At 70.1% G+C, this 53923-nt stretch carries 62 protein-coding genes and 1 tRNA gene (2 of these 63 cut by a window edge); 20 read left to right on the top strand and 43 right to left on the bottom strand.

Translation table 11 applies throughout. The features are described from left to right. The 4 genes from hemW to EFL95_RS07320 form a co-directional block, all read right to left on the bottom strand. A protein-coding gene (gene hemW, locus EFL95_RS07335) for a radical SAM family heme chaperone HemW (protein ID WP_123233370.1) crosses the window boundary here: on the bottom strand, positions 1 to 876 show its 5' portion. Its footprint begins 324 nt before the window's first position; 876 of the gene's 1200 nt are visible here — the first part of the coding sequence; its start codon is at positions 874 to 876; the stop codon falls past the left edge of the window. A 9-nt stretch (positions 877 to 885) separates the two neighbouring features. Then, complete coding sequence (locus EFL95_RS07330) at positions 886 to 1749, bottom strand: intradiol ring-cleavage dioxygenase (RefSeq protein WP_123233369.1); 864 nt, start codon at positions 1747 to 1749, stop codon at positions 886 to 888. 50 nt (positions 1750 to 1799) lie between these two features. Beyond that, positions 1800 to 3650 (bottom strand): AMP-dependent synthetase/ligase, encoded by a 1851-nt coding sequence (locus EFL95_RS07325; protein ID WP_123233368.1) that lies wholly within the window; start codon positions 3648 to 3650, stop codon positions 1800 to 1802. Positions 3651 to 3747: 97 nt separating this feature from the next. After that, positions 3748 to 4395, bottom strand: coding sequence for an MOSC domain-containing protein (locus tag EFL95_RS07320; protein ID WP_123233367.1), 648 nt, complete (start codon positions 4393 to 4395; stop codon positions 3748 to 3750). Positions 4396 to 4543: 148 nt separating this feature from the next. Here EFL95_RS07320 and EFL95_RS07315 point away from each other — a divergent pair, with 148 nt between their 5' ends. Further along, positions 4544 to 4912: a YciI family protein gene (locus EFL95_RS07315; protein ID WP_123233366.1), complete on the top strand. Its 369-nt coding sequence runs from the start codon at positions 4544 to 4546 to the stop codon at positions 4910 to 4912. A gap of 8 nt (positions 4913 to 4920) precedes the next feature. Beyond that, positions 4921 to 6123 carry an RNA polymerase sigma factor gene (locus tag EFL95_RS07310; protein WP_123233365.1) on the top strand — a complete coding sequence of 401 codons (1203 nt, stop codon included), beginning with the start codon at positions 4921 to 4923 and terminating at the stop codon, positions 6121 to 6123. Here EFL95_RS07310 and EFL95_RS07305 read toward each other — a convergent pair. From EFL95_RS07305 to lepA, 5 genes are read right to left on the bottom strand one after another with little or no spacing between them, the layout of a single operon-like run. Next, positions 6109 to 6768 (bottom strand): ankyrin repeat domain-containing protein, encoded by a 660-nt coding sequence (locus EFL95_RS07305; protein ID WP_123233364.1) that lies wholly within the window; start codon positions 6766 to 6768, stop codon positions 6109 to 6111. The two genes, EFL95_RS07310 and EFL95_RS07305, sit on opposite strands and share 15 nt — an antisense overlap. Continuing rightward, positions 6765 to 7508, bottom strand: a complete 744-nt coding sequence (locus EFL95_RS07300; protein ID WP_123233363.1) for a DUF4328 domain-containing protein — start codon at positions 7506 to 7508, stop codon at positions 6765 to 6767. Before EFL95_RS07300 ends, EFL95_RS07305 begins: the two co-directional genes overlap by 4 nt. Before the next feature lie 48 nt (positions 7509 to 7556). Next, positions 7557 to 8336 carry an aminoglycoside phosphotransferase family protein gene (locus tag EFL95_RS07295; RefSeq protein ID WP_183407077.1) on the bottom strand — a complete coding sequence of 260 codons (780 nt, stop codon included), beginning with the start codon at positions 8334 to 8336 and terminating at the stop codon, positions 7557 to 7559. Beyond that, positions 8333 to 8836, bottom strand: a complete 504-nt coding sequence (locus EFL95_RS19455) for a GNAT family N-acetyltransferase (protein WP_183407076.1) — start codon at positions 8834 to 8836, stop codon at positions 8333 to 8335. The genes EFL95_RS07295 and EFL95_RS19455 overlap by 4 nt, the downstream gene beginning before the upstream one ends. Positions 8837 to 8838: 2 nt before the next feature. Next, the gene (lepA, locus tag EFL95_RS07290; protein WP_246004842.1) at positions 8839 to 10710 is read right to left on the bottom strand and encodes a translation elongation factor 4; all 1872 of its coding nucleotides are present in this window, start codon (positions 10708 to 10710) and stop codon (positions 8839 to 8841) included. A 129-nt stretch (positions 10711 to 10839) separates the two neighbouring features. On the opposite strand from lepA, the gene EFL95_RS07285 reads away from it, so the two are divergent. Continuing rightward, positions 10840 to 12231 (top strand): WS/DGAT/MGAT family O-acyltransferase, encoded by a 1392-nt coding sequence (locus tag EFL95_RS07285; protein ID WP_123233360.1) that lies wholly within the window; start codon positions 10840 to 10842, stop codon positions 12229 to 12231. On the opposite strand, the gene EFL95_RS07280 is transcribed toward EFL95_RS07285, so the two are convergent. Further along, a complete protein-coding gene (locus EFL95_RS07280) occupies positions 12218 to 12751 on the bottom strand; it encodes a GNAT family N-acetyltransferase (RefSeq protein ID WP_123233359.1) in 534 nt (177 codons plus the stop codon). The two genes, EFL95_RS07285 and EFL95_RS07280, sit on opposite strands and share 14 nt — an antisense overlap. A 31-nt stretch (positions 12752 to 12782) precedes the next feature. Here EFL95_RS07280 and EFL95_RS07275 point away from each other — a divergent pair, with 31 nt between their 5' ends. The 3 genes from EFL95_RS07275 (at position 12783) to rpsT (ending at position 14759) form a co-directional block, all read left to right on the top strand. Further along, entirely contained in the window at positions 12783 to 13745 is a 963-nt protein-coding gene (locus EFL95_RS07275) for a phosphotransferase (RefSeq protein ID WP_123233358.1), read from the top strand. Further along, positions 13745 to 14380, top strand: a complete 636-nt coding sequence (locus EFL95_RS07270; RefSeq protein WP_221176347.1) for an NAD(P)H-binding protein — start codon at positions 13745 to 13747, stop codon at positions 14378 to 14380. The genes EFL95_RS07275 and EFL95_RS07270 overlap by 1 nt, the downstream gene beginning before the upstream one ends. Before the next feature lie 118 nt (positions 14381 to 14498). Beyond that, entirely contained in the window at positions 14499 to 14759 is a 261-nt protein-coding gene (gene rpsT / locus EFL95_RS07265) for a 30S ribosomal protein S20 (RefSeq protein ID WP_123233356.1), read from the top strand. 52 nt (positions 14760 to 14811) lie between these two features. Here the strand turns inward: rpsT and holA are convergent, their stop codons facing one another. From holA to leuS, 6 genes are all read right to left on the bottom strand, one after another. Beyond that, positions 14812 to 15801: a DNA polymerase III subunit delta gene (gene holA / locus EFL95_RS07260; protein ID WP_123233355.1), complete on the bottom strand. Its 990-nt coding sequence runs from the start codon at positions 15799 to 15801 to the stop codon at positions 14812 to 14814. A gap of 97 nt (positions 15802 to 15898) precedes the next feature. Beyond that, positions 15899 to 16354, bottom strand: coding sequence for a hypothetical protein (locus tag EFL95_RS07255; protein WP_123233354.1), 456 nt, complete (start codon positions 16352 to 16354; stop codon positions 15899 to 15901). Positions 16355 to 16860: 506 nt separating this feature from the next. Next, positions 16861 to 19143 carry a ComEC/Rec2 family competence protein gene (locus tag EFL95_RS07250; protein WP_123233353.1) on the bottom strand — a complete coding sequence of 761 codons (2283 nt, stop codon included), beginning with the start codon at positions 19141 to 19143 and terminating at the stop codon, positions 16861 to 16863. Continuing rightward, complete coding sequence (locus tag EFL95_RS07245) at positions 19140 to 19967, bottom strand: helix-hairpin-helix domain-containing protein (protein WP_221176346.1); 828 nt, start codon at positions 19965 to 19967, stop codon at positions 19140 to 19142. The genes EFL95_RS07250 and EFL95_RS07245 overlap by 4 nt, the downstream gene beginning before the upstream one ends. A 60-nt stretch (positions 19968 to 20027) precedes the next feature. Further along, entirely contained in the window at positions 20028 to 20909 is an 882-nt protein-coding gene (locus EFL95_RS07240) for a DegV family protein (RefSeq protein WP_123233352.1), read from the bottom strand. A gap of 65 nt (positions 20910 to 20974) precedes the next feature. After that, entirely contained in the window at positions 20975 to 23461 is a 2487-nt protein-coding gene (leuS, locus tag EFL95_RS07235) for a leucine--tRNA ligase (protein WP_123233351.1), read from the bottom strand. Between the two features lie 260 nt (positions 23462 to 23721). On the opposite strand from leuS, the gene EFL95_RS07230 reads away from it, so the two are divergent. Genes EFL95_RS07230 through EFL95_RS07215 form a run of 4 tightly spaced genes read left to right on the top strand, consistent with a single transcriptional unit; the run spans position 23722 to position 26791 of the window. Beyond that, positions 23722 to 24852: an N-acetyltransferase DgcN family protein gene (locus tag EFL95_RS07230; protein ID WP_183407075.1), complete on the top strand. Its 1131-nt coding sequence runs from the start codon at positions 23722 to 23724 to the stop codon at positions 24850 to 24852. Continuing rightward, complete coding sequence (locus tag EFL95_RS07225; RefSeq protein ID WP_123233350.1) at positions 24849 to 26051, top strand: alanine/ornithine racemase family PLP-dependent enzyme; 1203 nt, start codon at positions 24849 to 24851, stop codon at positions 26049 to 26051. The genes EFL95_RS07230 and EFL95_RS07225 overlap by 4 nt, the downstream gene beginning before the upstream one ends. After that, positions 26029 to 26505 carry a class I SAM-dependent methyltransferase gene (locus tag EFL95_RS07220; protein ID WP_221176345.1) on the top strand — a complete coding sequence of 159 codons (477 nt, stop codon included), beginning with the start codon at positions 26029 to 26031 and terminating at the stop codon, positions 26503 to 26505. Before EFL95_RS07225 ends, EFL95_RS07220 begins: the two co-directional genes overlap by 23 nt. 43 nt (positions 26506 to 26548) lie before the next feature. After that, on the top strand, positions 26549 to 26791 hold the full coding sequence (locus EFL95_RS07215; RefSeq protein ID WP_123233348.1) for a DUF1272 domain-containing protein: 243 nt from the start codon (positions 26549 to 26551) through the stop codon (positions 26789 to 26791). Here the strand turns inward: EFL95_RS07215 and EFL95_RS07210 are convergent. Beyond that, entirely contained in the window at positions 26788 to 26976 is a 189-nt protein-coding gene (locus EFL95_RS07210) for a hypothetical protein (RefSeq protein WP_123233347.1), read from the bottom strand. The two genes, EFL95_RS07215 and EFL95_RS07210, sit on opposite strands and share 4 nt — an antisense overlap. 121 nt (positions 26977 to 27097) lie before the next feature. On the opposite strand from EFL95_RS07210, the gene EFL95_RS07205 reads away from it, so the two are divergent. Together EFL95_RS07205 and EFL95_RS07200 are read left to right on the top strand one after the other, a co-directional pair. After that, positions 27098 to 27865: an SDR family NAD(P)-dependent oxidoreductase gene (locus EFL95_RS07205; RefSeq protein WP_123233346.1), complete on the top strand. Its 768-nt coding sequence runs from the start codon at positions 27098 to 27100 to the stop codon at positions 27863 to 27865. Next, on the top strand, positions 27865 to 28689 hold the full coding sequence (locus tag EFL95_RS07200; protein ID WP_123233345.1) for a DinB family protein: 825 nt from the start codon (positions 27865 to 27867) through the stop codon (positions 28687 to 28689). The genes EFL95_RS07205 and EFL95_RS07200 overlap by 1 nt, the downstream gene beginning before the upstream one ends. Positions 28690 to 28720: 31 nt before the next feature. Here EFL95_RS07200 and EFL95_RS07195 read toward each other — a convergent pair whose 3' ends face one another. Together EFL95_RS07195 and EFL95_RS07190 are read right to left on the bottom strand one after the other, a co-directional pair. Then, complete coding sequence (locus EFL95_RS07195) at positions 28721 to 29101, bottom strand: DUF1304 domain-containing protein (protein ID WP_123233344.1); 381 nt, start codon at positions 29099 to 29101, stop codon at positions 28721 to 28723. A 21-nt stretch (positions 29102 to 29122) separates the two neighbouring features. Continuing rightward, positions 29123 to 30076 (bottom strand): AraC family transcriptional regulator, encoded by a 954-nt coding sequence (locus EFL95_RS07190; RefSeq protein WP_123233343.1) that lies wholly within the window; start codon positions 30074 to 30076, stop codon positions 29123 to 29125. 81 nt (positions 30077 to 30157) lie between these two features. On the opposite strand from EFL95_RS07190, the gene EFL95_RS07185 reads away from it, so the two are divergent. Further along, the gene (locus tag EFL95_RS07185; protein WP_123233342.1) at positions 30158 to 31609 is read left to right on the top strand and encodes a flavin-containing monooxygenase; all 1452 of its coding nucleotides are present in this window, start codon (positions 30158 to 30160) and stop codon (positions 31607 to 31609) included. Between the two features lie 10 nt (positions 31610 to 31619). Continuing rightward, positions 31620 to 32171 carry a sugar O-acetyltransferase gene (locus EFL95_RS07180; RefSeq protein ID WP_221176344.1) on the top strand — a complete coding sequence of 184 codons (552 nt, stop codon included), beginning with the start codon at positions 31620 to 31622 and terminating at the stop codon, positions 32169 to 32171. Between the two features lie 4 nt (positions 32172 to 32175). On the opposite strand, the gene EFL95_RS07175 is transcribed toward EFL95_RS07180, so the two are convergent. Together EFL95_RS07175 and EFL95_RS07170 are read right to left on the bottom strand one after the other, a co-directional pair. After that, positions 32176 to 33162: a glycosyltransferase family 2 protein gene (locus EFL95_RS07175; protein ID WP_123233341.1), complete on the bottom strand. Its 987-nt coding sequence runs from the start codon at positions 33160 to 33162 to the stop codon at positions 32176 to 32178. 13 nt (positions 33163 to 33175) lie between these two features. Continuing rightward, positions 33176 to 33505: a DUF2834 domain-containing protein gene (locus tag EFL95_RS07170; protein ID WP_123233340.1), complete on the bottom strand. Its 330-nt coding sequence runs from the start codon at positions 33503 to 33505 to the stop codon at positions 33176 to 33178. 102 nt (positions 33506 to 33607) lie between these two features. On the opposite strand from EFL95_RS07170, the gene EFL95_RS07165 reads away from it, so the two are divergent. From EFL95_RS07165 to EFL95_RS07155, 3 genes are read left to right on the top strand one after another with little or no spacing between them, the layout of a single operon-like run. After that, on the top strand, positions 33608 to 35308 hold the full coding sequence (locus tag EFL95_RS07165; protein WP_123233339.1) for a PEP-utilizing enzyme: 1701 nt from the start codon (positions 33608 to 33610) through the stop codon (positions 35306 to 35308). Then, positions 35305 to 36123, top strand: coding sequence for a PEP/pyruvate-binding domain-containing protein (locus EFL95_RS07160; RefSeq protein WP_123233338.1), 819 nt, complete (start codon positions 35305 to 35307; stop codon positions 36121 to 36123). Before EFL95_RS07165 ends, EFL95_RS07160 begins: the two co-directional genes overlap by 4 nt. Then, positions 36116 to 37501 (top strand): MFS transporter, encoded by a 1386-nt coding sequence (locus EFL95_RS07155; RefSeq protein ID WP_123233337.1) that lies wholly within the window; start codon positions 36116 to 36118, stop codon positions 37499 to 37501. The genes EFL95_RS07160 and EFL95_RS07155 overlap by 8 nt, the downstream gene beginning before the upstream one ends. On the opposite strand, the gene EFL95_RS07150 is transcribed toward EFL95_RS07155, so the two are convergent. Next, positions 37485 to 38351 carry a TIGR03619 family F420-dependent LLM class oxidoreductase gene (locus tag EFL95_RS07150; protein ID WP_123233336.1) on the bottom strand — a complete coding sequence of 289 codons (867 nt, stop codon included), beginning with the start codon at positions 38349 to 38351 and terminating at the stop codon, positions 37485 to 37487. The two genes, EFL95_RS07155 and EFL95_RS07150, sit on opposite strands and share 17 nt — an antisense overlap. Positions 38352 to 38427: 76 nt before the next feature. Here EFL95_RS07150 and EFL95_RS07145 point away from each other — a divergent pair, with 76 nt between their 5' ends. Continuing rightward, positions 38428 to 38862, top strand: a complete 435-nt coding sequence (locus EFL95_RS07145) for an SRPBCC family protein (RefSeq protein WP_123233335.1) — start codon at positions 38428 to 38430, stop codon at positions 38860 to 38862. Positions 38863 to 38997: 135 nt separating this feature from the next. Here the strand turns inward: EFL95_RS07145 and nemA are convergent, their stop codons facing one another. Both nemA and EFL95_RS07135 read right to left on the bottom strand, forming a co-directional pair. Continuing rightward, the gene (gene nemA, locus EFL95_RS07140) at positions 38998 to 40089 is read right to left on the bottom strand and encodes an N-ethylmaleimide reductase (protein ID WP_123234842.1); all 1092 of its coding nucleotides are present in this window, start codon (positions 40087 to 40089) and stop codon (positions 38998 to 39000) included. Positions 40090 to 40128: 39 nt separating this feature from the next. Continuing rightward, a complete protein-coding gene (locus EFL95_RS07135) occupies positions 40129 to 40452 on the bottom strand; it encodes a putative quinol monooxygenase (protein ID WP_123233334.1) in 324 nt (107 codons plus the stop codon). Positions 40453 to 40471: 19 nt separating this feature from the next. Between EFL95_RS07135 and EFL95_RS07130 the strand changes: the two genes are divergently transcribed. After that, on the top strand, positions 40472 to 40960 hold the full coding sequence (locus EFL95_RS07130) for a DUF2781 domain-containing protein (RefSeq protein ID WP_183407074.1): 489 nt from the start codon (positions 40472 to 40474) through the stop codon (positions 40958 to 40960). Position 40961: 1 nt separating this feature from the next. Here the strand turns inward: EFL95_RS07130 and EFL95_RS19450 are convergent, their stop codons facing one another. The 4 genes from EFL95_RS19450 to EFL95_RS07115 all read right to left on the bottom strand — a co-directional run bounded on the left by EFL95_RS19450 (position 40962) and on the right by EFL95_RS07115 (position 42680). Next, complete coding sequence (locus EFL95_RS19450) at positions 40962 to 41114, bottom strand: hypothetical protein (RefSeq protein WP_183407073.1); 153 nt, start codon at positions 41112 to 41114, stop codon at positions 40962 to 40964. Positions 41115 to 41209: 95 nt separating this feature from the next. Beyond that, entirely contained in the window at positions 41210 to 42004 is a 795-nt protein-coding gene (locus tag EFL95_RS07125; RefSeq protein WP_123233332.1) for a thioesterase family protein, read from the bottom strand. Between the two features lie 71 nt (positions 42005 to 42075). Then, positions 42076 to 42384: a DUF1272 domain-containing protein gene (locus EFL95_RS07120; RefSeq protein WP_123233331.1), complete on the bottom strand. Its 309-nt coding sequence runs from the start codon at positions 42382 to 42384 to the stop codon at positions 42076 to 42078. 44 nt (positions 42385 to 42428) lie between these two features. Next, positions 42429 to 42680: an SCO4226 family nickel-binding protein gene (locus tag EFL95_RS07115; protein ID WP_123233330.1), complete on the bottom strand. Its 252-nt coding sequence runs from the start codon at positions 42678 to 42680 to the stop codon at positions 42429 to 42431. 95 nt (positions 42681 to 42775) lie between these two features. On the opposite strand from EFL95_RS07115, the gene EFL95_RS07110 reads away from it, so the two are divergent. Continuing rightward, positions 42776 to 43774 carry a GlxA family transcriptional regulator gene (locus EFL95_RS07110; RefSeq protein WP_123233329.1) on the top strand — a complete coding sequence of 333 codons (999 nt, stop codon included), beginning with the start codon at positions 42776 to 42778 and terminating at the stop codon, positions 43772 to 43774. On the opposite strand, the gene EFL95_RS07105 is transcribed toward EFL95_RS07110, so the two are convergent. The 15 genes from EFL95_RS07105 to obgE form a co-directional block, all read right to left on the bottom strand. Then, on the bottom strand, positions 43771 to 44016 hold the full coding sequence (locus EFL95_RS07105) for a hypothetical protein (protein WP_123233328.1): 246 nt from the start codon (positions 44014 to 44016) through the stop codon (positions 43771 to 43773). The two genes, EFL95_RS07110 and EFL95_RS07105, sit on opposite strands and share 4 nt — an antisense overlap. 53 nt (positions 44017 to 44069) lie before the next feature. Then, a complete protein-coding gene (locus EFL95_RS07100; protein WP_123233327.1) occupies positions 44070 to 44489 on the bottom strand; it encodes a hypothetical protein in 420 nt (139 codons plus the stop codon). A 55-nt stretch (positions 44490 to 44544) separates the two neighbouring features. Next, positions 44545 to 44617: transfer RNA gene (locus EFL95_RS07095), tRNA-Ala, on the bottom strand. A gap of 30 nt (positions 44618 to 44647) precedes the next feature. Continuing rightward, complete coding sequence (locus EFL95_RS07090; protein ID WP_183407072.1) at positions 44648 to 45307, bottom strand: histidine phosphatase family protein; 660 nt, start codon at positions 45305 to 45307, stop codon at positions 44648 to 44650. Beyond that, positions 45304 to 45684, bottom strand: a complete 381-nt coding sequence (gene rsfS / locus EFL95_RS07085; RefSeq protein WP_123233325.1) for a ribosome silencing factor — start codon at positions 45682 to 45684, stop codon at positions 45304 to 45306. The genes EFL95_RS07090 and rsfS overlap by 4 nt, the downstream gene beginning before the upstream one ends. Continuing rightward, positions 45681 to 46310 (bottom strand): nicotinate-nucleotide adenylyltransferase, encoded by a 630-nt coding sequence (gene nadD, locus EFL95_RS07080; protein ID WP_281272222.1) that lies wholly within the window; start codon positions 46308 to 46310, stop codon positions 45681 to 45683. Before nadD ends, rsfS begins: the two co-directional genes overlap by 4 nt. Further along, positions 46307 to 46465 carry a hypothetical protein gene (locus EFL95_RS19445; protein WP_183407202.1) on the bottom strand — a complete coding sequence of 53 codons (159 nt, stop codon included), beginning with the start codon at positions 46463 to 46465 and terminating at the stop codon, positions 46307 to 46309. The genes nadD and EFL95_RS19445 overlap by 4 nt, the downstream gene beginning before the upstream one ends. A gap of 25 nt (positions 46466 to 46490) precedes the next feature. Continuing rightward, positions 46491 to 47693 (bottom strand): glycosyltransferase family 61 protein, encoded by a 1203-nt coding sequence (locus EFL95_RS07075; RefSeq protein ID WP_123233323.1) that lies wholly within the window; start codon positions 47691 to 47693, stop codon positions 46491 to 46493. Between the two features lie 16 nt (positions 47694 to 47709). Continuing rightward, positions 47710 to 49404 (bottom strand): FkbM family methyltransferase, encoded by a 1695-nt coding sequence (locus EFL95_RS07070; protein ID WP_123233322.1) that lies wholly within the window; start codon positions 49402 to 49404, stop codon positions 47710 to 47712. Positions 49405 to 49485: 81 nt separating this feature from the next. Continuing rightward, a complete protein-coding gene (locus EFL95_RS07065; RefSeq protein WP_123233321.1) occupies positions 49486 to 49965 on the bottom strand; it encodes a YqaA family protein in 480 nt (159 codons plus the stop codon). Further along, entirely contained in the window at positions 49962 to 50639 is a 678-nt protein-coding gene (locus tag EFL95_RS07060) for a CDP-alcohol phosphatidyltransferase family protein (RefSeq protein ID WP_123233320.1), read from the bottom strand. Before EFL95_RS07060 ends, EFL95_RS07065 begins: the two co-directional genes overlap by 4 nt. Next, positions 50636 to 51883, bottom strand: a complete 1248-nt coding sequence (locus tag EFL95_RS07055; protein WP_123233319.1) for a glutamate-5-semialdehyde dehydrogenase — start codon at positions 51881 to 51883, stop codon at positions 50636 to 50638. The genes EFL95_RS07060 and EFL95_RS07055 overlap by 4 nt, the downstream gene beginning before the upstream one ends. Before the next feature lie 21 nt (positions 51884 to 51904). Beyond that, complete coding sequence (locus tag EFL95_RS07050; RefSeq protein ID WP_123233318.1) at positions 51905 to 52249, bottom strand: hypothetical protein; 345 nt, start codon at positions 52247 to 52249, stop codon at positions 51905 to 51907. Positions 52250 to 52352: 103 nt separating this feature from the next. Then, positions 52353 to 53471 (bottom strand): glutamate 5-kinase, encoded by a 1119-nt coding sequence (proB, locus tag EFL95_RS07045; protein ID WP_123233317.1) that lies wholly within the window; start codon positions 53469 to 53471, stop codon positions 52353 to 52355. After that, on the bottom strand, positions 53468 to 53923 hold the 3' end of the coding sequence (gene obgE, locus EFL95_RS07040; RefSeq protein WP_123233316.1) for a GTPase ObgE. The gene runs 1038 nt beyond the window's last position; 456 of the gene's 1494 nt are visible here — the last part of the coding sequence; the start codon falls outside the window, past its right edge — the gene reads right to left on this strand; the stop codon is at positions 53468 to 53470. The genes proB and obgE overlap by 4 nt, the downstream gene beginning before the upstream one ends.

Here is a 53923-nt window from a genome sequence, read left to right as displayed (position 1 = left end):
CCAGTTCTGCGAGAGCCAGTAGAGCTCGTTGTGGCGGCAGCGCGAGTCGACGTCGCGCGACCAGTTCGACACCTCGTACCAACCCAGGCCCGCAGCCTCCAGCAGGTCGTCGACCAGGGCGTACTTATCGGCGAGGTCGTCCTCGTCGGGCATCGGGAGTACACCTGAGCGCACCTGGCGGGCGAGCGCGGTGCCGTCCTCGACGATCAACGAGTACGCCGAGACGTGGTCCGGCGCGCAGGCCAGGGCCGCGTTCACCGAGGTCTCCCAGTCGGCCAGCGACTCCCCCGGCGTCCCGTAGATCAGGTCGAGGCTGACCTGCTCGAAACCGGCCTCGCGCGCCCAGGCGACGGCTTGCGGCACCCGTTCCGGGTCGTGGGTGCGGTCGAGCACGGCGAGCACCGAGGGCACCGCGGACTGCATCCCGAACGAGATCCGGGTGAAGCCGCCTTCCCGCAGCTCGGCCAGGGACTCCGGAGTGACGCTGTCCGGGTTGGCCTCGGTGGTGACCTCGGCGCCATCCGTCAGCCCGAACCGATCCTGAACCGCGCCGAGCATCCGCACCAGGTCAGCACTGGGCAGCAAGGTCGGGGTGCCGCCGCCGAAGAAGACCGTCTCCACCGCGGGCGCACCCGGCAGCACGCCCGCGAGGAGATCGATCTCCTGCACCGCGGTCGTGGCGTACGAGGCCTGCGAGGCGCCGCCACCGAGCTCGGTCGCGGTGTAGGTGTTGAAGTCGCAGTACCCACATCTCACCGAGCAGAACGGCACGTGCAGGTAGACGCCCAAGCGGCGCGAGGCGAGCTCGGCCAGCGCGGTGGCCGGCAGCGAGCCGTCACGCGGCGCTGGTTCTCCGTCCGGAAGGGTCGAGGGCACCGACCGAGACTAGACGGGGACGTTCAGGGTCGCGACGTAGCCCTTCGCCACCGAGCCGGTCATCGTGGCCAGCTGGAGCGAGTAGCCGTCGGAGAAGATGCCGTCGGTGTCCAGGCTGACCTGGGACAGGTTGCTGACGCTCTGCTCGTAGCCGTCCTCGGCGTAGACGGTCTCGCAGGTGTCCTTCGGGAAGGCCAGCTGGGAGGTCCGCAGCTTGTTCGAGGCGCTGGTCGCGTCGTCGACACTCGGGTAGACCTCGAAGTGCACGTGCGGCCAGCGACCGGAGTAGCAGGCCGGGAAGATCGAGGTGAACTCCACCCAGCCGTCGTCGTCGACGACCTGGACGCCGCGCAGGTAGTTCTGGTCGGCGACCGCGTCGGAGTACATCGAGTAGTTGCCGTCGCGGTCGCAGTGCCAGGCGTAGACAGCGGCACCCGACATCGACTTCTTCGTCGAGCCGCTCAGGTCGTAGACCTTGAACCGCAGCGTCAGCGGGACCCCGGCGGCGACCCCGGTGGCACCGGCGAAGCTCGAACGGATGTCGGAGCGAACCACCCCGGACTGGGTGAGCACGTTCTTGCCGTTCGATCCGTCCCCCGGGTAGGGGCCGGCGGTCTCCTCGGGGATCTCACCGTCGGCCACGGTCACGTTGCTGTCGGCGCCGGGCGCACCTCCGCCCGGAGCGCTGCCGCTGTTCGTCGACGTGCTCGCGGACGAGCCGTCGTCGCTGCTGCCGCAGGCGGCCAGCGTCCCGGCAGCCGCCAGGCCGCCGAGGATGCCGAACATCCGGCGCCTCGCCACTCCCTGCTCGATGATCTTCGGCAGGTCGTGCGACAAGCCGCGGTCGTGGTCCTCGATCTCCTCGATGCTCATGGATTCAGCATGAGCAGGACCGCTGTGCGGTTCCTGTGCGTCGGTTGTGCCTAGGAGTAGAGCCCGTCGATGAGCGCCTTGTTGTTCTCCTCGACGACGTTGCGCTTCACCTTCAGCGACGGCGTCAGCTCACCGGACTCGATCGTCAGGTCGTGGTCGAGGATCTCGAACTTCTTGACGGTCTCCCACCGGTTCAGCTGACCGTTGAGCTGCTCGACGTAGCCCTCCATCATCGCCTTGATCTCGGGCGAACCGACGAGCGTGGCGTAGTCCTGACCGCCCTTGCCGTTCTCCTTCGCCCACCCGGCCATGCTGTCGGGGTCGAGGGTGACCAGCGCGATGCAGTAGTTCCGCTCGTTGCCGAAGACCATGAACTGGCTGACGTAGGGGCAGAGCGCCTTCATCTTGGCCTCGATGGCCGGCGGCGCGACGTACTTGCCGCCGGAGGTCTTGAACAGCTCCTTGATGCGGCCGGTGATCGTGAGGAAGCCCTCGGCGTCCAGCGAACCCTTGTCTCCCGTGCGCAGCCAGCCGTCCTCGGTCAGCGTGCTCGCGGTCTCGTCGGGCAGGTTGTGGTACCCGTCCATGATGTTCGGGCCCTTGATCTGGATCTCGTCGCCCTCACCCAGGCGGACCTCGCCGCCCGGGAAGACCTGGCCGACGGTGCCGATCTTGTAGTCGTCGGGGTGGTTCACGAACGCGCCCGCGGAGGTCTCGGTCAGGCCGTAGCCCTCGAGGATCAGCAGGCCGGCAGCGTGGAACCACTCGGCGATGTCGCGGTTGAGCGCAGCCGAGCCGGAGAGGAAGAAGCGCACCCGGCCACCGAAGCGGTCGCGGATCTTGGCGAAGACGAGCTTGTCGAACAGCGCGTGCTGGAGCTGCAACGGCAGCGGCACCGACTTGCCGGCGAACTTCAGCGCGTCGACCTGTCGGCCGACCTTGAACGCCTGGTTGAAGATCTTCTCCTTCAGGCCACCCTCGGCCTCCTGCATGGTGATGATCCGCGCGTAGGCCTTCTCGAAGATGCGCGGCGCAGCGCCCATGAAGGTCGGCTTCACGATGCCGACGTTGTCGATGATCCGGTCGACCCGGCCGTCGATCGCGGTGGCGAAGCCACAGGCCAGCTGGGCGGAGAGCAGCACCTTGCCGAACGAGTGCGCCATCGGCAGCCAGAGGAACTGCAGGTCGGTCTCGTCGAGGATGCCCTGGCTCTGCACGACCGCGCCCTCGTAGGTCCACGAGGAGTGGGTCAGCCGCACGCCCTTGGGCTTGCCGGTGGTTCCCGAGGTGTAGATGAGGGTGGCCAGCTGCTCGGGCTTGATGCCCGAGACGGCCTTGTCGACAGCGTCCGGGTTGTCGGCGAGGAACTTCTCCCCGAGTGCGGCCAGCTCGTCGAGGGTGATCACCCAGTCACCTTGATCCGCCGCTTGTCCTGAGCTTGTCGAAGGGTCGAAGAGGACGACCTTGAAGAGGTCCGGCAGGTCGGCCTTGTGGTCACGCAGCTTCTGGACCTGCTCGTCGTTCTCGGCGAACACCACCCGCGAGCCGGAGTCGGCCAGGATGTAGGCCACGTCGACCGCCATCGTCGACGGGTAGACCGTGGTGGTGGCAGCGCCGGCCGCGAGCACCGCGAGGTCGGCCTCGATCCACTCCAGGCGCGTGCCGGCTGCGATGCCGACGCGCTGCTCGGACTCGATGCCCAGCGACAGCAACCCGGCCGCGAGCTTCTCGACGCGCTCCCCGGCCTGCTTCCAGCTGATGGAGGTCCACGGCTGGCCATCGGCAGCCGGAACCCGGAAGGCCTCGGCGTTCGGGCTCTTCGCGACCCGGTCCCGGAACTGTACCGCGAGATTCGGCGAGCGCTTCTCGATGAAGGAGGTGTCGCGGGAGACGGGTGACATGGGACTTCTCGCTTCTCTGTCGGGGGTCCTCGACGGATGTAGGTAACCTAGATCACGCCCGGTGAGCGCGACTAGTTAACCGCCATTCACCCCGGATTCAGGACCATCCCACGCTGCGGGCGCGCTCGTGGACCCACGGCTTCAGGTCCGGTACGGCGAGGGTCCGCGGCAGCAGGTCCGGACGGATCGTCACCGCGGCGAAGAGCTCGGCCACCGTCACGTCGTGCGCGGGCCGCTCGACCACCTCGATCGCGTCCCCGGCCTCGACGACGCCCTCCTCGAGCACGCGGAAGTAGGGACCCGGTCGACCTGCCAGCACGAACCGCTTGACCCAGGCCTGCGCGTCGTACCCGGAGTGCCCCATCCAGCCCTTGAAGGTCAGGCACGGGATCCGCACGTGGGCGATCTGCAACAGGGCCGTGCCGACCCGCCAGGTCTCCCCCACCAGTGCGTTGTTGAGGTCGATCCCGGACGTGGTCAGCTGCTCGGCGAAGTGTCCCGGCTCGAGCGCGCGACCGAGCTGTGCCTGCCACCAGGCGTAGTCCTCGACCGAGTAGGCGTAGACGCGCATGTACTCGTCGCCGTGGTTCACGGTGTCGGCGACCGCGTTGCCCTCGACACCGGTGAAGGTGATCCGCACCGGTCCCGCCACCGGACGCTTCTCGATCCCGGTGGTCGGCAGCGAGGTGGTTTCGTACGGCACGGCCTTGGGCAGCCCCACGTTGACCGACACCACCGACGCCATGCCCTGATCCTGCACGCTGGAGCAACCGGAATCCCCCGAAATTTGTTTCCCGGGCGCTGTCGTATCGCCCGAGCCGTGTTCGTGGATGGGGTGACACGACAAGATGGGGCCCAGAACAACTCTGGGCCGCGGAACCGAGGAGAACCCCATGACCACCTACCTGCTTTCCGTCCACCACGACCTGGGCGTCACCGACGAGTGGGTCCCCGAGGGCATGACCGAGGCCGAGGTCCAGCAGTCCTACGAGGACACCGGGAAGTTCAACGAGGAGCTCAAGGCCTCCGGGCACTGGGTCTTCGCAGGGGGCCTGGAGCCGCCGGCCAGCGCGACGGTCGTCGACAACCGCCAGGGCGCGAATGTCATCACCGACGGCCCGTACGCCGAGACCAAGGAGCAGCTCGGTGGCTTCTGGGTGATCGAGGCGGCCGACCTGGACGAAGCGCTCGCGATCGCGGCACGCGGTTCCTTCGCCTGCAAGGGCTCCGTCGAGGTCCGTCCGTTCCAGGGCCTCGCCTGAGCGTTCGCGTGACCTTCGACGACGAGATCACCCAGATCGTCCGTGCCGAGCACGGCCGGGTCGTGGCGCAGCTGATCCGGCGCCTCGGAGACATCGACCTCGCTGAGGACGCCGTCGCCGAGGCGCTGATCACCGCGCTGGAGAAGTGGCCGGTCGACGGCATCCCGCCGAACCCGGGCGCGTGGCTCACCACCACCGCCGGGAACAAGGCGATCGACCGGATCCGCCGCGAGGGCAAGCGCGACGCCAAGCACCAGGAGGCGTTGATGATCGAGGACGACACCCCTCACGAGCCGACCGGACCGGTCGAGGACGACCGGCTGCGGCTGATCTTCACCTGCTGCCACCCGGCCCTGGCACCGGAGAACCGGATCGCGCTGACGCTGCGGCTGCTCGGAGGCCTGACGGTCGGCGAGATCGCCGCGGCCTTCCTGGTCCCCGAGACCACCATGGGTCAGCGGATCACCCGCTCGAAGCAGAAGATCAAAGCGGCGAACATCCCCTACCGGGTCCCGGCCGAGGAGGACCTGGTCGAACGCCTCGGCGGCGTGCTCTCGGTCCTCTACCTGATCTTCAACGAGGGCTACCTGTCCTCGGGTCCGGCGATGCGGGTGGACCTGGCCGAGGAGGCCATCCGGCTGACCCGGCAGCTGACCACGCTGATCGAGAACCCCGAGGTCGACGGCCTGCTCGCGCTGATGCTGCTCACCGAGGCACGGCGCCCGGCGCGGGTGTCCGACGGCGTGCTGGTCACCCTGGAGAAGCAGGACCGGGCGCAGTGGGACTCCGCCCTGATCGACGAGGGCCACACGCTGGTACGTCGCTGCCTGACGGCGAACCGTCCCGGGCCGTTCCAGATCCAGGCCGCGATCAACGCCGTGCACACCGATGCGCTCGACGCCTCGATGACCGACTGGTCGCAGATCGTGAAGCTCTACGACCAGCTGGTGATCCTGACGCCCTCCCCGATCGTCGAGCTCAACCGCGCCGTGGCGGTCGCCGAGCTGGACGGACCGGAGGTCGCCCTCGCGATCGTGGACCGGCTCGAGCTGACCGGGTACCACCCGTTCCACGTCACCCGCGCCGAACTGCTGCGCCGGCTGGATCGCACGGACGAGGCCCGGGCGGCGTACGACGCGGCACTGGGCCTGGCCGAGAACGAGGCCGAGCAGGCGCACCTGACCGGCCGGCGCGACTCACTGACGCGCTAGCGCCGCCCGCACCAGCCGGGCGACCGCGGTCTGGCCCAGCCGCTCGGCGTTCTCGAGCACACTGCGGCCGAAGCGGTCCCGCACGCTCGGGTCGGCGCCGGCGGCGAGCAGCAGCCGGACCGCCTCCTGGTGCCGGGCGTCGCCATTGCCGAGCCCGACGGCCTCGCCCAGCGCAGTCCATCCGAGGTCGTTGACGTGGTCGATCGGGACGCCGGCCCGGATCAGGATCCGGATGACCTCGACGTGGGCGTGCTCGGAGGCAGGGATCAGCGCGGTGCCGCCGTACCGGTTGGTGGAGCGGACGTCGGCCCCGTGCGCCAACGCGGCCTCGACGACCGCGGCGTAGCCCTCGGCTCCGGCGTACAGGAACACGGAGTCCTTGATCCCGTCCTGGACGTTCACGTCGGCACCGGCGGCGATCAGTCGGAGCGCGACGCGCGGCTGGTCCCTCTTGAGCGCGGCGACCGCCCGCAGCCCGAGGCGGCGAGCTGATGCGGCAGAGACAGTCGGGGACGGTTCCGCGGTCTGCGTGGCCGTGGGTGTCGGGGGCCGCCCGCCGTTCGGAGTGTTCTTCGCGGCGGCGTCCTCTCCGGTCGAGCAGCCCGCGACCAACACGAGGGCGACCGCGGCGAGCGCGGTCCTCACGACGGACCCGGACGACCACCCGCTGCCGACTTGGCGAGTCCGGCGACGGTGAGCCGGTTGATGATCACCAGAGCCAGGACCGCGGCCGCGATCCCGATCACCGAGCTGGCCAGCCACCAGCTGACCTCGGCCTTCAGCGCATCCAGGCCGGGGTCGTCACCCGAGCTGGCGACGCGCAGGAACACGTTCGTCGCCAGCGTCGCGGCCCACCACCAGCCGATGATCGCGGTCGAGGCGGGAGTCACGAACTTGCGCCACAGGTCGCGCAGGTTCTGGAAGGGCATCACCAGGTTCGCGAACGGGATGAACCAGGAGCCCAGGTGCCAGCCAGCAGTGCGGTCGAGCTCGCCGGGCGCCGCGGACCGCGCCAGCTGGTACTGCCAGATCACCCAGAGGATGCCGGTGACGACGAACACGATGCTCCCGCTGACCCGCAGTACCGAGTGCAGGTCGTCGAACCGGGACAGGCGGTCGATGTCACCGGTCGCGACGGCCTCGTCGAACATCGAGAGGCCCCAGGCGTACAGGCCGACCTCGCCGATCGCGATCAGCACCGAGAGCAGGAGCCCGGCGCGGACCCCCTGCCCGAGCAGCGCGAACCGGTAGCCGACCGGCTGGTCAGGCCCCGGAACCGGAGCGTGCTCCTCGGTCCACGCGGCCCCGTTCCAGAAGCGGATCCGGCCAGGCACCTGCGGGTCCGGGTACCAGCCCGGCTGCGGCGAGTCAGGTGTGGTGGTCATGCGCGATGATCTCCGAGCCCCGGTTCCGCGCGCAACGCGACCCCCGGGTCAGTCCTGAACAGCCTTGACCACGGCGATGCACCGGGTCAGGTCCTCGGGGTCGACGGCGCGAGACGCACGCTCGACGGCTCGCACGACCACCCAGTCGCGGGCCTGCTCCTCGTCGAACCCGGCGGCGTCGATCGCAGCGTGGAACCGGCGTCTCAGTCCGTTGCGCACGTCCCCGGCCAGCTCGTCGAACCGTGTCCACAGCAGCGGGGCCACCTCGAACAGCGGTGTGCCGGAGAACGGCACGGGCGCGATCGCAAGAAGACCGCGCTCGCTCTCCACCACGTGCCCGTAGTGCAGGTCGCCGTGCACGAGCACACCGTCGGTCGCTTCGTCGGTCGCGAAGGTCCGAGCCACGGAGACCGCCTGCTCGACGAGACGGTGCGGCACCGGTCCGCCCCGCGGCACCGTCGCCAGCGTCTCCACGAGAGCCGAAGCCCAGGTCGAGAGACGCGGGAACGGTGCACCGATCGGGCGGTGCAGCCGGGCGTACAGCTCCCCGATGCGCTCGCAGGCCTCGATGTCCCACGCCTCCGACAGGTCCGGGCCGGTCGCGCGCTCCAGCAGCAGCGCTCCGCGGTGGGGGTCGGCGCGGAGCAGCCGCACGGCGCCGTCCCCGTCCCAGCGGGTCAGTGCCAGGTGCTCGATGGTGTCCGGCTCGCCCACCTTGAGCACGGCCGGACGACCTTCGCGGGTGCGGACCGGCTGCGCGTGACCTGCGTACGACGCGCCGTCCGGGGTCAGCTCCCACTCCTCGAGCACGTGCCCGGTTTCGGTCACGACGGACCCGGGGACGACCGGATCACGTGGTCGTCGGGAGCGTCCGCCCTGCCGGGCACCCTGACCCGCTCCTCGGTCCAGGTCCCGAAGCAGGCCTCCGCGACGGAGCGCCAGAACTTCCCGGCCGCGACGTTCTCGTGCTGGAAGGCGACCCGCCAACGACCCGGATGCCGAGCGATCACGTCGGCCGCGAGCTCGCTGCCGGTGCCGAAGCGCCGTGTGGCCGGTACGACGAAGAAGGCCGCGAGCTCGCGCTCCTCCTCGTCCAGACCGTCCACCAGCGCGAACGCGACCGGGGACTGCTCACCGGTGTTCGGGTGCGGCTCCCACGCGACGTAGCCGACCTTGCCCGGTCCCGGGTAGTCGTCGAGCTGACTGTGCCGGTAGCGGCCGTCGGCGTACGGGAACCCGAGCACGACCGGCGAGAGGTCGTGCCGGAACGCCTGGTAGAGCCAGGCGACGACCGGCCACTCGTCCTCGGCGACCTGCCGGACCAGCACGACTACTTCTTCTTCTCGCCGCCGCCGGTGGTGGACAGCGCGGCGATGAAGGCCTCCTGGGGGACCTCGACGCGGCCGACCATCTTCATCCGCTTCTTGCCCTCCTTCTGCTTCTCCAGCAGCTTGCGCTTGCGGGTGATGTCACCGCCGTAACACTTGGCGAGCACGTCCTTGCGGATCGCGCGGATGGTCTCGCGGGCGATCACCCGGGAGCCGATCGCCGCCTGGATCGGCACCTCGAACTGCTGCCTGGGGATCAGCTCGCGCAGCTTGCCGGCGAGCATCACGCCGTAGGAGTACGCAGCGTCCTTGTGCACGATCGCGCTGAACGCGTCGACGGGCTCGCCCTGCAGCAGGATGTCGACCTTGACCAGGTCACCCGCCTGCTCGCCGGCGAACTCGTAGTTGAGCGAGGCATAGCCCTTCGTCTTGGACTTCAGGTTGTCGAAGAAGTCGAAGGCGATCTCGCCCATCGGCAGGGTGTAGCGCATCTCGACGCGGTCCTCGGAGAGGTAGTCCATCCCGAGCAGCGTGCCGCGCTTGGTCTGGCACAGCTCCATGATCGTGCCGATGTAGTCGGCCGGCGAGAGGATCGTGGCGGTCACCACCGGCTCGAGGACCTCGCGGATCTTGGAGTCCGGGTACTCGCTCGGGTTGGTCACCTCGATCCGGGATCCGTCGTCCAGGGTGACGTGGTAGACCACGTTCGGCGCGGTGGAGATGAGCTCGAGGTTGAACTCGCGCTCGAGCCGCTCCCGGGTGATCTCCATGTGCAGCAGTCCGAGGAACCCGCAGCGGAACCCGAATCCGAGCGCGCCGGAGGTCTCGGGCTCGTAGGCCAGGGCCGCGTCGTTGAGCTGGAGCTTCTCGAGGGCGTCGCGCAGCGTCGGGTAGTCGTCGCCGTCGATCGGGTACAGGCCTGCGTAGACCATCGGGTTCGGGTGCTCGTAGCCACCCAGCGGCTCGTCGGCCCCGTTGTGCTGGCTGGTGACGGTGTCACCGACCCGGGACTGGCGGACGTCCTTCACCCCGGTGATCAGGTAGCCGACCTCGCCGACCCCCAGGTCGCCGGCCTTCACCGGTTCGGGGCTGATCACCCCGACCTCGAGCATCTCGTGCACGGCGCCGGTCGACATCATCTTGATCCGGTCGCGGTGCGAGAGCTTTCCGTCGACCACGCGCACGTAGGTGACCACGCCGCGGTAGGTGTCGTAGACGGAGTCGAAGATCAGCGCGCGCGGCGGGGCATCCGGGTCCCCGACCGGCGCCGGTGTCGTCCGGACGATCTCGTTGAGCAGCGCCTCGACTCCCAGCCCGGTCTTGGCCGAGGTCAGCAGGACGTCCTCGACCTCGCACCCGACCAGGTTGGCGAGCTCCAGCGCGTACTTCTCGACGTTCGCCGACGGCAGGTCGATCTTGTTGAGCACCGGGATGATGTGCAGGTCCGCACCCATCGCCAGGTAGAGGTTCGCGAGCGTCTGCGCCTCGATGCCCTGGGCGGCGTCGACGAGCAGCACCGCTGCCTCGCACGCCTGCAACGACCGCGACACCTCGTAGGTGAAGTCGACGTGACCCGGGGTGTCGATCATGTTGAGCACGTAGGTGCCGGGCTCGGCGCCCTGCTCGTTGTCGGCGGCGACGGTCCAGGGCATCCGCACGGCCTGGCTCTTGATGGTGATGCCGCGCTCGCGCTCGATGTCCATCCGGTCCAGGTACTGCGCCCGCGCAGCCCGCTCGTCGACGACGCCGGTGATCTGGAGCATCCGGTCCGCCAGCGTCGACTTGCCGTGGTCGATGTGCGCGATGATGCAGAAGTTCCGGATGATCGCGGGGTCGGTCCTGCCCGGCTGGGGCGCGGCTGCGTTGCTGGACAAGGAACACTCTCGGGTCGAACGGAGGGACCCCCCATTCTTCCACGGCAGAACCGGTCGATTGACCATCGGGCGAGTAACGACTCCCGTCACTTCTCGCGGGTAACAACCGCGCTCCCCTACGCTTCGGCCATGAAGCGGATGAGCGGGGTGGACGCGGCGTTCTGGTACGGCGAGACGCCGGCCTGGCACATGCACATCGGCGCGGTCGCGATCCACGAGACCGCCGACGCCACGAACTTCAGCTTCGCGGAGGTCCGCCGGATCGTCATCGAGCGGCTCCCCCAGATGCCGCAGCTGCGGTGGAAGGTCGTCGAGGCCCCCTTCGGCCTCGAACGCCCGCACTTCGTCGAGGACCCGAACCTCGACCCCGACTTCCACATCCGCCGCATCGGTGTCCCCCAGCCGGGCACCCGCAAGGAGCTCGACGAGCTGATCAGCCGGCTGATGTCCTACAAGCTCGACCGGAACCGGCCGCTGTGGGAGCTGTGGGTGATCGAGGGTCTCCAGAAGGGGCGCGTGGCCACCCTCACCAAGATGCACCACTCGATCGTCGACGGCGTCTCCGGAGCCGGCCTGGGCGAGATCCTGCTCGACGTCACTCCCGAGCCGCGCGAGGCCTCGACCGAGGTCGTGCACGGGATCGGCTCCAAGACCCAGAACCCGATCAAGGGGCTCGCCGAGGGCTGGGTGAACCTCGCCTTCCGGACCCCGGCCCGGGTGGTCGGCATCCTGAACCAGACCGTGCGCCAGCAGCTCGCCGTGCGCAACCAGCAGAACAAGCCGCCGGCCTTCTTCACCGCGCCGACGACCCGGTTCAACGCCACCCTCAGTCCGCACCGCCGGATCACCGGCGTGAAGATCGAGCTGGAGCGGGTCAAGGCTCTGAAGACGGCGTACGACGTGAAGCTCAACGACGTCGTGCTCGCGCTCGTCTCCGGTGCCCTGCGGATCTACTTCGCCGACCGCGAGGGCATCCCGACCAAGCCCCTGGTCGCGCAGATCCCGGTGTCGACGCGCACCGAGGAGTCGGCCGGCCACGTCGGCAACCAGGTCAGCTCGATGACGGTCAACATGGCCACCGACGTCGAGGACGCCGGGGAGCGGATCAAGGCGATCTTCGAGAGCACCCAGGGCGCCAAGGAGATGGCGAAGGCCCTCAGCGCGCACCAGATCATGCAGCTGCCCGACATCACCCCGCCGGGTCTGCTGAGCATCGCCTCGCGCGCCTACACGGCCAGCGGGCTGGCCAACAACCTCGCGCCGATCAACCTGGTCGTCTCCAACGTGCCGGGGCCGCCGTTCCCGCTCTACATGGCGACGGCGCCGCTGATGTCGCTGCTCCCGATCGGCCCGCTGGTCCTCGATGTCGCGCTCAACGTCACCGTGTTCAGCTACCTGGACTCGATCGACTTCGGCTTCGTCAGCACGCCCGAGGTCGCACCGGACCTGGACCAGCTCGCCGATGCGGTCCGCGGCGCCCTGGTCGAGCTCGAGGAAGCGGCCGGGATCACCGCTCCGTGAGATCGACCCAGTAGCGCAGCTTGCCCTGGCGCTCGTCCTCGAGCACGCCGCCGTTCTTCTCGATGACCCGCCGCGAGCCGACGTTGTCGGTGTCGCAGGTGATCAACGCCCGCTCGATGCCGAGGTCGACCGCGATCGGCAGCGCCGCAGCCAGCAGCGCCGTGGCGTGGCCTTCGCGGCGGCGCGAGCGGCGGACGTCGTAGCCGATGTGCCCGCCGACCTCGAGCAGCCAGTCGTTCAGCTCGTGCCGGATGGCGAGGCGACCGACGTACTCGCCGTCCTCGACCCACCACAGGTTGGTGCAGAGCACCCAGCCTTCCTTGCGGACCCGGAGCGCGTCGTCGTTGAGCGTCCCGACGTATTCGGCGAAACCCGCGGGCGTCTCCCAGCGACCGGTCCAGGTGGCGAGGTCGTCCCCCACCATCGTCGGCTCCCCGGTACGACCCTCGGCCGCGAACTCGGCCATCGCCGCCAGGAACGTGTCGTGGTACGCGGTGTCGAGACGGATCAGCTCACCCATGGCGCCAAGTCTGTCTGCTTGAATCCCGGACATGGAACCGATTTCCGCGCCCGTCGGCATCGACGGCGTCCCGACGGTTCCGCACGGCAGGACTGCCCTGCGCCTGGAGTGGAAGTTCCTGCCGCCCGAGGTCCGCGGCCTCATCGAGCAGCACCTTGGCTCGCCCGTCGCCGGTTCGGTCTCCCAGACCGCCGGATTCACCCCCGGCTTCGCCTCGATCGTCACCGGCGAGAACGGCAACAGCCTCTTCGTGAAAGCGGCCAGCCGCGCGGCCCAGTCCGAGATCGCCTCCTCCTACGCCGAGGAAGCCCGCAAGCGGCTGCTCCTCGGCGACCAGGTCCCGGCGCCCCGGCTCGACTGGATCAGCGACGAGGACGGCTGGGTGGTCCTCGGGTTCGAGAACGTGCCGTCCAAGCAACCGCGTCGACCCTGGCGACCGGCCGAGCTGAACCGGGCGCTCGACCTGGCCGAGGCCATCGTCGCCTCGACCAGCAGCGTGCCGGCCGAGCTCGCGCTGCAACCCCTGTACGTCGACCTGCCCCCGCTGCTGACCGGCTGGTCCGGCGTACCGGAGGACTGGCCGCACCACGACGAGGCCGCCTCGCTGGCACTCAGCCTGGCCCAGGTCCCGGACAACCGGCACTTCGTGCACGCGGACCTCCGCGACGACAACATCCTGCTGGCCACCGACGGCCGCACGATGGCCTGCGACTGGAACTGGCCCGCGCTCGGACCGGCCTGGGAGGACACCGTCGACCTGCTGCTGTCCGCGCACGGCGACGGCCTGGACGCCGACGCCTTCCTGGCCGAGCGCTCCCTGACCCGGGACGTCGACCCGGACCACATCGACGCCTGGCTGGCCGCGATCTGCGGGTTCATGCTCTTCGCCCGCAACCGCCCCGGCCCGTCCGCCTCCCCGCACCTGCGCACCCACACCGACTGGTACGCAGAAGTCGCCTGGTCCTGGTTGTCCCGGCGCCGAGGATGGTCCTGATGCCCCGCACCGCCCTGCTTGCCGGAGCCACCGGACTGGTCGGCTCCCACCTGCTCGACCAGCTGCTCCGCGACGACCACTGGGACCACGTGGTCACGGTCGGTCGACGACCGACCGACAAGGCGGACCCGAAGCTCGAGCAGCTCGTGGTGCCGTTCCCCGAGATCGGCGCGCTGCCGGCCGTCGACGACGTGTTCAGCTGCCTGGGCACCACCATCAAGGTCGCCGGCAGCCAGGAGGCGTTCAGCTCCGTCGACCACGACGCCGTGGTCGCACTGGCCGCCCAGGCGCAGCGGAGCGGGGCGCAGCAGTTCCTGCACGTGACCGCACTCGGCGCCTCGGCCGGCTCGCGGATCTTCTACAACCGGGTCAAGGGCGAGACCGAGCGGGACGTGGCCGCCGTCGGGCTGCCGACCACGATCGCCTTCCGTCCCTCGATGATCGACGGCGCCCGCGACGACCAGAGCCGACCGGGCGAGAGCCTCGGGCTGGTGGCGATGCGCGCGGTCGGGCCGCTGCTCGGCAAGTACCGACCGAACAAGGCGTCCGACATCGCTGCGGCGATGATCAGGGAGGCCAAGGCCGGTTCGAGCGGGAACCGCGTCATCGAAGCGGGGCAATTCGGGCGCTCCTGAGGCGCTCTTCTCGATTTGGGCGCTGCGGCGCCCCGCTGGTATCGTTTCCCCTCGTGTCTGGCACGTCCGGACGCCCACATTCTTCAAACCCGTACCAGCAACAGACAGGTGAGCCTCCGTGGCCAACATCAAGTCCCAGATCAAGCGCAACCGCCAGAACGAGGCGGCACACGAGCGGAACAAGGCTGTCCGCTCGGCGCTGAAGACCGCTGTCCGCAAGTTCCGCGAGGCTGCTGCCGCGGGCAACGCCGACGAGGCCAAGGCTCTGGCTGCCGACGCCGGCAAGAAGCTGGACAAGGCCGCCTCGAAGGGCGTCATCCACAAGAACCAGGCCGCGAACCGCAAGTCGGCCATCGCGAAGCAGGCCTCGTCGCTCTGACGAACCCCTGACTGCCGAGAAGGCGCCCTCCGCTCGCGGAAGGGCGCCTTTCTCAATTCGTCCGGGCGGGGCGGGCTCGGACGATCTCCAGCACCATCTTCTCCAGCGAGTACGCCGCGTCGTGGGCCTGGCCCTTGATCTCGGCATCCGCCGTGGCGACGAGCCTGATCGCCCGCGCCAGTCCGGAATCGTCCCAGCCGCGGGACTGGTCGCGCAGGGTTCGCAGCTTCCAGGCGGGGACCCCGACCTCGCGCATGAGGTCGTTGTCGCGCATGCCGCGGGGAGCCGACTTGAACCGCGCCAGGCTACGCAGGCCACCCGCGACGGCGCTGGTGATCAGCACCGGCGCCGTGCCCCGGTCGAGCGCCCACCGGAGCTCCTCGAGCGCCTTGGCGGCTTGGCCGGCGATCGCGTGGTCGGCAACGGCGAAGGACTTGGCCTCCGCACGCCCACCGAAGTAGGTCTTCACCATCGCGGTCGTGATCGGCTGGCCGGCGAAGTCCCCGGCGAGCTGGCTGGCAGCGGCGGCAAGAGAGCGCAGGTCCTGCCCGACAGCCTGGACCAGGAACGCGGCCGCCTCGCCGTCGATCTTGACCTTGAGCTGGCGCAGCTCGTTGACCACGAAGCCCGTGAACTCGCTGGGCTTCAGCGGCACCGATTTCACCTCGGTGACGGCTCCCTCCTTGCGGAGCTTGGTGAGAACACCGCTGCCCTTCTGACCGCCACCGTGCACCAGCACCAGCGCGACGTCCTCGGCAGGTGAGCCGACGTAGTCGAGCAGTCCGGCGACGGACTCCTCGGGCAGGTCCTCGAACGAGCGGACCACCACGCAGCGGGTGGAGGAGAACAACGACGGCGCCGCGAGCTCGCCCAAGGTGGCCATCGTCAGCAGGTCGGCGGAGGTCTCGCTGAACTCCGCCTCAGGGTCGGCCTTGCGAACCGCGGCACGAACGGCCTGGACCGTGCGCTCGGCGAGGAACTCCTCCGGACCGGTGACCAGGGTGACCCGGCCGAGGACCTGGGAGGGATCGGGCGTCGCCATGGCGGCAGCCTCTCACGGACGACCGACACGAGCCGAAGCCCCCGCACCAGATCGGTGCGAGGGCCTCAGCCCTTACCTGTCGAGAGGCCCCGCGACGTCAGTGGCAGTTGAAGGGCGCCGTGTAGGTGACTCCGCCCCTGCTGACCGTCTGCGCATAGACACAGACCGTGAAGCTGCTGTCGTACGGCATGGTGACCGCCTTGTTGAACGACGTCGAGCTCCCGTTCTGCAGCCGGGAGCCGTTCACGTAGGCCTCGGGGTTGGTGTTCCCGTAGGCCACGCACCCGATGTAGACCGTTGCAGAGGCCAGGCCGGTCGCGAACGACTTCGGTGCGATGGTGCCGACGAGCCTGCCCGTGAAGTTGTGCGTGAGCGTGCTGTACGAGCTGACCTTGAACGTGCAGCTCGCGACGGAGAGCGCGTTCGAGGTTGCGGCAGTGTCCGAGAACGGCTGGAACGCCGACGCCGACGGGCTGGTGGCGATCGCGACCGGCACCATGAGGGACAGCGCGCCGAGGATCAGGGCGAGCCGCCTGGAAAGGGACTTGAACATAGGACTGTCCTTCTCTGAAGAGGAACTTTCAGAAGGGTCCCGAGAGATTCCTAGAGCCGGCGGTCTGGCGACCGCCGTCGCAACTGGGACGTCCCGCGAGGAACGCCATCTCGCCAACGGCTGACCGCCGCGGCCTCGACGTACGCCCGGTCCGGGGCCGCAGATGCGGCTCGCGGGCTTCGGGCGTATCCCCCGTCGCTTCCCCGAGAGATCGCGTTCTACTCGGGGTCCAACCTGCACCCCGATCGCCGCCCGGGAACAGACTCCCGGGTGGCGGGTCTATACCTCCGGCACCGCTGCTGGAACCGCAGCGAACTCAGGTCTAGAAGCCGGGTACGAAACCAGCGAAACACCCAAGTCGCCGCCGGTCCACGTGTGAACGGCGACTAGCGGTACCGGAGCGGTCCGCTGTGCCCGGAACTCCGGAAAGCTCCGGTGGCCTCGTTTCGTGACGAGCGCCACCTCCCGCCGATGCGATGTCCGCCACTGCCGGAGTGTGCACGGGGTCACTCCCGGACGCCCCGGACCACGGTGGACAGGGCGCCGTTGCCGTCGACGACGACCGCGACGTCACCGTCCAGGTCCGTACGTCGCACCTGCATCCCCGCCTGACGCAGCAGGCGCAACGTCACTGGAGCCGGGTGCCCGTAGTCGTTGTTCAGACCAACTGAGATCACCGCGAGCCGAGCCCCGAGACTGGTGACCAGGTCCTCGTCCTGCTTGCTCGATCCGTGATGCGCAACCTTCAGGACGTCGGCCTGCAGGTCGGGGTACAGCCGGCGCAGCTCGGTCTGCGACGGTCGTTCCTGGTCGCCCGTCATCAGGATCCGGATCCCCCTGGTCTCGACGAGGAGCACGACGCTGGCGTCGTTCGGGGGCGACTCGGAGTCCGGGTAGTCGGTCCGCGTCGGCGCGAGCACCTGCCAACGGACCGCACCAACCTCGGTCTGCTCCCCCGCCACCGCCACCCGAACCGGTACGCCGGCACCGTCGGCGAGCTCGTGCACCAGCCGACTCCCGCCGGGCGGGTCTGCGAGCGACGTGGTCACGATCTCGCCGACGGACCGCTTGCGGAGAACACCACTCAGTCCGTCGACGTGGTCGGCGTGGAAGTGGGTGAGCACGATGACCGGGACGTTCCGCACCCCGAGCCGTCGCAGGCAGCGGTCCATCAGACGGGGATCAGGTCCGGTGTCGACCACCACGGCCGCGTGCGGACCGGTGGCCAGCACCAACCCGTCGCCCTGGCCGACCGAGCAGGCCACCAGCACCCAGTCACGCGGCGGCCAGCCCGGCGTCGGCAGCCCCACCAGGACCGCGACCGTCATCAACCCGGCGAGCACCCCGGCGGTCGTCGGGCGGGCGAGCAGGCGTCCGAGTCCTGTCGCGATCCCCAGGCAGAACCCGGTCAGCACGAGGAGCGCGAACGGTCCGGCTCCCCACTCCACGGCAGGGACCGGAAGGTCTGCCGAGCGATGAGCGACCGCGATGATCGCCGAGGCACCCCAGGTCGCCGGGGTTGCGACGAGGCGACCGAGTGACCCGGACAGCAGGCCGACGAGTCCTCCGGCGAGACCGAGGACCGTCGTCGGGCCGACGAACGGCCCCGCGGCGAGATTCGCCGCCACGGCGACCAGGCTGACCTGTCCGGAGATCGCCGCGACCAGCGGCGTGCAAGCCAGCTGTGCGGCGAGGGGAACGGCGATCGCCTCGGCCGCCCAGCCGGGCAGCCAGGTGCTCAGCCGTCGCCGCCATCCGGGTGCGAGCAGCAGGATCCCGGCGGTCGCCAGGACCGAGAGCGCGAAGCCGACCGACCGGGCCAGCCACGGGTCGATCAGCAGAAGCAGGAACGCCCCCACCGACAGCCAGGTGAGGCCTCGGCGCTCGCCGACGGTCCCGAGTCCGACCAGGGCGATCGTCCCCATGGCTGCGGCTCGCAGGACGCTCGGCTCCGGACCGGAGAGCAGCACGAATCCGATCACCCCGACTGCTCCGACCGCGACGAGCCCGCGTGCTCGGACCCCGGCCAGCCGCGCCAGGCTCAGCAGGCCACCGACCATGAGGGTGAGGTTGGTGCCGCTGACCGCGAGCAGGTGGGTCAGACCGGCGGTTTGGAAGTCGGCGACCGTGCGCGCCGGCATCGCAGTGTCGTCGCCATCGACGAGCGCCGGGACCAGAGCTGACGGTTCGGGACCGGCCCGAGAGACGGCCTGGCGAATCGAGGAGCGCAGGCGGTTCGACGCCCGAGTGACGAGACCTGGTCCCGCGACCACCTCCGGCGGGCCCCGAGCGGTCAGCACGGCTGCACGCTCCGGGTCGAACGATGGGCGCAACGGTCCGGACAGCCGCACTTTCGCCCCGCGCGGGACGGACGCCGCGGGAGCGAACACCTGGATCGGAGCGCGGAGCCGGAGGCGGTGGTCGTGCGCGGTGACCTCGACCACCGTCGCGTTGAAGAACACCCGGCCACCGAACCGGCTCTTGACCCGCTGCGGGGCGGTGTCGAGCACCGCCACCACCCGGACCGAGGCGTTCAGAGCGGCCAGCCGTCCGATCGCGCTCTCCTCGACTCCGGCCCGTTGGACCGCCGCCGAGGTGAACACCGCGCACGCGCAGACCAGCCAGCACGCCGGCGTGACCCAGGTCCGTCCGAGGGCGCGACGCCGCCACACCCAGAAGCCCACCGGGAAGGCCAGCAGCCCGAGGCCCGGAGTGGACGCCAGCCCGCAGACGGCGGCTGCCCAGGCGACAGCTGCGAGCAGCGGGGCGCGCAGATCCAGACGGGTCACAGCGTCAGGTGCGGGGCGAGCTGGGCCAGGGTCTTGTCGCCGATCCCGTCGACGTCGAGCAGCTCGTCGATCGAGCCGAAGGCTCCGTGTGCGTTGCGGTAGTCGAGGATCTTCTGCGCGGTCACCGGTCCGACCCCGGGCAGGGACTCGAGCTGCTCGAGCGTCGCCTGGTTCAGGCTGACCGGTGCGCCGGCCGACCCACCTCCCGCCGTACCGGCCGGCGACGATGCCGCCGACGGCGCGGCGACGCCCACGAGGATCTGCTCACCGTCGACCAAGACCCGCGCCAGGTTGAGGCTCGTCAGATCGGCGCCGGCGCGAGCACCCCCGGCTTTGCGGATCGCATCGACGACCCGTGATCCTGCGGGCAGGGTCAGCACTCCCGGATGTGCGACCTTCCCGGCCACGTCGACGACGACCGGACCTGCGCCCGACGAGGCAGCCGACGGTGAATCCGCCAGAGGCGTGGCTGGCGCCGATGTCTTCGCACGCGGCACCGGGACCGCCTCCGAGGACGCGCTGATCCGGATCCACGCCACGACCACGAGTACCGCCGCTGTGACGGCCACCAGGACCGTCAGGTGCTGCGCTGCGAACGGCAGCCGATCAGCCAACCGCTCGCGGAGACCCTCCGAGACCCGCCCGACGAACGGCCCCGCATCCTGTGATCGCGCGTGCCGGCCGGGTCGGCGCACCACGGTGATCGGTGCGAGGTCGTCCTCGCTCTCCGGTGGCAGCAGACCGGCGCTGCGCAGCTCCTCCCCCAGCTCTTGCACCCGAACCCGAGCCATCGCCTCGGCTTGGTCGGTGAGCTCCCTGCGCATGCCCGCGACGCTAGGGAGCGTGCACGGGAGTGACGACTCCGGTCGCCTCGCCTGTGGAGATCAGGCCTCGTCAGAGTCCTTGTGGACGGTTCGCCGAGCGACGCTGACCGCCACCATGCCCGGCCCGACGTGCGCGCCGAGCACGGCGCCGATCTCGCCAACCGCGACCTCGCGTCCGTCGAGTCCCTCGGCAAGACGCGTCGTCAGCTTCTCGGCGAGGGTCTCGGCCCGCTCCGGGCTCGCCAGGTGCGCGACTGCGACGTCGACCTCGGCCTCACCGGCCGCGGCGACAGCGAGCTCCTCGAGACGGCTCAACGCCTTGCCCGCCGTTCGGACGCGTTCGAACGGCCCGATCCGACCGTCCTCGACCTTCAGGATCGGCTTCACCGCCAGCGCCGAGCCGAGCAGCGCGCCGACCGCACCGACCCGGCCGCCGCGACGCAGGTACTCCAGGGTGTCGACGTAGAAGAGCGAGGTCGTCGCAGAGGCGCGCTGCTTCGCAGCCTCCGCGACAGCAGAGGCATCCGCGCCGGCGTCACGCGCCTCGACCGCGGCGAGCACGGCGAAGCCGGTACCCATGCCGACCTGGCGCGAGTCCACCGGGACGACCGGGATCGGTGAACGCTTCGCGGCGAGCTGGGCCGACTCGAACGTCCCGGACAGATCGGCCGAGAGGTGGATCGAGACGATGCCGGTCGCACCCTCGGACGCCAGCCGCTCGTAGACCTCGAGCATCTCGTCCGGGTTTGGCCGGGAGGTGCTCACCGGCCGGAACGAGCGCAGCGCCTCGGCCAGCATCGCCGGGGTCGCACCGCCCTCGACGCCCTCGTCGAAGGACTCCGCGCCGATCACGACCTGGAGCGGCACCACCGTCACGCAGCACTTCGACGCGACCTCGGGCGTCAGCGACGCCGTCGAGTCGGTGACGAGAGCGAGGGACATGGGTGGAGCCTAGAGGTTTCGACAGGCTCAACCAACGAAGGAACAGGCTCAACCAACAAGCCGCGTCACAGGACGATGTTGACCAGCTTGGGCGCGCGCACGATCACCTTGCGCACCTCGGCCCCGTCGATCGCCCGCTGCACGGCCTCGTCCGCCAGCGCGGCGGCCTCCAGGTCGGCCTCGGAGATGTCCGGGGACACCTCCAGGCGGCCGCGGACCTTGCCCTGTACCTGGACCACCGCGGTGACGGTGTCCTCGACCAGCAGCGCCGGGTCGACCTCGGGCCACGAGGAGCGCGCGACACCGGGCTGGTGCCCCAGCCGCTCCCACATCTCCTCGGCCGTGTACGGCGCGACCAGGGACAGCAGCATCGCGACGACCTCGGCAGCCTCCCGGACAGCCGGGTCGGTCGGGCCCGCGCCCGAGTCGATGGTCTTGCGGGTGGCGTTCACCAGCTCCATCACCCGGGCGATCATCACGTTGAACCGGTAGGACTCGACCAGCTCGGCGGCGTCGGTCAGCGTGCGGGCGGTCTGCTTGCGCAGCGCGACGTCGCCGCCCTCAGCGACGAACGGCGTACCGGCCGTCGACGTGACGTCACCGCTCAGCCGCCAGGCGCGCTGCAGGAAGCGCAGCGAACCGCCGGGCGACATCTCCGCCCAGTCGATGTCGTCCTCCGGCGGCCCCGCGAAGACCAGGGTCAGCCGAACCGCGTCCACCCCGAACTCCGCAAGTTGGTCCCCCAGACTGACGCCGTTGCCCAGCGACTTGCTCATCTTCTTGCCACGGTTGATGACGAAGCCCTGGTTCAGCTGAGCGGCGAACGGCTCGCGGAAGTCCAGCAGCCCCATGTCGGCCAGCACCTTGGTGAAGAACCGGGCGTACAGCAGGTGCAGCACCGCGTGCTCGACGCCACCGACATAGATGTCGCAGGGCATCCAGGCGTTGACCAGCGCCGAGTCGAAGGCCTGGGTGTCGTCGTTCGGCGAGCAGTAGCGCAGGAAGTACCAGGACGAGTCCACGAAGGTGTCCATGGTGTCGGAGTCCCGGGTCGCCGGGCCGCCACAGCTCGGGCAGTCGACGTTGACCCAGTCGGTCGCCGCGGCCAGCGGCGAGACGCCCTTCGGCTTCAGGTCGGCGCCCTTCAGCTCGGGCAGCTCCAGCGGCAGCTGGTCGTAAGGAACCGGGACCTCGCCGCACGTGTCGCAGTGGATGATCGGGATCGGCACGCCCCAGTAGCGCTGGCGGCTCAGCAGCCAGTCGCGCAGCCGGAAGTTGACCGTCCCGCGACCGGTACCCGACTGCTCCAGGAATGCGATCGTCGCGCTCTTGGCCTCAGCGACAGGCATTCCGTTGATGTCCAGGCCGCTCGCCGTTCCGGTGGCCGGCGAGTTGATCGCCGCACCCTCCCCGTTGTAGGCCTCACCGTCCCAGTCCGCCGGCGGCTCGGTGGTCCGGATGATCGGCAGCTCGAACTTGGTGGCGAACTCCCAGTCACGCTGGTCGCCGCCGGGCACGCCCATCACGATGCCGGTGCCGTAGTCGGCCAGCACGTAGTCCGTCGCCCAAACCGGGATCTCGTCGCCGGTGACAGGATTGGTCGCGGTGATGCCCAGGTCGACGCCGGTCTTGGGACGGTCGGTCGCCAGACGCTCGATGTCGGAGGCCGCGCGGATCTCCTCGCGGTAGGCCTCGAAGGCCGCCCGCTGCCCGTCGGTGACCAGCTCCTCGGCCGCCGCCGAGTCGACGGCAACCACCATGAAGGTCGTTCCGAAGATGGTGTCCGGGCGCGTGGTGAACACCGTCAGCGGCTCGTCACGACCGGCGATCCTGAAGTCCAAGTGCGCACCCTCGGACCGGCCGATCCAGTTGCGCTGCGCAGTGACGACCCGGTCGGGCCAGGTCGGCGCCAGCACGTCCAGGTCGTCCAGCAGCTCCTGGGCGTACTCGGTGATCTTGAAGTACCACTGGGTCAGCTCGCGCTTGGTGACCTCCGCGCCGCAGCGCTCGCACTTGCCGTCGACGACCTGCTCGTTGGCCAGAACGGTCTGGTCGTTCGGGCACCAGTTGACCGGCGAGTTCTTGCGGTAGGCCAGTCCGCGCTCACGGAACTTCAGGAACAGCCACTGGGTCCAGCGGTAGTACTCGGGGTCGGAGGTGTGCAGCCGGCGCGACCAGTCGAAGGCGATGCCGTACTTCTTGAACGAGTGGTACTGGGTCTCGATGTTCGCGTAGGTGTACTCCGCAGGGTGGGCGTCGTTGCGGATCGCGGCGTTCTCCGCAGGCAGGCCGAACGAGTCCCAGCCCATCGGGTTCATGACCTCGTAGCCACGCAGCCACCAGTAGCGCGCGATGACGTCGTGCAGGGCCATCACCTCGGCGTGACCCATGTGCAGGTCGCCGCTGGGGTAGGGGAACATCGTCAGCGGGTAGCGCTTCTCCTTCGGGGAGGCGTCGTCCGCCCGGAACGGGTCGAGCTCGTCCCACACCGGCAGCCACTTGGCCTCGGTGGCGTGGACGTCGTACCCGACCTGCTCGTCTCGCTCGCTCATCTGTCCTTCTCCGAAGTCTGTGGGAGGTGTCCTGGCATGAAAAAGCCCCTCGCGCAGAGGGGCAGCCGCAACGCGTTCACGCGCTGCGGCTAGGTAAGGAGCAGGAACCTCATGCACCCATGCTACCGCCGGACGGTCCCGGCGGATGCAAGGGAATGACCCGGCAGCAGTTACCCTGATCAAGTCGGCACTCTTGCCGCCCCTCAGGGCAGACGTCTTCTCGATCGTCGCCTCCTCTGAGACTTCTTCAGAGGAACGTCATGACGCTCACCAGCGGTTCGTCCGTGTTCGACCCTGCCCTGCCTGCCGGCTCCACCGCGATCGTGTACTGCGAGGACCAGTTCGGCGAGCAGGACGGCAAGACCGCCAACGGGCTGGTCCGGCACTCGCAGAAGTACGAGATCCTCAGCGTCCTGGACAGCCGGCACGCCGGTCTCGACTCCGGTGCGTTCCTCGACGGTGTCGCCAACGGGATCCCGGTGCTGGCCGACCTGCACCAGGCGATCGCCCATGCCGGCCACGTCCCCGACTACCTGATCTGCGGCGTCGCACCTGCCGACGGCCTGCTGTCAGATGCCCAGCGCGTCGTGCTGCTCGACGGTATCGCCCGCGGTATGCACATCATCAACGGCCTGCACGAGTTCCTCAACGACGACGCCGAGTTCGTCGCGGCGGCCCTGCTCGCCCAGGTCACCATCACCGATGTACGCCGCCCCAAGGATACCCGTGACCTGCACCTGTTCTCCGGCCGGATCTTCGACGTCACCTGCCCGAAGATCGCCGTCCTCGGCACCGACGGCGCGATCGGCAAACGCACCACGGCCACGTTGCTCGTCCAGGCGATGAACGCGCACGGGATCAGGGCCGTGATGGTCGGCACCGGCCAGACCACCCTGATCCAGGGCGGCAAGTACGGCGCCGCGCTGGACGCCCTGGTCCCCCAGTTCATCTCCGGCGAGGTCGAGCACCAGATGGTCCTCGCCTTCGAGAACGAGAGTCCGGACGTCATCGTCGTGGAGGGCCAGGGTGCACTCAGCCACCCGGCGTACCTCTCCTCCGGCCACATCCTGCGTGGCAGCCGCCCCGACGGGGTGATCGTGCAGCACGCTCCGAAGCGCCGGGTGCTCGGCGACTTCCCGATGATGCCGATGCCCACCGCGGCCAGCGAGATCAAGCTGATCGAGGCGTTCGCCGATACCCGGGTCATCGGCGTCACGATCAACCACGAGGAGATGAGCCCGGACGAGATCGACGACGCGATCGCCGTCCACAGACTCGAGCTCGGCCTCCCGGTCACCGACCCGCTGACCCGGCCGGCCGCTGACCTCGTGGAGATGGTGCTGGCCGCGTTCCCCGAGCTGGCACCGGAACTCACCACGGTCCGCTCATGAGCGCGCCCCGGGTCGAGATCGACCTGGACAAGATCGAGCAGAACACCCGGACGCTGGTCGACCGGCTCACCCCGCGCGGTATCCGGGTCACCGGGATCACCAAGGCGACCCTCGGCTCTCCGGGCATCGGCGCAGCGATGGTCAGCGGCGGGGCTGTCGGCCTGGGCGACTCCCGTCTCCAGAACCTGTCCCGTCTGGCCGGGCTGGGCGGGTCGACGTCACGCACGTTGATCCGCTCACCGATGCTCAGCCAGGCGGGCCAGGTCGTCCGTGTCGCGAACGCCAGCCTGAACACCGAGCGCGCGGTCCTGGACGCCTTGGGGGCCGCAGCGGTCCGGTACCGGCGTACCCATGACGTGGTCCTGATGGTCGAGCTCGGAGATCTGCGCGAGGGCATCCCGGCTGACGAGCTCCTGGCTGCCGCCGGCTCCGTCCTGGATCGACCGGCGCTGCGACTCGTCGGGATCGGCACCAACCTCGCCTGCCAGAACGGCGTCGTGCCCGACGACGCGAACATGGGCGAGCTCACCCGGCTGGCGCTGCAGGTCGAGCACGCCCACGGTGTTTGCCTGGAGATCGTCTCGGGCGGCAACTCCGCCAACCTGGGCTGGGCGATGACGACAGCGGATGTCGGCAGGATCGACGAGCTGCGACTGGGTGAGGCGATCCTGCTCGGGACCGAGCCGCTGCACCGTACGCCGATCGACGGACTGCACACCGACGCTTTCCGGCTCTACGCCGAGGTGATCGAGGTGCGGGAGAAGCCCGCCCAACCCTGGGGCGACCGGGCGCAGACCGCCTTCGGCGAGTTCCCCGAACGCACCGGGACCGGAACCGTGCGACAAGCGATCCTCGCCGTCGGTCGACACGATGTCGACCCCGAGGGCTTGATCCCGCCGGCGGGGATCACGATGCTCGGGGCCAGCAGCGACCACCTGGTCCTCGACGTGGGAGATCACCCGATCGCGGTCGGCGACGAGGTCGAGCTTGCGCTCGGGTACGGCGCCCTGGTGCGCGCGATGACTTCCCCGTTCGTGACCCACATCGAGCACCAACGCCTCCAGGCCATGGCACCATCAGCGGGTGCCGTCGAAGAACATGAACCGGTTCCACCGCTGGTACTGCGGGACCGGCCACTGGCGACGGCACCTGACCGGCGGGATCCTGCCGCAGGTCGTGGCCGACCAGGACCTCGGTGACCACGTCCTGGAGCTCGGTCCCGGGCGCGGCGCCAGCACCGCCTGGTTGAAGGACCGCTTCCCGACCCTGACCAGCCTCGAGCTCGACCCGGACCTGGCGGCCGACCTGGCCGAGCGGTTCGACGACGTCGCGGTGATCCACGGCAGTGCGACCTCGATCCCGTTCGAGCCGGCCGCATTCTCCGCGGTCGTCTGCACCACGATGCTGCACCACGTGCCGACGGCCGACCTCCAGGACCGACTGTTCGCCGAAGCGCGGCGGGTACTCACGCCGGGTGGTGTGTTCGCGGGCTCGGACAGCCTCTCGACCCCGGTCTTCCGGCTCGCCCATCATGGGGACGTGATGAACGTGGTCGACCCCGAGGCCTTGCCCGAGCGGCTGGCGGCGGCTGGGTTCACCGATATCGAGGTCCGGCGCGGGTCGGACTTCTTCACCTTCCGAGCGGGGATCTGATGCTGGAGCTAAGACCCCACCCCCGGCACAGAGCGGAGCCGAAGTGCTCGACCTGAGACCCAACTGCGAGTGCTGCGACGTCGACCTCGGTGCCGATGCCGCCGACGCCATGATCTGCACCTACGAGTGCACCTTCTGCGCGCACTGCGTCGAGCACTGCCTCGGCGAGGTCTGCCCGAACTGCGGCGGCAATTTCTCCTCCCGCCCGATCCGGCCCGCCGGTCTGCTCGAGAAGGACCCACCGAGCATCGAGCGCGTCTTCCAGGCGGGCCTGCACCGCGACTAGCGAGGAACGGGCGAGGGGTTCAACCGCACCGGGCCGACCAGCGGGACCCGAGCCTTGCGGCGGGCTCGTTCGCGCCGTTCGCGGGCCGGTTTCAGCACCAGCGCGAGCCGGCGCTCATCCGCCAGGGCGATCATCTCGACGCGACGCTGGGCGAACGCCTGCGGGTCGAGCTCGAAGTTGCACATCCTGACCTCCAGCGGACCGGTTCCGCATCCGCTGCGGGCGGCCCGCGTTCGATGCTACGCCCGGTTCCGACCCACGGCGATGGTGTGTGACCCCCGATCCCCGATCCGGCATGATGCGCCCATGACTGAAGGAATCAACGACCTGTTCCGTCTGGACGGCAAGGTTGCGATCGTCACCGGCGCGTCCTCGGGACTGGGCGTCGCCTTCGCCCAGGCGCTGGCGGAGGCCGGGGCCGACGTCGCCCTCGGCGCCCGTCGGGTCGAGCGGCTCGCCGAGACCGCCGCCCTGGTCGAGGGCGCAGGACGCAGAGCACTCTCGGTCGCCACCGACGTCGCGGACCCCGAGTCCTGCAGGGCCCTGGTGAAGGCCGCGATGGACGAGTTCGGACGGGTCGACATCCTGGTCAACAACGCCGGCGTCGGGACCGCCGTCCCCGCGACCGCCGAGAAGCCGGAGCAGTTCCGCGAGGTCATCGACATCAACCTCAACGGTTGCTACTGGATGGCGCAGGCGTGCGGCCGCGTGATGGGCAAGGGTTCCTCGATCATCAACATCTCCTCGGTCCTCGGCATCACCACCGCCGGTCTCCCCCAGGCCGCGTACGCCGCGAGCAAGGCCGGCCTGATCGGTCTGACCCGCGACCTGGCCCAGCAGTGGACCGGGCGCAAGGGCATCCGGGTCAACGCGATCGCACCCGGCTTCTTCGCCTCCGAGATGACCGAGCAGTACCCGCCCGGCTACCTGGAGAAGCAGCAGGAGCGGATCCCGATGGCCCGCAAGGGCGACCCGCGTGAGCTCGCCGCGACCGTCGTCTACCTGGCATCGGACGCCGCCGGGTACGTCACCGGCCAGACGCTGCCCGTAGACGGTGGGATGACGATCACCTGATGGCGTCGACCACGGGGGTTTACGACGAGCTCGTCTTCACGACCGGGGACGAGCTCTGGGACCGGGTGCACCAGGCACACCGGCGCTTCGCCGCACTTCTCTCGGTGACACCGGGCAAGACCGAGCTCAAGGGCTCCTACTGGAACGCCGCCCAGGTCGCCGGCCACGTGCTCAACGTGCTGAACCGGTACACCGATCGCGACATCACCAGCCGCGAGGGGTTGAGCGCGGAGGGCTCCGGCGTCACCCAGCAGAACGACGCCGAGCTCGAGGCCCTGGGCCAGTACAGCGTCGCGGAAGTCCTCGACCGCACCTGGCAGGCGCTGGCCGACATCGAGAAGAAGCTGCCGCGGGACATGGATCTGCACCAGCGGTTCCCCTTCCACGGCGGCCAGGAGTTCGACGGAGCAGCCGCCTTGTCCAACCTCGTGGGCGAGTTCCTGATCCACGGGCGGGACGTCGCACTGGCGCGCGGCAAGCAGTGGAAGATCGGCAGCCGGAACGCGGCGATGGTGCTGGCCACCGGGTTCCAGGTCGCTCCGGGCTACGTGCGCGCGGACGCGCCTGGCGACCTCAAGCTCGAGATCCGGACCCCGGAGACGAACGCGTGGGTGCTCGATCTGGTCGACGGCGAGCTGACCAGCCGCAAGGCCGGTCGACGCGAGGGGGCCGACGTGATCGTCTACGGGCGGACCGAGGCGTTGCTGCTGAACCTGTACGGCCGGTTCGGTCTCGGCCGCGCCACGCTGCACGGGATCACGGTCGTCGGCGGTCGGCGGCCGTGGCGGATCGCCCGCCTGCCGCGGACGTTCCTGGTGCCCTAGATTTCGAGGCTCGCTGGCGCTCGCACCTCAATCAGCGAAGCGCCCAGATCGCCAGCGCGATCAGACCCAGAGCCGGGAACGTCCCCTGGACGACGGCGCCGCGAGCCTTGCTGCTGTCCGAGGTGATGAGTACCAGTGCGGCGGCCACCATGGAACCCGTCGCGAGCGTCACCAGCGCGACCCCCGCGTCCCGGTTCGAGTCCATCAGCGCGATCCCGACGCCGGTGCCGATGGCCAGGAAGAGGTTGTACCAACCCTGGTTGTAGAACAGGGACTTCATCAGCGCGGCGTCCTCGGCCCCGATCCCGAACGCCTTGCGGCCGGTGGTCTCGAAGACGATCGCCTCGATCCAGAAGATGTAGACGTGGGTCAGGGCGGCGAGCCCGGCGAAGACGCAGGCGACGGTCAACATGGCCCTGAGTATGCACCTTCCCTACGCGCGCACGCGGCCCGTCGGCGTGCTCCCGTGCCAACGTCGGTGGGCAGCGATGAAGCTCGACGCCTCGGCGTACCCCAGCCGGTGGGCGACCTCCTCGACGCTCAGCGCCCCCGAGCCGAGCAGCTGCCCGGCCAGAGCTGACCGCACCTGGTCCAGGAGTACCTGGAACGAGGTGCCGTCGGCCGCGAGCCGACGACGAAGCGTCCGGTCGCTGAGCCCCAGACCTGCGGCCACCCCACCCAGCGACGGGTCGAAGGCCAGCCGCTGGGCGATCAGCACCCGGACCTGCTGCGCCAGCCCGCTGCCGTCGCGCCGGCGCGAGGCCAGGTCGGCGCACAACTGCTCGCACAGGGCCTGGGTGGTCGGATTCGCCTGCGGCAGCGGCCGCTCGAGGAGCTCGGCGGGGAACGCGAGGGTCCGGCGCTGCACCGAGAGAACCGTCGGCAACGGGCCGGCGACGGTCTCGGCCATCATCGTCTCGATCGCCGCCAGGTCACGCTCCACGAGGAACTCGCGGACATCGGCCGGCAAGGTCTCGGCGTCGAGCTCGACGAGCACCTGGTCCCCCTCGAGCCGGACCTGCGGGATCACGAAGATGTAGGTGAGGTCGAGGAAGCGCAGCGCGACGGTGATCGCGTCCAGCACGGTCCGACTGGAGAGCAGCGCGTAGCCGAAGATGCCGAACGCCGAGAGGTGGTACCGGCGGCCGACCGCGATCCCGTCCGCGTGCCCGGCGCCGATCAGGTTCCGCACCACCCGCAGCTCCTGGGCGGCGGTCACCTCGCGATCGAGGTCGCGCAGGTCGGCAACGCTCAGGCCGGTCCCGGCGAGGACGGCCGTCGCCGCCAGTCCCCGCTCGCCGGCGTACTCCACCAGCACCGCGATGCCGCCGACACCGCGCGCGAAGTCCCAGTCCCGGGTGACCGGTTCGGGCAGCGTCGGCGTCACCCGCCAAGTATGGCCTGAATTCTCAATTCGGTGGCCGCTCTGCACTCGGCGTACGCGGCGGGTGTTCCCTACCGTCGTCCCATGACCTCACCGCGGATCCTCATCATCGGCGCCGGCTTCGGTGGCCTCGGCACGGCCATCGAGCTGCTCGACCACGGCTTCACCGACGTCACGATCCTGGAGAAGGCCGAGGACCTCGGCGGGGTGTGGCGCGACAACACCTACCCGAACGCCGCCTGCGACGTGCCGTCCTCGCTGTACTCGTGGTCGTTCGCGCCCAAGCCCGACTGGCCGCGGCGCTACTCCGGCCAGGCCGACATCCTCGGCTACATCCGGGCCGTCGCCGACGAGCGCGGCCTGACCGAGCGGATCCGCACCGGGGTCGAGGTCACGGCTGCCTCCTACGACGACGCGACGGCGACCTGGAGGGTCGAGACCGCGGACGGCGACACCTACGACGCCGAGTTCCTGGTCTCCGCGGTCGGCCAGCTCTCGCGCCCGGTGATCCCCGAGATCCCCGGGGCGGACTCGTTCGCCGGCCCCGCGTTCCACTCCGCGCAGTGGGACCACGACGTCGACCTGCGCGGCAAGCGGGTCGCCGTGCTCGGCACCGGCGCGAGCGCGATCCAGTTCGTGCCCGGGATCCAGCCCGTCGCCGGCGCGGTCACCGTCTTTCAGCGGTCGGCGCCGTACGTCGTCCCCAAGGCTGACCGCGCCTACACCCGCACCCACCAGCGCACCTTCGCCCGGTACCCGCGCAGCCAGGCGTTCGGCCGCAAGCTCACCTGGGTGATGTCCGAGCAGCTCAACAAGTCGCTGGTCGGCACGAACCCGATGAAGAAGGTGCTCGAGGCCGCCTGGAAGGTGCACCTGCGCCGCCAGATCCCCGACCCCGAGCTGCGGGCCAAGCTGCGTCCGGACTACCCCATCGGGTGCAAGCGGCTGCTGTTCTCCAACGACTGGTACCCGGCGCTCGCGGCCGAGAACGTCGACGTCGTGACCGAGCACGTCGTCGAGGTGCTGCCCGACGCGGTACGCACCGCGGACGGCGTCGTGCACCCGTGCGACGTGATCATCTACGGCACCGGCTTCGCCGCGACCGAGTTCCTCGCGCCGATGAAGATCACCGGCAGCCACGGCGCCGACCTCAACGAGGTCTGGGCCGAGGGCGCCCGCGCCTACCTGGGCATCTGCCTGCCCGGCTTCCCGAACTTCGGCATCGTCTACGGCCCGAACACCAACCTGGGCGGCAGCTCGATCATCAACATGATGGAGTCGCAGTCGGCATTCATCCGCCAGCTGGTCGAGGTGGCGGCTGCGACCGGGAGCGTCGCGGTCCGCGAGGACGCCGCCTCCACGTTCGACACCGAGGTCCAGCAGCGTCTGGCCGCCAGCGTCTGGGGCGGGTGCAGCAGCTGGTACCGCGACGAGGGTGGTCGGGTGACGACCAACTGGCCCGGGACGGTCGTGGAGTACAAGGCGCGCACCGAGACCCTGGACCTCGCCGACTTCGAGGTCGCCGCCCCGGCCTAGTCTCGGGAGCATGAGCGAACGCACCGCACGGGAGAAGATGCTGGCCGGCGAGCCCTACTTCGCCGACGACCCAGAGCTGGTCGCCGCGGCCCGCCGGGCGCGCGAGCTGATGACCGAGTACAACTCCGCCCGCGAGCTCGTCCGTCCCGGCATCCTCAAGGAGCTCCTCGGCTCGGTCGGCGAGGACGTCGCCATCCGCCCACCCCTGTACGTCGACTACGGCACCCAGCTCACCGTGGGCGACCGGGTCTTCGCGAACTTCGGTCTGACCGCGCTGGACTGCGCCCCGATCACGATCGGTGACGACACCCAGATCGGCCCGCACGTCCAGCTGCTCACCCCGACGCACCCGCTGGACGCGGACGAGCGCCGCAGCAAGGTCGAGGCGGCCGGTCCGATCACGATCGGCGCCAACGTCTGGATCGGCGGCGGCGCGATCGTGCTGGCCGGCGTCACGATCGGCGACAACGCCGTGATCGGCGCCGGGTCGGTGGTCACCAAGGACGTCCCCGCGAACGCGGTCGCCGTGGGGAACCCGGCCCGCGTGATCCGTGAGCTCTGAGGGGTCAGCGGGCGCGGAGCAGGAACCCGGTGCCCCAGGACAGGTGCAGCACCGCGAACGCCACCGGCACGCGTAGCCGGACCGGCCACGGCTGCCCACGGCCCTCGAGAAGCCCGAGCACGATCACCATCGCGAGGTAGCCGACCGGCGCGGCCAGACCGAGCAGCAACCAGCCGCCCAGCAGCGGTGACAGCGCGGCGGCCAGCAGGCCGACCAGGATCGCGAGCACGGTGAGCGGAGGGGCGAGGTAGCGCACGCTGGCGGTGTTGCGGTGCTCCTCGATCACGCGACGGCGCCACCCGCCGGTGCGGAACTGCTGCTGGGCGAACGCCTTCCACGAGGAGCGCGGGTGGTAGCTGACCCCGAGGGCAGGGTCGAACCAGACGAGGTGCCCGGCCTCGCGCAGCCGGTGGTTCAGCTCCCAGTCCTGGGCCCGGATGAAGTGCTCGTCGTACCCGCCGATCTCCTCCAGCGCGGCCCGGCGGAACGCCCCGAGGTAGACGGTCGGCTGGGGTCCGGCCTCGCCGCCGACGTGGAAGGCGGCTCCGCCGATCCCGTACGGCGAGCTCATCGCGACCGCGACCGCGCCCGAGACCGTACCGTCGCCCTCCGGGACCATCCGGCCGCCGACGTTGGCCGCGCCGCTGCTCTCCAGCAGGGCCACGACCGCGGTGAGGTAGTCGTCGGGCAGGAACGCGTGCCCGTCGGCGCGGACCAGGATGTCGTGCCGGGCCGCCGCGATCGCTGCGTTGAGGCCGTGCGGGGTGTACCCGGTCGGGTTCCGGACGACCGTCAGTCGCGGCTCTTTCTCGGCCAGCCTGCTCGCCACGCCCCAGGTGTCATCCTTCGACGGGCCGACCGCGACCACCAGCTCGAAGTCGCCGGCGTAGTCCTGCTCGAAGATCCGCGCGACGCAGGTCTCGAGCGCGGCCTCCTCGTTCAGCACGGTCATGAACACCGAGACCGGGGGGCTGCTCGTGGGGTCGGCCATGGTGGCTCGGAGACTACAGGTCGCGCGCCGCGGCCAGGGTGCGGGTCCGACCGATCAGGAACAGCGGGAAGGCCACGCTGACCGCGACGGTGAACACCAGCACGACGTAGACCCACAGCCAGCGCATCTGGATCCGACGGCCCTCGACCACCATGAAGATCGTCGCCGCGACCGCCACTGCCAGCAGGTCGATCAGGGTGAAGGTCGGTCCGGGGCCCTTGGTGAGGTCACCCAGGCTCCCGGAGCTGGACAGGAAGTCGACGAGGGCCCACTGGGTCCCCACCAACGCGACCAGGGCGATCAGGGCGTAGATCCAGCAGCGAGCCACCTCTGCACGTGTCATGGCCGCACCCTAGTGCCGTAAGGAACCGGTAAGGCGAGGTCTTGCCGCAGGGTGAACGAGAGGTGAACACTCGGGGCAGTCATCGAATCGCCGGGGGGCGTCATGAGCACAGAAGAGTCGATCACCGTCAACGGCCGTGTCTTCGAGCCTCCGGGCAAGGGGCCGTGGGAGCTCGAGGCCACCCACATGAGCCGCCCGGCCACGCTGCTCCTCCAGCAGGCGTTCCGGGACGGGTTCCCGGCCGGCTTCCGGGAGGGCACCTCCCGCTTCGGGTTGCTGCTCTCCCACCTCGAGCCGGGGTTCTCGCAATCGTTCATCTACGCCCAACCCGTGCCGATCGGTGCGCCGGAAGGCGCCATGGGGACACCGCCCAAGCCGGTCCTGCAGCTGGTCAGCCGGATCCACCCCGAGATGCGTCGCCGTCACCGGGTCGCCGAGGCCGCTTTTGCGGGCAAGATCTGGCGCGAGGACCTGGTCCGCTGGGACGAGGTCGACAAGCCCGCCGCGATCGCCCGCCACCGCGAGCTCCAGGCGATCGACGTCGGCTCCCTGGATGCGACCGCTCTGGCCGACAACGTCGACGTGTGCGCCCGGCACCTGGTCGACAGCGTCCAGCTGCACCACAAGTACACGATCCCCGCCTGCATCACCGCGGGTGACTTCTTGGCCGGCGCGTCGGCCTGGACCGGTGCCTCGAGCGGCGAGCTTCTCGGCCTGATGCGAGGACGTTCGGCGATCTCCCGAGGCTTTGCGGCCGAGGAGCTCGACCTCGCCGCCAAGGCGCTGGCCGTCTCCGACAGCGGCCAGGCAGTGCTCACCAGGTCCGGCGCGGCCCAGGACATCCTCGACGAGCTCGCCGCGCACGCCGAGGTCGGGCGCGAGGTGACCGCCTACCTGGACGCCGTCCGCTGGCGCTGCGTCGGGTACGACCCGGGCGAGAAAGCTGCCGGCGAGCTGCCCGAGGCCCTGCTGGAGGCGTTGCGGGTGACGCTCGCCGGCGCGGGTGCACGACCGGACGACGACCTCGGCCTGGACGGGATCCGCTCCCGGGTTCCGGCCGAGCACCGCGACGACTTCGACGACCGCCTGGCCGAGGTCCGGCTGATGTACCGGCTGCGCGACGAGCGCGGCGTGTTCTCCGACGGTTGGGCAGCCGGGATCGTCCGCAGGACGATGCTCGAGGTCGGTCGGCGCCTGGAGCAGTCGGGGCAGCTCCAGCTCGCCGAGCACGCCGTCGAGCTCAGCGCCGCCGAGGCACGCTCTCTCCTGCTCGGCGGCAGCGGACCGTCCGCGTCCGAGGTAGCCGGCCGCTTCACCTGGCGGACCTCGATGACGATCAACGACGCCCCGCCGTTCCTGCGGGCGATGCCTCCCGAGCCGCCGCCCGCGGAGTGGCTCCCCGAGCGGGCACGCCGTGCAGCACTGGCGATCAACACCTTCCTCGGCTCGCTCTTCGGGGTCTCGGACGCACCGAACTCTGAGACCGTCTTGCGGGGTCTCTCGGTCAACACCGGCGTGTACGAGGGACCGGCCCGCCTGGTCGACGGCTCGGAGGACTTCGACAAGATCAAGCAGGGTGACGTCCTGGTGACCCGGATGACCTCGCCGTACTTCAACGTGGTCCTGCCGATGCTCGGCGCGCTCGTCACCGACCGCGGCGGCCAGCTGTGCCACGCCGCGATCGTGGCGCGCGAGTACGGCATCCCCGGGATCGTCGGGACGCGCGAGGCCACGGCCAAGATCACCGACGGCACGCGGGTGCGTGTCGACGGTGCTACCGGTGAAGTGACCATCCTCGGGTGAGCGCCGGCGCACTGCGGCCACTTGAGGACGCCGCCGATCCGGAGGCCTTCGGCGGCAAGTCCGCCCAGCTCTCCGAGGCGCTCCGGGCCGGCCTGCCGGTGCCGTCGGGATACGCGCTCGACTGGACCTCGGTCAACGCGTTCGTCTCCGGCGACAGCAGTGCGTTGACCGACGTGCTCGCGGTCGCGGACGCCTGCCCGTGGGCGGTGCGGTCGAGCGCGATCGGTGAGGACTCCGAGGACGCCTCGTTCGCCGGCACCCACGTCAGCGTGCTGGGGGTGGTCGGCCCCGAGGCCCTGCGGAATGCGGTCCACCAGGTCTTCGACTCGGCCCTGGACGAGAACGCCGCGGAGTACCGGCGGCAGCGCGGCCTCGACCCGGCCCCACGGATGGCGGTGGTGCTGCAGAAGATGGTCGCGGCCGACGTCGCCGGCGTCATGTTCACCCGCAACCCGGTCAGCGGAGCGGACGAGCGGGTGATCGAGGCCAGCTGGGGTCTGGGCGAGATGGTCGTCAGCGGACGCGTCACCCCGGACCAGTACCGGCTGGCCCCCGACGACGGGCACCTCATCGAACGCTGGCCCGGCGAGAAGGACCTCGCCCTGCACCTGCAGGCCGACGGCACGGTGGCGGAGAGCGAGATCACCGGAGAGCTCGTCGAGCGGTGCTGCCTGGACGGCTCCCAGCTCGAAGAGCTGCACGATCTGGCCACGCACTGCGACGAGGTGTTCGGTAGCACCGCGCACGACATCGAGTTCGCCTTCGCCGCCGACCGGCTGCACCTGCTGCAACGTCGGCCGATCACGCATGGCTGATCCCGGCGTCGGCCGCGGCCTGTTCGCGGCACGCCTCACCGCGAGCCTGATGCCGCTGAACTCCACGATGATCGCGGTCGCCGTGCCCTCGATCGCGCACCAGTTCCACCACTCGTCAGCCACCGTCACCCAGGCTCTGGTCGCGACGTACCTGATCGCCGCGATCGCGCTGCAGAGCCCGGGCGGCAAGCTCGGCGACCGGATCGGTCACTGGCGGGTCTTCGCCCTCGGCCAGGGCGCGATCGGCCTCGGCGCGGTCCTCGGGTTCCTGGCGCCCAGCCTCGCCGTCCTCGCGACGTCGCGGATCCTGATGGCCACCGGTGGCGCGCTGGTCGTTCCTGCGACCGTGGCTCTACTGCGGGTCGAGCTCCCGCCAGAGCAGCGCGGACGTGCCTTCGGCTCGTTCGGCGCGACCATGGCTTTCGCCGCCGCCCTGGGCCCGATCCTCGGAGGCGTCCTGGTCGACGCGTTCGGGTGGGAGGCGGTCTTCCTGGCCAACGTCCCGGTGCTGGCCGTCTCCGCGATCTTGGCCGCCAGCGTCCAGCACGTCCGCACCCCGAGCGGGACGGCGGCCTTCGACTGGCCCGGGTCGGCGCTGCTCACCGCCGGGCTGGTGCTGGTGGTCCTGGGCGCCCAGCAGAAGAACGCAGACGCCTGGCCGTTGCTCGCCGTCGGAGCCGTGCTGCTGTGCGGGTTCGGCTGGTGGGAGGGGCGGGCCGGCGACCCGGTCGTCGCGTTCGACCTGTTCCGCTCGCTGCCGTTCACCGCGGGAACGCTGCTGATCGGGCTGCAGAACCTGGTGATGTACGCGCTGCTGTTCGAGCTCCCGCTCGTGCTGGAGAACCGCTTCGACCTGAAGGCGCGCGAGACCGGGCAGCTGCTCATCTTCCTGATGGTCGCGATGGTGCTGCTCTCGCTGGTCGCCGGGCGGCTGACCGACCGCCTCGGACCGCGGCCGCTCGCGGTCACCGGGTCCGCGGTCTGCCTGGCCGGGATCCTCGTGATGCTGCGCTCCGACCTCCACCACTCCGGGGACGTGCGGCTGCCGCTGGCGCTCCTCGGCGTCGGGCTCGGTCTCTCCGGTCCGGCGGCCCAGACGGCTTCCCTGTCGGCGATAGACGCGGCCCGCAGCGGCATGGCGGCGGGCGTCTCCTCGACGATGCGCTACCTCGGCGGCGTGGCCGGCATCGCCCTTCTCGGACGGCTCGTCGACCTCCACGGCAGCCGGGCCGAGGTCCTGCACGAGCACCACACCGTCGTCGCGGTGTTCACCGGCGTGCTCGTCGTCGGCCTCGCCTGCGCCCTCGCTCTGCCCGGACCCGCGGCACGGGCGACCTCCACACCCGTCGAGCAGGTTCCGGTCAGCCCAGAGGCTTGATGATGTCCTCGGCGAAGCGCCGGATGCCGTCGACCTTCTGCTCCACCGTGCAGTCCAGGCCGTGGTAGTAGGCCCACGGCATCGTCCAGGTGTCGGTGACCCCGGCCGCCTCGGCCGCGGCGAAGTGCTCAGGCAGGAACGCGTCGTTCAGCGCGGTGATGAACCGGAAGTCCTGGTCCTCGCGCCCCAGCTCCTTGCGGATCTCGGCCAGCCGCTTGGCGTGCCCGCCGGCCTCCTCGATCGAGTACAGATCACCGATCCAGCCGTCGTGGCGCGCGGCACGGCGCATCCCGATCTCGGAGAGTCCGCCGACGTAGATCGGGATCCGGACGGTGGGCGTCGGCTCCATGACCAGCCGCGGCGTCGGGTAGAACTCGCCGTCGTGGGAGTTCCAACCAGGGCTCCACAGCTCGGCCAGCAGGTCGAGCGCCTCGTCGGTTCGCTTGCCGCGGGTGCCGAAGTCCTCGCCCATCAGCTCGAACTCCTCGCGGCACCAGCCGACCCCGACACCGAGGGCGACCCGGTTGCCGGAGAGCACCGCTGCGGTGCCGACCGACTTGGCGACCTGGTACGGGCTGCGCAGGGCGGCGACGTAGACAGAGGTGTAGAAGTTCAGGTTCGTCGTGACCGCGGACAGCGCGCCAACCAGGACCCACGGGTCCGGCCACGGCGCGTCGTGCTCCCAGCGACGCGCCCCATCGGGCGTGTAGGGGTACGGCGTCTCGAGGCTCTCCAGGTCGACCACGTGGTCCGGGATGGAGAGGGCGTCGTACCCGCACTCGTCGGCCGCCTTGGCGATGGCCACGAGGTGGTCTACGGGTTGGAAGGCGACGCTGATCGAGAACCGCATGGCACGAGACTAGAACACGTTCTAGGACGCTGTCTGTAGGTCGCCCCCAGCGTGGGGCGCGCGGCACACTGGGCGGATGGGCGTCGAGGTACAGGTCGAGACCGTGATCGAACGACCGCGTCACGACGTGGCGGCGTACGCCGGCGACCCGTCCAATGCCCCCGAGTGGTACGTGAACATCCGGTCAGTCGCGATGCTGACCGAGCCGCCAGTACGCGTGGGCTCCCGGATGGACTTCGTGGCGCACTTCCTCGGACGACGGATCGCCTACACCTACGAGGTGGCCGAACTGGTGGCCGACGAGCGCCTGGTCATGAGGACCGCGGACGGCCCGTTCCCGATGGAGACCACGTACGCCTGGAGCGACGAGGGCTCCGGAACACGCATGACGCTCACCAACCGCGGCGAACCCTCAGGTTTCGCGCGGATCACCGCACCGATGATGGAGGTCGCCATGCGGCGGGCAACCTCGAAGGACCTGGCTCGTCTCAAGGCCATCCTCGAGCGTTGACCGGCCTCGCGTCGGAGTCAGACTGAACGACGGCCCGATCCGTCGTTGCCCGGGCGCCGGTCGGGGTGGGGTTCCGGAAGTGCCATACCCCGAACCTAGGGCCGCCCACCGACAGTTTCTGCCGTCGTACGGCGCTCAGGCAGGCTCGAGCGCCGGGTAGTCCGTGTAACCGGTCGCGCCACCACCGTAGAACGTGCTCAGGTCCGGCTCGTTGAGCTCGGCACCGGTGCGCAGGCGCTCGGGCAGGTCCGGGTTCGCGAGGAAGGCGCGGCCGAAGGCGGCGGCGTCGATCAGACCCGCCTCGAGGAGTCGCTCGGCCTTCTCGGGCGTGTAGTTGCCGGCGCCGATGATCACGCCGGAGAACGCGGCCCGGAGCTGGCGGCGGAAGTCGTCGTCCAGCACCGGTCCCCCGGCCCAGTCGGGCTCGGAGAGGTGCAGGAAGCCCACGCCGCGCTCCTCCAGCACGGCAGCGAGCGCGAGGATCTCCTCGATCTCGTTCGCCTCCAGGCCGTTGAAGGAGCCGAGCGGCGAGAGCCGGATCCCGACCCGGGACGGCTCCCAGCCCTCGATCACCGCGTCGATCACCTCGACGGCGAAGCGCAGCCTGTTCTCCAGAGACCCGCCGTACTGGTCGGTGCGGTGGTTGCTCTCCGCGCTGAGGAACTGGTGCACCAGGTAGCCGTGCGCGCCGTGGATCTCGGCCAGGTCGAAGCCGGCTTCGCGGGCGTTCGCGCTCGCCCGCCGGAAGTCCTCGACCGTCTCAGCGATCTCCTCGACGCTGAGCGCGCGCGGTGTCGGGCAGTTCGCGCGCAGAGGCTTGCCGTCCTCACCCTTGATGGTGGCGCGGTTGCGGTACTCCAGCGCCGAGGCCGAGACCGGCAGCTCGCCGTCGTGGAAGGACTCGTGGGAGACCCGGCCGACGTGCCAGAGCTGCGCTGCCATCAGACCGCCCTCGGCGTGCACGGCGTCGGTGATCCGACGCCAGCCGGCGACCTGCTCGTCGCTGTAGATGCCCGGGGTGTCCATGTACCCCTTGCCGATCGGCGAGATCTGGGTGCCCTCAGAGACGATCAGCCCCGCACCCGCGCGCTGGCGGTAGTACTCCAGCATCAGGTCGTTGGGGACGTCGTTCGGCGGCGTCGCCCGCATCCGGGTCAGCGGCGCCATCACGACGCGGTTGGGCAGGGTCAGGTCGCCGAGGGTCAGCGGCTCGAAGAGTGAGGTCACGTCGTGGTCCAACAGCGCGTGCACCGGGATGCTTCCCGGTCACTCGGTGACGGACATCTCCCCCATCGGCTCGAACCCGTTGCCGTCGATCTGCCGGCTGATGATCTGTGGTGTCCGGACCAGCGCCTGCGGCATGGTCGCGATCGCCTTCTGGAAGTGCTCGCTGTTCACGTGCGGGCCGGCACCCTCGTCGGTGAACCCCTCGACCAGCACCCACTCGTTCTCGTCGTCCACGCTGCGCGACCAGTCGAAGAACAGGTTTCCGGGCTCCGCCCGGGTGGCCTCGGTGAACGGGGTGATCAGGTCCACCCACTTCTCGGTCCACTCCGGCTTGGTCTGGAACTTGACCACGATGAAGAACATGTGCGGCACGCTACTGCCCATGACCCTCACCCGGCACCGCCTGGACTACCTGTTCCTGCCGTTCTTCGTCATCGGCATCCTGAACAGCCTGATCCTCAGCCTTCCCGAGTCGCTCGGCGTCCCGGTCACCGCGGACAGCCCGTGGCCGCCCCTGCGATCGCTGCACTCCTGGGCCGTCGAGCAGGAGCCGCAGCACCTGCACATCCCGCCGACGCTGCAGGCCTCGATCCTGTACGACGGCTTCGTCCAGTCGGTGCTGCTGATCGTCCTCACGATCGGGTTCTGGAAGCTCAAGTCGTGGCCGTGGCTGATGACGCTGGGGCTCGTCTACGCCGTCAGCGCGGTGGTCAACATGTACTTCTACTTCATGCAGACGTTCCTCGGGCCGGACGTCCCGCCGCACCTGGGCACCTACCTGCCGATGAACCTGCCGTGGTTGGTGATCCCGATGCTGCTGATCTGGCGCTGCTGGCCGCGCCCCGCGTCGGCCCGACCGGTCGCCGCCTAGCTCAGGCGGGAACCAGGACCCCGCCGGGCATCGCGGCCGGGACGCAGTCGCAGGTGTCGCTGCACGCGAGGAAGGTGTGCATCGCGTGCCCGCACCGACCGCAGGGAAGGTCGTGCGAGAGGTGCACCTCGTTGGTCTGCACGGTGTCCCACATGACTGCCTCCTGACGTCGATTCGTGGTCTCACTGGTACGACGAACCAGGGCAGCGTTTTCGGACAACTTTTCGCGATCTTTTTTCGTCTCGTGGCTCACACCTCGAGCACGAGCCGCAGCTGGCGCGCCGTAGCCACGTGCACTCCCTCGCGGGTCCAGGCGTCGACGTCCTCGGTGACCCAGGCGTCCCCGGCGATGCGGGTCGTCCGGGCGTGCAGCAGCAGCCAGGACGATGCGACCGGCGGGATCCGTCCGAGGTGCACCGACAGCTCGAGCGACGGGACGGCGGCGCGCTCGGTCAGGGTGGCGGTGAGCGACGGCACCAGCACGTCGACCATGAACACGGTCCGGAGCGCGTCGAGCGGCTGGTCGTCGCCGATGATGCGCACCCAGGCGAGCAGCTCGGCCGTCTCGTGGCCGCCGAAGGGCCGGGTGCTGCCGGCGTTGCGGATCTCGACCTGGTCGAGCACGGCGGCGAAGGCGGGTGGGAGCCGCAGCTCCGGGAGTCCCTCCGGATGGCTCGCGCACGGCACGGCCGGGGCCCGCAGGTCTCCCAGGTCGCTTCCCCGGGGCCGGAGCAACCCGGCGGCGGTGACCACCGGTCCGTCGGCGTCCTGCGCGACCGCGGTGCTCCACACCGCGGTCCGACCGCGCTTGACCACGGCCGAGTCCAGGCGGGCTCCCCGGAGCATCGTCCGCACGAAGCGACCCTCCAGGCTGACCAGCTCGTGGCCGGGAGAGTCGGCGAGCATGCGGCGGGCCAGCAGAGCCAGGGTCAGCCCACCGTGCACGCCGTCGAAGCCGCGCAGGTGCGCGCACGCTCCGAGGCGCTCGAGCGGTGGACCGTCGAGCAGGGTCGTGACGCCGGGTTCGGCGAGACGCAGGGACATCGGGAACTCCTCGGGGAAGGGAAAGCGGCCGGGCCGCGTGGGTCGGCCCGGCCGCGTGCGCTGAACGGGCGTCAGCGCCGGTGCGGTGCGATCGAGGCGATCGGCACCGCGAACTCCTCGACCTCGGCCCAGGTGTAGGCCAGGTGCACCCGGGTGGTGGACGGCGGCCGCTTGGCCACCGACAACCCCGGACGCCACTCGTTCACCGGCCGGATCGGACGGGGCACGAAGCCGCCACCGCAGTTCGGGCACACGTTGTGCAGGCGCGAGACGCAGTCCACGCACCAGGTGCACTCGTAGCTGCAGATCATCGCCTCGAGTGATTCCGGCGGGAGGTCGGTGTCGCAGCCCTCACAGTTCGGGCGCAGTTCGAGTGCCATGGTCACCTCCCCGCCAAGGGTGGGGCCGCAGGTCGAGAGCCATGTCAGGCCACTTCGACCGGGACCTCGTAGGTCTCCTTGGCCGGGTGGCCGGCGCGCTCGTGCACCCGCTGGACCGCCTCGAGGGACGGGCCGGTGGCCATGCAGAACGCCTTGCCGCTGACCGGGTCCAGCCAGGCGCGCTCGAAGTGCACGCCCTCGCTGGCCTCGATGTCCAGGTCGGCCTGGTGGGCCGCCTCGAACTGCTCCTGGGTGACTCCGACGAAGCCCTCGTGGACGTCGATGAAGGTAGGCATCGTTTTTCTCCTTGTGTTGGTGGGAGGTACCACCGTCGCGTGCGGCGGCGCGAAATCCCAGCGACGGATTCGTCATCTTCCGCCAGAATCACGTCATGGAGATCAGCACCCGCAAACGCCCCCACCGCGTGGCCTGCCTCGTCTTCGACGGCGTCAACACCTTCGAGCTCGGCACCGTCGGCGAGGTGTTCGCCACACTGCACCCCGACCTCGTCGTCCCGTGGTGGTATGACCTCACGATCTGCACCGAGGACCCGGGCCCGGTCCGCACCGCGGCCGGCTTCGACATCGACGTACCGGCCGGCCTGGAGGCGATCCGGACGGCCGACACGGTGATCGTGCCCTCCAGCGTCTACGAGATCGAGCGTGCGGCCCGGCCGGCCGTCGTCGCGGAGCTCCAGCGCGCCCGGGACCGAGGCGCCCGGATCGCCTCGATCTGCGCGGGGGCCTTCATCCTCGCTGCCGCCGGACTGCTGGACGGCCTGGAGGCGACCACGCACTGGCGGTTCGCCGACGACCTCGCCGAGCGCTACCCGGCCGTGACCGTCCGTCCCCGGGTCCTGTACGTCGACCACGGCCGGATCCTGACCTCGGCCGGGGTCGCCGCAGGGGTCGATCTGTGCCTGCACCTGGTCCGGCGCGACCACGGCCCGGAGATCGCCAGCCGGCTGGCCAACTGGATGGTCGTCGCCGCGCACCGTGAGGGCGGTCAGTCGCAGTTCTTCGAGCAGCCGGTCTCCTCGGCACCGCTGGACGACCCGATCGCCACCTCGGTCAACCACGCCCGGGACAACCTCGCGGGAGACCTGAGCGTCGAGTCGCTGGCCCGGGTTGCGCTGCTCTCCACCCGGCAGTTCGAGCGTCGCTTCAACGAGGCGATGGAGATCAGCCCGGGCCGGTGGGTGGTCCGTGAACGCATCCGCGCCAGTCGCGAGCTTCTCGCAGGCTCGGACGTCCCGGTCGAGCTGATCGCCGAACGCGTCGGCATGTCACCCGCTGGATTCCGGGCGAACTTCAAGGCCGAGGTCGGCATCTCGCCGGCGGCGTACCGCAGGCAGCACCAGGAGGACGAACAGGTCGACCTGGCGGGCTAGGAGGCCTGGCCGGTCCGGTGCTGCGCCTGGTCCTCGGCGAGCCCGCGGACGAGGGTGTCGATGAGGTCGGGGATGTCCTCGCGACCGAGCTGGAACGTGGAGACGCAGGTTCCCGCCCGCCAGATCGACAGGACGGCCATGCCGCCGGCCTCGGTGTGCCACGACAGCCGCATCGCCCGCCCGTCGTCCCGGGCGTCCAGGAACACGTCCCCGTGAGCAGGGAGCGCGTGGATGTCAGCCATCTCTCGAGTATGCGCCGCGGAGCTGGAACACACCAGCGGCTGGTGGCTGCCTGTCACTCCCGCGCCAAGCGCTGGCGCTGACGCCGGGAGATCCGTACCCAGCGCACAGCCAAGGCGGGATCTGGGTCCTGCCCTGCTCCCGCAACGTGCGCGATGTCCAGGCCGATGTCGCGGCAGAAGTCGAAGACCGGCTCATCCAGCAAACGCTGCCGAAGATCCCGAACGTGGATGTCGGCATCCCAGAGATGATCGTAGGAGAACACGCTCACGACCACGCCGCTGTCGCGACGAACGACCTTGACGTCGCAGAATCGCTTGGGATCCCAGTCGTCGAAGAACAGCGCGATCGTCGCGAAGGTGAACAGCATTTCCCGAACGACGCCCACCAGGGTCCGCAAGGGGCCGAAATGCTGGTACTCGGCGCGAATCGAGAACCACCGCCCCGCGACCGAAGGCCCGATCTCAACCTCCACGCAAGGCAGGCTAGGCCACGAAAACAAGAAAGCCGCCCGAAGGCGGCTCATCTTGTGGAGCTGAGGGGACTCGAACCCCTGACCCTCTGCATGCCATGCAGATGCGCTACCAGCTGCGCCACAGCCCCATCGCCCAGGTTCAGGCAACTCGGAGAATGTTAGCCAACCGGGGCCTCGGATGCGAAATCGGGTCCGTGCACCGCGGGGTGCGCGGTCTCGTTGTAGGAGGCCAGCCGGATGCCCCGCCCGTCGCCCTCGTCCTCCAGGACCACCCAGCCGCAGTTGTCCAGGCCGCGCAGGCTGTTGCCGACCTCCTCGGGCCAGCCCAGGAAGGCCACCAGGCAGATCTTCAGGCAGGCCCCGTGCGAGATGACCACGGTCGTCTGGTCCGGCCCGGTCGCGTCCCAGATCTCGTGCAGCGCCGGCACCATCCGGTCGATGACCATCTCCGGCGTCTCGGCCCCCGGCACCCCGCCGGTGATGTGGCCGGCCCGCCAGGACTCGTAGGCCTCCGGGTAGCGCTCGGCGAACTCAGGGATCGTCAGGCCGGCGCGCTCCCCCACGTCGAACTCGCGCAGGCGGGCGTCGTAGCGGGCCTCGAGGCCGGTGGCGGTCGCCACGTGCTCGGCGGTCTGCCGGGCCCGGGCCAGGTCGCTGCTCCACAGCGCGTCCGGGGCCATCGCGCCGATCACCGGAGCCATCGCCCGAGCCTGCGCGACCCCGGTCTCGTCGAGACCGACGTCGGTGTGCCCCTGGGCACGGCCCTCGAGGTTCCAGGCAGTCCGACCGTGCCGGACCAGGACCAGGCGACGGGTCACTGCGGGTTCTGCGGGCCCACCGCGTCCCGCACGTCGATCGAGGGGCAGTCGCGCCAGAGTCGCTCGAGGGCGTAGAAGGCACGCTCCTCGGAGTGCTGGACGTGCACCACGATGTCGGCGTAGTCCAGCAGGGCCCAACGCCCGTCCCGGACACCCTCGCGGCGTACCGGCTTGGCGTCGAGCTCGCGGAGCTTGTCCTCGATCTCGTCGACGATCGCCTTGACCTGGCGGTCGTTGGAGCCGGAGGCGACCAGGAACGCGTCGGTGATGACCAGCTGCTCGGAGACGTCGAAGGCGACGATGTCGGTGGCGAGCTTGTCAGCGGCCGCGGCCGCGGCGGCCTGGATCAGCTCGATGGCTCGGGGTGTGGCGCTCATGTGTCACTTCCGTAGAGATGGTGCTTGGCGATGTACTGCACGACCCCGTCCGGCACCAGGTACCAGACGGGGCGACCGGCGGCAGTGCGCTCGCGGCAGTCGGTGGAGGAGATGGCGAGTGCCGGGATCTCCAGGATGGTGACCCGGTCGGCCGGGATGCCCTCGAGCGAGGAGGCGTCCATCTCGTAGCCCGGTCGGGTGCAGCCGACGAAGTGCGCCAGCGAGAACAGGTCCCCGGCGTCGCGCCAGGTGAAGATCTCGGTCAGCGCGTCGGCGCCGGTGATGAAGTAGAGCTCCGCGCCCGGGTAGGCGGCGGACAGGTCGCGCAGCGTGTCGATCGTGTACGTCGGACCGGACCGGTCGATGTCGACCCGGGACACCGAGAAGAGCGGGTTGGACGCGGTCGCGATCACCGTCATCAGGTAGCGGTGCTCGGCGGACGTGACCTCGCGCTCGGCCTTCTGCCAGGGCTGACCGGTGGGCACGAAGACCACCTCGTCGAGCCCGAAGTGCGCCTGGGCCTCGCTGGCCGCGACCAGGTGACCGTGGTGCACGGGGTCGAAGGTGCCGCCCATCACGCCGACCCGGCGTGGGGTCCCGGCGGACGGTGCGGCGGGAGTGCTCAGGAGTGCTCGCGTCCCCGGCCGAAGGACAGCAGCGCCATGATCAGCACGATCAGGAGCAGGAGGATGCCGCCGCCGATGTAGTACGGCGCCAGGAACGTGCCGGAGTCTTCGCCGACGGAACCGCCGCCGTGGAGGTGCGCGAGCAGGAAAGTCATGGGCCGTACCTTACCGGGACCGGGCTCACTGACCGCGAGCGGCCAGCAGTGCGGACACCATTGTCTCGAGCTGCTTGAGGTCCACGGTGATGTCGGCCACGACGAACTCCCCGCGGGTGATCCCGGCGGCCGGTCCGGTGCCGGAGAGGTACTGGTACTCCAGCCCCTCCACGCCGCAGGTCATCTTCCAGTAGTCGGCCACCATCGACTGGCTCGGGAACAGCTCGAGCAGCGCGGAACCGGGGCTGCAGAACGACAGGTTGGCCAGGGATGCGCCGTGCGGGGCCACGATCACGTCGGCCTCGGCGAAGGTGCGCACCTGCTCGGCGACCGAGAGCGCGCCCGGGTCCACGACCTCGAAACCGAGCGGCTCGAGCAGGGCGAGGACCTCGGTCTCGTTGAGCACCGCGCGGTTGTGCAGGCCGGCCCGGCGGGCCAGGTACAGGTTGCGGCCCGGAACCCGCTCGGTCCCCGCCGGCACCAGGCGCTGGCGCAGCAGCTGGGAGACCCACGGTGGGTTCCGCTCGATCATCGAGGGCACGCCCGGGACTACCAGCGTCTGCGCCCGCACGTGGCGGACCTCGTCGCTGTTGATGATCTGGTCCGCGCCGATCCCCCCCAGCTCGAGCAGCTCGCGCTGGAACCGGGTCGTCTGCGGCACGTACCAGCGGTCGGGAGCCGGTACGCCGGACTGCTCGAGCACCGCGATCCGCGGGAGCACGTCGTGCAGGAAGTGGTAGTAGTTCGCGTCACCGCGGCTGGCCAGCACGCCGAGGCGCCCGGCGACGTCGACCGGGGGCGGCGGGAACGGGTGCAGGAACATCGGGTGCTGGCGCGGCTTGGTGGTGCCGAAGTACCAGCACTGCTCCCACAGCCAGCGGTTCTTGGCCGTGATCACCACGGAGTGCGGCTGCAGCACCCGGCCGCCGGCGAGCTCGAGGACCCCGACCCGCGGGACCGTCTCGGTCAGCGCCTCCTCGAAGCACCAGTACCGCTCCGGGACGCCGACGGGTCGGACCCGGTGCAGCGTCTCCTCCGGACGGGCGAGCGTGAAGCTGCCCCCGTCCTTGGCTGCGTCCTCCATCGTCTCGGCGACGCCGTCGGGCAGCCAGCCGCCACGCATCCTGCTCATCCGCACGGTGGCGGGCGAGACGGCACGGGTGCCGACGGTGTAGGCGCGCTTCAGCGGGCCGAAGTAGGGGCGGAGGTTCTCCGACAGCCGGACCACGGTCGTGGAGGTCGGGTCAGCTCTTGAAGCCCACGGGACCGCGGGCGAGCCAGGCCAGGCCCAGGTCGGCGCGCTCCGGGCGGTGCCCGACCAGGTGCAGGCCGACGCCCGCGAACCAGGCGCGCAGCTCCGACCAGGACTCACCGGGGATGTCGTGGTACTCGAGCACGACCCGCTCGACGTTCGCCCAGCTCTCGGGCGCGGACTGGTAGGCGAGCTGGTACTCGCCGCCCTCGCAGTCGAGCTTGACGATGGTGACCGGACCAGGAGCCTGGGCGATCGCGTCGTCGAAGCTGAGCGTCGGGACCTTCACGCTCGAGCCCGCGGCGTGCGGGTCGTCGACCGGGTGGGCGTCGACCAGGCCGTTGTGCACGCTCGCGCCGCCGTGGTCGGAGAACATCGCGAACCCGGTCTCGCCCGACAGCGCCGCCTCGACGACGTTGATCCGCTGGCCGAGGCCGTTCTGCTCGATGTTGCGCTTGAGGTAGGTCACCGTGTCGGCCGACGGCTCGAAGCAGGTGATGTCCACGGTCGGGAGCACCTCGGCCAGGTGGCAGGCGAAGGTGCCGACGTGGGCGCCGACATCGAAGGCGTTGACCTGCTTGCCCTGGTAGGCCTCCAGGAACCAGTCGAGCTCGTAGCCGTGCTCGGCGTACTGCTCGTACGCAGGCAGCCGGGCGCCCGGGACGTTCGGCGAGGTGATCTTCTGACCGCTACGGGTCTCGAAGGTGAGCTCGCGCGGGCCACGGCCGGCCTTCTCGCGGACCAGCCCGGAGAGCAGGGTCGGCCAGTTGGTGAAGGCCTTCGGGGTCTGGCTGACGCGCTTGACCTCGTAGGCCAGCTTGCTGGCCCGGCTGCGCGGTCCGCGGCCCTCGTGGTCGCGCAGCGGCGTCCGGGAGAGCCAGGCGGTGCCGGCGATCGGCGCGCGCAGGTCGCGCAGGACGTGCAGTCCGACCGAGGCGAACCAGGCGCGCAGCTCCTCCCACGACTCGTCGGGCATGGTGTGGTACTCGAGGACGAGGCGCTGGACGTTGGCCCAGCTCTCGGGCGAGGACTTGTAGACCAGGTCGTACTCGCCGCCCTCGCAGTCCATCTTGATGAACTCGACCGGACCGCGCGCTCCGGCGACGACCTCGTCGAAGGCCATCGTCTCGACGCGTACGCCGGTGCCGGTGGCCTCGCCGTCGAACGCCATGTGGTTGTGGCCCGAGCCCGCACCCTGCAGGTCGAAGATCGCGAACCCGGTCTCGCCGGCCAGCGCCTTCTGGTGGGTGTGGATGCGCTCGGTGTTGCCGTTGACCTCGACGTTGCTGCGCAGGAACTGGTAGGTGTCCGGCGACGGCTCGAAGCAGTCGACGGTCGCACCGGGGTGGATGCTCGCCAGGTGCGTGGAGAACGTGCCGACGTGGGCGCCGATGTCCAGAACGTGGATCGGGCGGTCGATCAGGTCGCCCAGGAACCAGCGCAGGTCGTAGCAGTCCTCGGCGAAGACCTCGTAGACCGGGACCCGCGCGCCGGGCGCGTTCGGGATCGAGATCGTCTGACCGCTACGGGTGTGGAAGGTGAGCACCTCCGGACCCTCGGCGACCTTCTCGCGAGCCATCCCGGCCAGCAGTCCCGGCCAGTTGGTGAAGGCGCTCGGCGTCTGGACCAGGCGCGCCAGGTTGTACTTCAGCACCCACGAGCGGGAGTTGTCCGATTCGACGATCACGCGGCGTACCCTACCCGCCGCCGAGCCGCACTACCGACGAGTCCGGAACTTCGGTACATCGCCGTACAAATCCCGGGCGGATCAGTGCGTGCCGAACAGGTGCGGAGCCAGCTGGCGCACCCATTCCGCGCCCTCCAGCACCAGCCAGAAGCGGGCGATCCGGCCCACGAGGCAGGTCGTCAGGAACAGCACGAACGGCATCTCCAACGACCCGGCGAGGACCGCGACGACCGCCAGAGGCGGGAACCCGGAGATCGCGGAGGCGAACACGATCGTCCCGGCCAGGAACGGGCGCCCGACGATCCGGTCGTGCCAGCGCTGGTAGGACTCCCGCCACTTCTCGGCCTCCATCTTGCGGGCCAGCCACGGGATCTTCATCGAGTGGACGCCGGCGTAGTACCAGACCACCTTGCCGAGCGTCTGGCCCGAGCCAGCAGCGACCGCGAGCGCGAAGGCCTGGCTGTGGGCGCTCGGCAGCGCCCCGAGGTAGATCTCCAGGTTGAGCAGCGGCAGCAGCGCCGAACCGATCGCGAAGAAGAAGGTCCCGAGGATCAGGCTCACGCGGTGGTCGCCCCCGGCCCGGTCCCCTCGGGGATGGGGAGGCCGATCCTGGCCAGCCGGACCAGCATCACGATCTTGAACACCAGCAGACCCCCGGCGATGACCCCGGCGATCCACGCCGTCTGGGTCACCAGCATCAGCACCGCGAACAGCGCCGAGTTCACCGCCTTCGCCGGGTGCGACCAGTTCAACCGGTAGATCGTCGGGTCGATCACGTAGAAGTAGTTGGGGCTGCGCACCTTCCAGGCCAGGAAGGCGATCGAGAGGAAGCAGTCGATCACCATGAACTCGGCGAGGTAGAGCAGCACCGGGACGGTGAACTCGGGATGCAGCCAGGCCAGGCCGAAGTAGAAGGCCGCGGCACACATCCGGTCGCTCATGATGTCGAGCACCGCGCCGATGCGGGTCTCGTGGTGCATCCGCCGGGCGACCTGGCCGTCGAGCATGTCGCCGACCCAGTAGACGCCGAGCGCGACGGTCATCAGCTTGAGCGCCGGGCTCCAGAACTCGTTGTTGTCCGGTAGGCCCTTGTGCAGCGCGAAGCCGATGATCACCACCGTGGCGATGGTGCGCACGAACGTGATGATGGTGGCCGGCGTCAGGAAACGCTCGGACTCAGGGGTCGCCCAGACGTCGAGCGTCAACGGGTCGACTCCCGCTTCGAGCTTGGTCATCGACGCACGTGGCCATCGCCGGTGACGACGTACTTCGTCGACGTCATCTCCGGCAGTCCGAGCGGACCGCGGGCGTGCAGCTTCTGCGTCGAGATGCCGATCTCCGCCCCGAACCCGAACTCGCCCCCGTCGGTGAACCGGGTGGAGGCGTTCACCATGACCGCTGCTGAGTCGACCTCGGCGGTAAACCGGCGGGCCGCGGCCACCGAGCCGGTGACGATCGCCTCGGTGTGCCCCGAGGAGTGCGCCCGGATGTGCTCGATCGCAGCACCGATGTCCGGGACGACGGCCGCGGAGATATCCAGGGACAGGTACTCGGTGTCCCAGTCGTCCTCGGTCGCCGGGAGCACACCCTGGTGCCCGGCGAAGACGGCGTCGCCGTGGATCGTGACCCCGGCCTCCTGGAGCGCTGCGACGACCTTCGGCACGAACACCTCGGCGACGTCCGCGTGGACCAGCAGCGACTCGGCGGAGTTGCAGACCGAGGTGCGGTGGGTCTTGGAGTTCAGGACGATCTCGAGGGCCATCTCCAGGTCGGCCGCCGCGTCGACGTACACGTGGCAGTTGCCGACACCGGTCTCGATCACGGGGACCGTGGACTCCTCGACCACGGTGCGGATCAGCCCTGCTCCCCCGCGCGGGATCAGCAGGTCGACCAGGCCACGGGCGCGGAGCAGCTGCTTGACGGCGTCGTGGCCCTCGCCCGGGGCGAGCTGGATGACGTCGGCGGGCAGGCCGCTCGCCTCGACGGCGCCGCGCAGGACCTCGACGATCGCGGTGTTCGAGCGCAGCGCGCTGGAGGAGCCGCGCAGCAGCACGGCGTTACCGCTCTTCAGGCAGATACCGGCCGCGTCCGCGGTCACGTTCGGCCGGGCCTCGTAGACCACGCCGACGACCCCGAAGGGGACGCTCACCTGGCGCAGCTCCAGCCCGTTCGCGAGGGTCGAGCCGCGCACGACGGTGCCGACCGGGTCGGGAAGGCCGGCGACCTCACGCAGCCCCTGGGCCATGCCCTCGATCCGGGACTCGTCGAGGCGCAGCCGGTCGATCATGTGGGCCGGGGTGCCGCCGGCCTCTGCAGCGGTCACGTCCTCGGCGTTCGCGGCCAGGATCGCGGCCCGGTGCTCGACGAGCGCGACGGCCATCGCCTCCAGGGCGGCGTCCTTGCTCGTCCGGGTGGCGAGCGCGAGCACGTTCGCGGCAGCCCGGGCGCGGGTCGCCACGGCGGTGATCAGGTCGGACATGACCCCAACAGTATCGGCTGGTCAGAGCTGGAAGGTGAGCGAGGTCGCGGCGGCGCGCACACCACTTCGGGCCTCGCGGACGCTCTTCTCGACGACCTCGAGGCCGACGATCTCCCAGCTGGGCAGGCCCGCGGACTCGCGGTGCTCGGGCCACAGCCGCAGGGCCAGCGAGGCGACGTCCAGCATCGCCGGGCCCTCGTCCCAGTAGTCCAGGCAGGCGCTGCCGCCGGTGTACTCGACGGAGTCGATGAACGGCCGCTCATCACGGAGCCGGGACAGGGCGGCGCGCAGCAGCATCGGCTCGACCGGCTCTCCTGCCACCGTGAGCGTCACGTGCCACAGCCGTCCGTTCGGTTCCGTCGACACCACACGCTCCTCACCTGTATCCGAAGTTGGACACAGTGTGGAGGACCGGAAGCGCGCCGCGAGGCGGAATTCCCGAACATCTGCCCGGGAACTGGACCAGTGACTAACGGGCCGCGAGGAGGGTCAGGTCGTCGCGGTGCACGACCTCGCGCTCGTAGGAGGAGCCCAGTTCCGCCGCCAGCTCCCGGGTGGAGCGCCCCATCAGGGCCGGGAGCTCGGTCGCGTCGTAGTTGACCAGGCCGCGGGCGATGACGGTCCCGTCGGGTGCGACCAGGTCCACGGGGTCCCCGTCGACGAAGGTTCCGGTGACCCCGGTGATGCCCGCCGGCAGCAGCGACGCGCGGCGCTCGACGAGCGCGCGAACGGCCCCGGCGTCCAGCACGATGGTGCCCTTGCCCGCGGTGGCGTGCTCCAGCCAGAGCAGCCGGGTGGGCTTGCGTCGCCCGGTGGCGTGGAACAGCGTCCCCACCTGATCGCCGGCCAGCGCGGCGGCAGCGTGTGCGGCGTCGGTGAGCACGACGGTGACGCCGGCCGCGGTCGCGATCCTGGCGGCCTCGAGCTTGGTCTGCATCCCGCCGGTCCCGACGCCGGCGGTGCCGGCCTTGCCGACCGTCACCTCGAGCAGGTCGGCATCGCTGCGGACCTCCTCGATCAGGGTGGCGCCCTCGCTCGGCGGTCCGTCGTACAGGCCGTCGACGTCGGAGAGCAGCACCAGCAGGTCGGCGTGCACGAGGTGGGCGACGAGCGCGGCCAGGCGGTCGTTGTCGCCGAACCGGATCTCGCTGGTGGCGACGGTGTCGTTCTCGTTGACGATCGGCACCACCCCGAGCTCCAGGAGCGTGACGAAGGTGCGCTGGGCGTTGCGGTAGTGCCCGCGCCGGGTGACGTCGTCGAGGGTGAGCAGCACCTGTCCGGTGACCAGGCCGTGCCGGGCGAACTCGTCGGTGTAGCGGTGCACCAGGATCCCCTGGCCGACCGACGCGGCCGCCTGCTGCTTGGCGAGGTCGCGCGGACGCTTCTTCAGCGCCAACGGCGCCAGCCCGGCGGCGATCGCACCCGAGGAGACCAGCACGATCTCGGCGCCACGACCGTGCGCCTGCGCGAGGGTGTCGACCAGGGTGCGGACCCGTTCGGGGTCGATCCCGCCGGCTGCGGTGGTCAGCGAGGACGACCCGACCTTCACCACGACGCGGCGGGCGTCGGCGACCTCGCGGCGGGTCATTCGTCGTCCTCGAGCAGGGCGGGGTCGAAGTCTCCGGCGTCGTAGCGGCGCGCCACGTCGGCGCGGGTCTCGGACTCCTCGCGGTAGGGCATGAGCGCGTCGATGGCGCGACGACGCTCCGCGGCAGGACGGTCCTCACGCAGGCGCTGGTCCTCGCCGCGTCGGCCGAGCATCTCCGAGGCGCCGGCATCCAGGCCCGGTTTGAAGTCGAACACGACGGCGTTGTCCGGGTGGCCGATGAGGACGGGGTCGCCCTCCTTCGCCCCCAGCTGGAGCAGGCGGGTCTCCACGCCGAGCCGGTTGAGGCGGTCAGCCAGGAAGCCGACGGCCTCCTCGTTGCTGAAGTCGGTCTGCCGGATCCAGCGCTCGGGCTTGGTGCCGCGCACCCGCCAACCCTCGCCGGTCTCGGTGATCGTGAACTCGTCGTCGCCGCCGGTCGAGCGCGGCCGCAG

Source organism: Nocardioides marmorisolisilvae, from assembly GCF_003725775.1.
In the GTDB taxonomy this organism is placed as follows: domain Bacteria; phylum Actinomycetota; class Actinomycetes; order Propionibacteriales; family Nocardioidaceae; genus Marmoricola; species Marmoricola marmorisolisilvae.
This window is presented reverse-complemented; position numbering and strand designations above follow the sequence as displayed.

Bases quoted from the DNA above. Each gene is read 5' to 3' on its own strand.
- EFL95_RS07170 (WP_123233340.1), bottom strand. From the start codon at position 33,505: ATGACACGTGCAGAGGTGGCTCGCTGCTGGATCTACGCCCTGATCGCC.
- EFL95_RS07110 (WP_123233329.1), top strand. From the start codon at position 42,776: ATGGAGATCAGCACCCGCAAACGCCCCCACCGCGTGGCCTGCCTCGTC.
- EFL95_RS07270 (WP_221176347.1), top strand. From the start codon at position 13,745: ATGCCCCGCACCGCCCTGCTTGCCGGAGCCACCGGACTGGTCGGCTCC.
- EFL95_RS07315 (WP_123233366.1), top strand. From the start codon at position 4,544: ATGACCACCTACCTGCTTTCCGTCCACCACGACCTGGGCGTCACCGAC.
- EFL95_RS19450 (WP_183407073.1), bottom strand. From the start codon at position 41,114: ATGTGGGACACCGTGCAGACCAACGAGGTGCACCTCTCGCACGACCTT.
- holA (WP_123233355.1), bottom strand. From the start codon at position 15,801: ATGGCGACGCCCGATCCCTCCCAGGTCCTCGGCCGGGTCACCCTGGTC.
- proB (WP_123233317.1), bottom strand. From the start codon at position 53,471: ATGACCCGCCGCGAGGTCGCCGACGCCCGCCGCGTCGTGGTGAAGGTC.
- EFL95_RS07155 (WP_123233337.1), top strand. From the start codon at position 36,116: ATGGCTGATCCCGGCGTCGGCCGCGGCCTGTTCGCGGCACGCCTCACC.
- EFL95_RS07150 (WP_123233336.1), bottom strand. From the start codon at position 38,351: ATGCGGTTCTCGATCAGCGTCGCCTTCCAACCCGTAGACCACCTCGTG.
- EFL95_RS07325 (WP_123233368.1), bottom strand. From the start codon at position 3,650: ATGTCACCCGTCTCCCGCGACACCTCCTTCATCGAGAAGCGCTCGCCG.
- EFL95_RS07125 (WP_123233332.1), bottom strand. From the start codon at position 42,004: ATGTCCCTGCGTCTCGCCGAACCCGGCGTCACGACCCTGCTCGACGGT.
- EFL95_RS07205 (WP_123233346.1), top strand. From the start codon at position 27,098: ATGACTGAAGGAATCAACGACCTGTTCCGTCTGGACGGCAAGGTTGCG.
- EFL95_RS07275 (WP_123233358.1), top strand. From the start codon at position 12,783: ATGGAACCGATTTCCGCGCCCGTCGGCATCGACGGCGTCCCGACGGTT.
- EFL95_RS07175 (WP_123233341.1), bottom strand. From the start codon at position 33,162: ATGGCCGACCCCACGAGCAGCCCCCCGGTCTCGGTGTTCATGACCGTG.
- EFL95_RS07330 (WP_123233369.1), bottom strand. From the start codon at position 1,749: ATGAGCATCGAGGAGATCGAGGACCACGACCGCGGCTTGTCGCACGAC.
- EFL95_RS07240 (WP_123233352.1), bottom strand. From the start codon at position 20,909: ATGTCCCTCGCTCTCGTCACCGACTCGACGGCGTCGCTGACGCCCGAG.
- EFL95_RS07120 (WP_123233331.1), bottom strand. From the start codon at position 42,384: ATGGCACTCGAACTGCGCCCGAACTGTGAGGGCTGCGACACCGACCTC.
- EFL95_RS07115 (WP_123233330.1), bottom strand. From the start codon at position 42,680: ATGCCTACCTTCATCGACGTCCACGAGGGCTTCGTCGGAGTCACCCAG.
- EFL95_RS07145 (WP_123233335.1), top strand. From the start codon at position 38,428: ATGGGCGTCGAGGTACAGGTCGAGACCGTGATCGAACGACCGCGTCAC.
- EFL95_RS07245 (WP_221176346.1), bottom strand. From the start codon at position 19,967: ATGCGCAGGGAGCTCACCGACCAAGCCGAGGCGATGGCTCGGGTTCGG.
- EFL95_RS07200 (WP_123233345.1), top strand. From the start codon at position 27,865: ATGGCGTCGACCACGGGGGTTTACGACGAGCTCGTCTTCACGACCGGG.
- EFL95_RS07165 (WP_123233339.1), top strand. From the start codon at position 33,608: ATGAGCACAGAAGAGTCGATCACCGTCAACGGCCGTGTCTTCGAGCCT.
- EFL95_RS07280 (WP_123233359.1), bottom strand. From the start codon at position 12,751: ATGGGTGAGCTGATCCGTCTCGACACCGCGTACCACGACACGTTCCTG.
- EFL95_RS07185 (WP_123233342.1), top strand. From the start codon at position 30,158: ATGACCTCACCGCGGATCCTCATCATCGGCGCCGGCTTCGGTGGCCTC.
- EFL95_RS07130 (WP_183407074.1), top strand. From the start codon at position 40,472: ATGACCCTCACCCGGCACCGCCTGGACTACCTGTTCCTGCCGTTCTTC.
- EFL95_RS07230 (WP_183407075.1), top strand. From the start codon at position 23,722: ATGACGCTCACCAGCGGTTCGTCCGTGTTCGACCCTGCCCTGCCTGCC.
- EFL95_RS07320 (WP_123233367.1), bottom strand. From the start codon at position 4,395: ATGGCGTCGGTGGTGTCGGTCAACGTGGGGCTGCCCAAGGCCGTGCCG.
- EFL95_RS07060 (WP_123233320.1), bottom strand. From the start codon at position 50,639: ATGACCAAGCTCGAAGCGGGAGTCGACCCGTTGACGCTCGACGTCTGG.
- EFL95_RS07285 (WP_123233360.1), top strand. From the start codon at position 10,840: ATGAAGCGGATGAGCGGGGTGGACGCGGCGTTCTGGTACGGCGAGACG.
- EFL95_RS07135 (WP_123233334.1), bottom strand. From the start codon at position 40,452: ATGTTCTTCATCGTGGTCAAGTTCCAGACCAAGCCGGAGTGGACCGAG.
- EFL95_RS07180 (WP_221176344.1), top strand. From the start codon at position 31,620: ATGAGCGAACGCACCGCACGGGAGAAGATGCTGGCCGGCGAGCCCTAC.
- leuS (WP_123233351.1), bottom strand. From the start codon at position 23,461: ATGAGCGAGCGAGACGAGCAGGTCGGGTACGACGTCCACGCCACCGAG.
- EFL95_RS07255 (WP_123233354.1), bottom strand. From the start codon at position 16,354: ATGTTCAAGTCCCTTTCCAGGCGGCTCGCCCTGATCCTCGGCGCGCTG.
- EFL95_RS07105 (WP_123233328.1), bottom strand. From the start codon at position 44,016: ATGGCTGACATCCACGCGCTCCCTGCTCACGGGGACGTGTTCCTGGAC.
- EFL95_RS07195 (WP_123233344.1), bottom strand. From the start codon at position 29,101: ATGTTGACCGTCGCCTGCGTCTTCGCCGGGCTCGCCGCCCTGACCCAC.
- EFL95_RS07300 (WP_123233363.1), bottom strand. From the start codon at position 7,508: ATGACCACCACACCTGACTCGCCGCAGCCGGGCTGGTACCCGGACCCG.
- rsfS (WP_123233325.1), bottom strand. From the start codon at position 45,684: ATGAGCGCCACACCCCGAGCCATCGAGCTGATCCAGGCCGCCGCGGCC.
- EFL95_RS19445 (WP_183407202.1), bottom strand. From the start codon at position 46,465: ATGACTTTCCTGCTCGCGCACCTCCACGGCGGCGGTTCCGTCGGCGAA.
- EFL95_RS07055 (WP_123233319.1), bottom strand. From the start codon at position 51,883: ATGTCCGACCTGATCACCGCCGTGGCGACCCGCGCCCGGGCTGCCGCG.
- EFL95_RS07210 (WP_123233347.1), bottom strand. From the start codon at position 26,976: ATGTGCAACTTCGAGCTCGACCCGCAGGCGTTCGCCCAGCGTCGCGTC.
- EFL95_RS07225 (WP_123233350.1), top strand. From the start codon at position 24,849: ATGAGCGCGCCCCGGGTCGAGATCGACCTGGACAAGATCGAGCAGAAC.